The following is a 57671-nucleotide window of genomic DNA, read 5'->3' as shown; positions in this document are numbered from 1 at the left end:
AGAAATACTAGAAGAGACTGAGACAAGTTTTGTCCCAGTCTCTTCATGATTGACAAAGAGCCGCAATCGTTGCTCCAGCTTCAGTTAAATAGTTAGTATAGAATTTTTAATAACATTTTTTACTTTCTTAGAACTAATTGTCCGTTACGTACATCGTAATGGTATGTTCCTCTTGTATTGTGTTTCAAGTTCTCATGATTGATGGCTAAACGAGTTGCATTTGCTTCTCGGTGTGTCACAGTAACTGTGTCGCCCTCCTTCAAATTGATCGTATCCGTTTTAGCATCATAATGACGATCTCCAATGTATTCTTTTTGATAGAGCGTTTCATTATTACGTGAAATAGTGATACTTGCATAGCGATCATTGAAGTAACTATGCGGAGTACCAGCTATTGTACGTACGGTTGCTACGCCATTTGCTACGTCAAAGGAAGCAAAATGGAAGTTTCCTAATCCTTTGAAAGTAAACTCTTGCAATTGATCAAAAGCATTATTTAATCGTGTCAATAAGTTATCTTTTTGGCTGCTGTTTGGTAAAGCCGTTACTTTTTTCTTGGCTTGATCAATATCTTTTTGCATCAGATTTGTCTTGATTTTCGAATGATCATTGTCTTGGAATAAGTGGTCAACAGCTTCTGTGGCTTCTTTGAGATAGTTATTTAATGAAATAGTTACTGTACCATTGTCTTTCACAAAAAGATATGGTTTTTGGATATAACCAGTGTCTGTTCCCAATTCAAGAGAGTATACACCATTTGGCATGTTGTTGATCGTAACTGGATCGCTACCTAAAGTAATTTCTTTATAAAGTTTATTTCCATCTAAAATACGCAATTTCATACCTTCGAACAAGTTGCCATCTTTAAACTTCAATGTAACGTTGCTTGTTAGATTCAATGGTTTTAATTCTTCATTTGTAACTAAAGATAAAACGGAACTTAGACGATTATTTTGTGTCAATTGTTGAATCGCTGCATCTAATCGATTATCAGGAACCACTTGTGCCAAATGAGCCACTTGTTGGTAGCCATTATCTGCGGCTGCTTTTTTCGCTTTTTCTGATACTGATAAGCCCCAAGCGTTTAAGACAGCAGAAAAGTCCACTTTCTTCGGTGCACCCATTTCAGTTGTGATCAAATCTGGTAATGGATAGTTATTGGCATTGAATCCTGACTGACTAGCAAATTTTCGGTAATTTGTATAGAAATTTGTAAAGCCTTCATTTCCTGCTTTATCAACGATGTTTGAAAGAATGACTAATTTTTTACGTAAATCTTGACTATTGAATTTTGGATCAGCACTATTGATTGTATTCTTTAATGCATTTTCAATGGATTGTTTGTGTCCATAATTATAAAGCCAAGAATTTTTATCGGCAGCAGTTTTACCCATGTGTTTGTAATTATAAATTACACCATATAGATTATTCCAAACTTCACCGACATCCATTCCTTTGTTCATAAAGCTTCCTTGATAGCCGTGACCAGTTTCATGAAGCACTCCCCAACCATCGCCTAACCAAGCGTCGCCAGACGTACTAGTTTGTGCTGCCCAATGGCCACCATAATAAAGAGCACCCACACCTGAAGCATCTGCTTTATAGAAATATCTACGTTCTGAAGAACGGTTCAATGGATTTGGGTCATTGTCAGATAAACCTAATAATTCATTATAGGATCCGATAATATCATTATCATATTTATCAATTAGACGGTTGAGGTCCACTTTTAAAGCTTGATTGCGATTTTGTTCAGGTAAGAAAGTTTGAAATCTCTTACCTTTGATCAATCCATAACCTTTTGTTTGATTCCAAGTATCTTTAAATGCTTCGATATCCCCATTTTTACTAAAGACTGGTAATAGGATTTTTTGTCCTTCTACAGTAAATTCTAATTGTGGTTTTTCCCCATTTTCTTGATTATATGGCGTATAAACAAATGGTACTGCTAAAGCTTTAGCAGTTAGTGTGACATTGTTTGTTGTGAAATCAATAGCAGATTCAGTACTTGAATTATTGGTTAATAAACGCAACGTCATTTTTGAAGTGAATTTTGGATTCGTTTGTCTAATGGTAATTTTTGCACCTTTTGTTAATTGGATACCTAAATCTTGACGATCATGATCTTTCCCCATTAAAATTCCTGCAGCAGCAGTATTTCCTGGATATGCTGTGGTGAACATCGTTTTTTTATAGGTTTTTAATGCAAGATAAGCTTGGTCATATTTTTTTTGTAAAGCTGTTCGTTCAGCTAATCCGTTAGGTAAAGCATTGATTTTTTCTAAAGCTGTGTTTAATTGTTCTTGTGTATTTTCAGCTTTAGGTGTTTCGCCATCGAATAAATCATTGACGGCTTTCGTCGCTTCTGCCAGTTGCGAAGTGAGGTTTTCTAATTTGCCATTTTTAACAAGATAGGTGTAATTGCCGGCAGTATTGCCCTTTAAAGAAGGATCTGTAGCAACAAAACGAGTATCATTCGCTTCACGATGTGTGATCGTTACGATATCCCCATTTTGTAAAGGAATATCTTTTTGTTCGGCTGTCAATTTTTGGTTGCCGACAAAGTTTTTTTGATAAACCACTTGTGTCCCACGTTTAATTTGTAAACTTGCGTAAGTATCTCCATAGAAGCCCCAATGTGGTTGGACAGCGAGGGTTTGTAAGTGGAGGTTACTTCTAGCAACACTGATTTGAGCAAAGGTTGTATTATCATAACCTTTTAAGGTAAATCCTTGTGTTTCAGCTTGAACACTGATGGCATTGTAGGCCTTTTCCAGCTTATTCCATAACTGATCGCGTTGAGTTAGATAATCTGGTAGTGCATTAAGTTTAGCTGCTGCTGCATCTGCTTGCTCTTGGGTAATGCCCAGTTTAGGTGTGTCGCCATTGAACAACTCGTTGACAGCTTTCGTTGCTTCTGCCAGTTGCAAAGTGATGTTTTCTAATTTGCCATTTTTAACGACATAAGTGTAATCGCCAGAAGTATTACCTTTTAATGATGGGTCATTGACAGCAAAACGAGTATCATTCGCTTCACGATGAGTGATTGTTACGATATCTCCATCCTGCAAAGGAATATCTTTTTGTTCAGCTGTCAATTTTTGGTTGCCGACAAAGTTTTTTTGATAAACCACTTGTGTCCCACGTTTAATTTGTAAACTTGCGTAAATATCACTATAAAATCTTGAGTGTGGTTCAACGGCCATTGTTTGTAAGTGAAGAGTACTATTCACTACACTAATTTGAGCAAATGTTCGATCATAGTAACCTTTTAGGGTGAAACCTTGTGTCTCAGCATGGACACTGATAGCATTGTAAGCTTTTTCTAGCTTATTCCATAATTGACCAAGTTGGGGCAGATAATTTGGTAGTGCGTTAAGTTTAGCCGCTGCTGCATCTGCTTGTTCTTGGGTGATGCCCAGTTTAGGTGTGTCGCCATTGAATAAATCATTGACTGCTTTTGTCGCTTCTGCTAGTTGTAAAGTAATATTGCTTAATTTGCCATTTTTAACGACATAAGTGTAATCGCCAGAAGTATTACCTTTTAATGATGGGTCATTGACAGCAAAACGAGTATCATTCGCTTCACGATGAGTGATTGTTACGATATCTCCATCCTGCAAAGGAATATCTTTTTGTTCAGCTGTCAATTTTTGGTTGCCGACAAAGCTTTTTTTGTAGACGTCTTGTGTTCCACGCTTAATTTGTAAACTTGCGTAAGTATCTCCATAGAAGCCCCAATGTGGTTGAACAGCGAAGGTTTGCAAGTGAAGGTTACTGTTAGCAACACTGATTTGAGCAAAAGTTGTATTATCGTAGCCTTTTAATGTAAAACTTTGCGTTGAGGCTTTAGGAATAACTTGAGTATTAGTTGATGAGGGATTTTCTTGAGTAGCTAGTACTTGGGCACTTGGTAAAAGTAAATTTGAAAATAGCATAATACCAGTAGCTGAAGTAATAATTATTTTCTTTTTAATTGTATTTCATCCTTTCTATTGATAATCTTAGAACATTGTATCATTTGAAAATAATATATTTGTTTAAAATATTTAATGTTCAATTTAAATAATAAAATTTTATTAGAAAAATATATCTTATTCTCAAATTCATCTTGATAAATCTTTGTTTGATATTAAGTAATTTCTTTGAATAATTTATGTTTATTACTATTTTCTTTGATATAAGTAGAAGTAATATATGGGTTACCTTCTGTAACAAAGCTCGCTTTACAAATTCAACAAGATATAAAGACGATAAATAAATTGATCCTGTATATTTTGGCTATTAAATACCAATAAAGAAAACATAGTAATTAATAACAAAAATTCAATTTCTTACTTATTATTAACTCATCTCCATCTTCATTTAGTTTTCGTTAATATTGTAAGCAATATTGACTAATGTTATTTGAATTATTTTATGAATGATAGTAGAAATTTCTATCCCTATTGTTTAATCCAGTTTTAACGAATATATTTTGACTTGATATATCATCAGTAAATACAGTTGTATCTACTATAAAAGTTGAAGATAATAAAGCAATTTCAAATGATAGTTCTAGCATTTTCATAAAAAATACTTACTAAGATTTTAGTTGGGAGTGTTTTTTTTGAAAATAGAATATGCTCGAATATCTACTGGCTTACAAAATTTAGATTTACAAGAAGATAGTTTAAACAAATTTGGTTGTGAGAAAATTTTTACTGATCATATGAGTGAAGCAAAAAGTAATTGACCAGGATTGGAAATGGCCATCGATTTTGTTCGTTCTGGAGATACTTTTGTAGTTTGGCTTGGTACTCATGACACTTAATTTGAGAAAATTGGGGAAATCCATGGAGGAAAAGTGTCTAAAATAAGAAAAATGGCTCTATACTTTTTGATGTTGGTGAATTTCACCAACATCAAAAAGTATAGAGCCTGTTATGCGCACTTTCCTCTCCATATATTTTCCTAATTTTCTTAAATTTAATGCCATCAGTGCCAAACCTACATCAATCGTTGCTCCTTGCTTTGCACGCAATGGAAACGATGGAACGCCAAGTGAGCCTTTAGATGACCAAACACGGGTTCGACATCAATTTTTCGTTTCCGATAAATCGAACCAGTTTTCTCCTCTAAAAGCTTTTTTCTGCACTCTGCTTTGAAATAGCGCCAATTATTATTTACTTGAATTTTTCGCTTTTGTTCACTTTTCGCACGCGTACATTGACGATGGACTGGACAGTTCCGACGATCCTCACATTCATAGATTTTGAAATCTCGAATAAAGCCACCTTTATCTTTTCTGCGACTATAATTTTTGAACGATACCTGACGATTCGCTGGGCAAATATAGGTGTCTTGTTCTGCAAGATAACGCCAATTCTCCACGTTAAACGGATTCTCCTTGTACTTCTTTTTGTTTTCTTTGTGGTAACTGCCATATGTAATTAAGGGCGGATTATGTAGAACATCGTTGATATACATGTAATTTTCTTCGCTACCATACCCTGCATCTGCCACAATGTACTCCGGTAACTCCTTATGTTGGTCTAAAAATGGATTCAATAGTGTCTGTTAGATTTTGAGATAATTCATAGCTCAAAACATACTGATTTTCGGTGGCGATTTGTAAATTATAACCTGGTTTGAGCTGTCCGTTTCGCATATAATCGTCTTTCATTTGCATAAAGGTGGCATTAGTATCTGTTTTTGAAAAGCTATTTCGTTCTTGAAATAGTTGAGCATACCGTTTGTACCTGTCGGAGATATTTTTTATATGTTCTTCTTTTTTCTTTAGTTGACTTTGCTTTTCTTTGCATTTTTCATGTGTTTTATGGAGTTCAGCTTCTAAATGATGAGCGACTTCTTCTAACTGGTCGCTCGTCAATCCATCGGATTGACTTTCTTCTTTTAAGCATTGTCCCAGTATCTTCCATTCTAATAATTTTAAATATAAAGAACTAATTTTTCATACTATTTATTTCCTTGGTAATATAAGTAAACTATCTTCTTCATTATCATTTGGCTGAGATCTTACATAGTTTTGATTCCCTTTTTGCTAGTACTAATTTGGGAAACGGGAATAACTTTACAACTATTTCAGAATTTGGATTATTAACAAGAACATTATAAATAGCTTCTTTCGTATAAAAAACTAAATTCTTGACCCTTCTAAATAGATTTCTTTTATTTCTGTTAATGACCTAGTATTTGCTTTTGTCATCATTCATTCTCGTTGCTTTAATCGAGATAATATCTTCCTTTCTATTATTTAAATTATAATAGTTAAGCTAATTTCCCTTTATAGATCTCAATATATTCTCAGATCTATAAAATACACTTTGGAAAAGAACTCGTCTCTTCTAATTTTTGTTTTTTACTTAGAGAATCATTTGACAGACTTATTCAGATTTAGAAGAATAGTAGTAAAATTGCGGTAACAAAACTATTGTATGAAAATCTTCAGCAAAATATTCAATATTTTGAATATAGTCACTGTACACATAAGGTGTTTGTGTTTCTAAGTACATTTCAAAGCTCTCATTATTAATAAAATCACAAAGAGCCAGACAATTTATAATATTAATAATTTCTGCCTCTGTTTTTAGGAATAGCGAAATTTTTTCAATAAGTAATTCATGGTCCGTTTGACTTTGTTTTAAACAATTCATTTTTAATTGTGTAATCTTAGATAAAGCTATCTCCATATTTTATTGGGTAGTTGAATCGTTACTACCATAATAATTTTTTTCTCGAAGCTGGATCATAATTTGTTTCAACTCTTGTAGATTCATCCATTCCATTTCTTTTTTCCTCCTTTATTAGATTGGAAGGATCAATGACTTTCCATTGATCCTAAAAAAAAATTATTAGTTACAGTACTTGAATCAAGTTCCAATTGATTGTACCGTTATAAGTACCAGCCGTAACATGTTCTACGTTTGGAATCACTAATTCAGGATTTTCAAATTAGTAATTGTCCCTTCACTTTCATTTTTTTTCAATTCCATTGTTGATCATTGCAACATGTTTTATCTTGTACTCCTAGATTTTCATTTGACAAAGCTAATTTTTGTTCACCTGAATCATTTAATGTTTCACTGACACTTAATTTATCTGCCCCCTCTCCAGCATCAGTTGGCATTGATCGAGTAGTTGGGAATTTGATTAATAGTTAATTGTACTTCAACTGATATTTCATCAGTCACAAGATCTTATGTAGTTACCGCAGAAACAGAAGTTCCAGTAAATGCTACTATTGAAAATAATAGAATTACTAAAAACGGTATTGCTAGTTACTTTATGATAACTCAGTTCTCCTTATTCAAATACTTTTTAACTTTAATAAAATTCAAATTTTATTATAGACAAGTTTTATTTCTTTTTTCCTTTTTTTTTTCGTTTTTCGTTTTTAAATATAAAAATTCTTCCATTTATATCAAACTTGGAAGAAAAAAACATTTTTTCAGATTAAGAAATCAACTTTTATAACTAGCTATAATACTTGAGGAAGTAGACAAATCCATTCCTGTTACACATAATTTCATTTAAATTTTTATCATCTTATCCGAGGGAGTTAACTCAAAATTGGAAAAACAATTATAATAGATAATTAGCAAAAAAATCTATACCCCTTAAAAAAATTTGGTACTCCTTATTTCACAACACATTTTTATTATTTCATTCCCCCCTCTATTCGATCAAAAACAAAAGTTTTCTAGTTATTCACAAATCGCCAAACTTATTGCAAAACTCTAGACAAACATATTCTTAAATAGTCCGTAAGAAGATCACTTTCTAAAATAAATATAGAGAAGAAATCAAAAATATCTTCCAAGCATCTTCTAGTAATGTTACTGCTTTAACCTTACATCAAGCTATTTGGACAAAAAAAGATTCTTCATGGCCCATATGTGGTATTCCTGAAAACTTTTATACAGATCACGGAAGTGATTTTACTTCAAATTTTAGCGCTTTTTTCAGACAATTAACCAAATGCTTTTAGAAGGATTGCCAGGTTATATTGAAAACAACTGTAACGAAAAATTATTGACTATTCAAGAATTTAAAGAGAAACTACATTCTTTTCTTATTAATGAATATAATCAAACAAATCATTCTTCTATTAAAGTAAGTCCGATAAAAAATGGAGTGAGCATTTATTTTTACCGAATATGCCTAATAGTTTAGAAGAGTTAGATTTATTGTTATTAGAAATTCCCAAAACTCGAAAAGTCCACTCTGATGGAATTCATTTCCAAGGATTACGATATACTAATCCTAATTTATCTGCGTTTGTTGGAGAACCTGTTTTAATCCGTTATACGCCAAATGATTTGGCAGAAATTAGAGTATTTTATAAGAATCAGTTTCTTTGTAATGCCATTTCTCCAGATATTTCAAATTATGAAATCAATATGGATGATTTAATTTTTGCTAGAAATAAATGAAAAAAATTATTAAAACAAAAAAAGTATGAAAAAATAACTACCCCACCTAAGAAATCAGCTTTAAAGAGGTACTATAATGAATAAAACCTTTATTGAAACAAAAGAATATAAACGATTTGCTGAATTTTGTGACGCATGTATTAAATATAAGTATATTGGAATTTGCTATGGTGCTCCTGGCGTAGGTAAAACATTATCTTCAAGGTATTACTGTAATTGGGATAATATAGAAAAGCAAATTGCCTATCATCGTGCCGATGATATTGGAAAAAATGCTACAGATGAAATATTAAGTGTAAATAAAGTTTTTTATACTGCACCAGCTGAAAAGATGTCTCGTGTCAGTTCTGATATTAACACAATAACTAGTAGAATAGGTCTGACTAAAGCAATGCATATGGTACTAAAATACAATCAAGAAGATCCTTCTGTGCCTAAAACCTATGAGGCAATTGATTTAATTATTGTCGATGAAATTGATCGTTTAAAGCTTCAGCATTTAGAACAGCTAAGAGATATTTATGATAGAAATGATCTAGCAATGGTTCTCATCGGTATGCCTGGTATTGAAAAAAGATTGTCTCGGTATCCGCAACTTTACTCTCGCATAGGATTTGCGTATGAATTTGATAACCTTAGTAAGGACGAAACACATCATATTTTGGAATACAAATGGTCAGACTTAGGAATTGATATCAAACTAGAAGATTTTTCTGATTATGAGGCTATCACAACTATCATTAAGATTACAAAAGGAAATTTTAGGCTTATTCATCGTTTATTTGCACAGATTGATCGGATTTTAAGAATCAATCAAATGGATAAGATCACTGTAGAAGTTGTCGAAGCAACAAGAGATAGTTTAGTCATAGGTATATAAAAAACCACCAAAAATTAGGTGGTTTTTGTCATTTAAAGATTGAAATTTTTGCCATTTAAATAGAAAAATGACACTTAATTATTTGGACTACTGAAAGATTTGTGGAATAAAGAATCAAAAAAGAGGAAGAAACTTTTAAGTTTCTTCCCCCACTTCAAGTTTTTATAGAATTTTGTCATGACTACCTGTTCTAACTAACGTAAGAATTAGTTTTTTACCATCTATTTTATAAATAAGCAACCAATCTGACTGTACGTGTAATTCTCTAAAACCTTTCCAGTTGCCTTGAAGAGCATGATCTTTATATTTCGTTCTCAATACTTCTTGCTCTTGATTAACTAACAGATTAATCACTTTTCTAAATTCTGTTTCATTGTAATGCTTTTTCATCATTCGTTTATAATCACGTTTGAAACTTGGTGTAAACTCAATCGTCAGCATTTAAATTCCCCATCAACTCATCTACAGAAGAAACTTTTGTAGTAATACCATTTTCTGCTTCATATCTAGCTATGATATCTTCTCTAGGTTCATTACCTGGTTGAAAAGGTAATTTTCTCTCCCGTACACTTTGTTTCAGAAAAACAATGACTGCAGTTGATAAGTCCATCCCGATTTCTTCGTAAACTTCTCTCGCTTGTTCTTTTAATTCATCATCAATTCGAATACTTAGTCTTGACACCTTATCACTCCCTTTAATAATTATATTATATCACCAATCAAACACGTTGTACACACATTGTATGTACAACGTGCGTACATAGTAAACATAAAAACGTCTATTGAATAATCAATACTTGCCACCCAACCTAATCTAAGAGTACAACAAATGAAAAAAGACAAATCTATTCGCTGTAAACTTGTCTTTGTGCTTCTTTTGTATAAAATTTTCATATTTAAGAATTGAACTATAGTTTCTTCGTCCCAAATGCACACATTATTTACTTGTTTTTCTTATCGTAAAAGGACGTTTACGATTTTCTTGTTGCTTTTGATTAGAAATTACAATACTTTCTTCCTTTGATATAGTGATATAGTCTATTTTTTTGAAGCCTTTCGCAGCTTTTTTCAAAAAAAATGGTTTAAATTTCGGTTGAGTGAAAGTTACTTCTTTATTCAATTCTGTTGGTTTATAGACTTGAATAATTAATACATGGTACTTTTTACCTTTAACAGAAAAGATCACAATATCTCCTATGCCAATTTTCTTATAGACAGTTTGTGGTGCTTTAAAATAAACCTTTTGTTTGGTTTTGTGTAAAGTCTTATCTTTTAACTCCAAAAATAGCCCTTCAAAAATTGTCTTTTTATTTATGAATCGTATTTTAGGTACTCCTTCTCCTTTTCGCACAGGAAGAACGCCAGAATTTTCGTTAAAGATTTTACTAATGATCGCAATATACTCATTTTCTTCTTCTTCAGATCTACCTGTAATTATATTTTTTACATAGACCAATTGACCATCTTTAGAATACACAAGCATTCCCTTTTGAATCTCTTTTTCTAATTTTTCAGCTACACGAAAAGTAAATATCTTATTTTTTAAGTAGACAGAATCATTTATCCTTCCATGTGCTGGTTGAACATGAACAGCTTCTACTAACAACTTATTCACTTCCTCTTCATTTAATATATTAGCAAATTACCAAATGATATACTATGAATAAAATAAAAAAGCTATGCGTAAACATAGCCCCTAAATTTGCTTCAGAAACAGACAAAAAATGCTATCGTAAACTTACTACGTCTTGAGTATAACATCTATACATCAAATAAAAAAGATAGGTACTGCCTGAAACTTCATTAACGGACAGTACCTAAAAAGTCTATAGTATGGACGTTTAACAATATTATTTTATCAAAAAAACTTATCATTTCAACATATATAATTATCTAAATATTCTTCATTGAATGCTCATATTTTATTGATTGTTCTTCTACAATATATTCATCCCACGAACAAAACAAGTAAGTCATTGTTCCTCCAGACAAAATAACTTTCCATTCCATGGATAAAAAGCTAATACAAATACCTACTGTTAATATAAGCATTGCTAAATTACTATTTATTTTCTTCATCTTGATTTCTCTCCATTCTCTTGTTAGAATGGGTCGTAGGTTCTATATTGTACAGAGGTTACTTTTTGCGGAAGTAACCTCTATTTTTACGCCCTTAATTAGTTTTGAACCCTGGAACTTCCTGTTTGATAGTCAATAACATAACCTTCCTGCGTGTTATGGATATAAACATTGAAAGAAAGTCCATTATCTTCTATACTTTGGGCTTCCATTTGTGCACCTCTAGCAACCAGTTCATTTCCTCGAAAATCTGGTCTCACTCGATAGCGAACATGATTTCCTGTTCTTCGTAAATATTCTGCCACTTTGTTTTCATACTCTACCATTGCAGGAGTGTTGAACGAGCGTGTACCTGTCATTAAATTTCTTGGATTATTATTTTCTCCAGTCAACTGGTAACCAATCAAATAGCAACGATTGTATAGATAATCACCATTCTTCATCTTCTTTTGTTTCCAGCCTGTTGGTTTGATATATAATCGTTCCCTTTCTTCAGTCGGCATCATACTTTTGTGCAACATAGCATTCGCTTCACCTACTCGGTTTAGTGAATCTAAATCAGAAAATACTTGCCAATTCCCCTTATCTAGAGACAAGTCTTTAGAAGAAAAAGTTGGCTTATTATGATTTTTTACTTCTACTTGATCTGAAGTATGTTCCACTTTTTTATCAGATAACTCGTTAAATGTTTGATCGACAATCGAAGTGATTTGCCTTACTTCTTGGGGCTGAAATACACCAATTCCAATACCTATTGCACCAATAAATACGACAATGCCTGAAATAATTTTTTTCAAAACTACTCTCCTTCTGTTTTTATTTCTTCAAAATGCGTCGTTCCTTTTACCAAAGCATATTTCTTTTTGCATTTTAAGCATTCCCAAACATACGTATCATAAAAATGCCCATTTTTCATATAAGTTTTGTGTTTCGCTAATTCAGAACAATCACATTTTACATAAGTTGGTGGCCAGCAATGTGCCTTATTAAAATAATCTACAGGAATATAATTTCTTCCCCAAAAACACTCTCGATTTGAAAACATAAATATTCTCCTTTCACCTATTTTTCAAACTCAATAGAAACCTTTCAACTCGAAAATGGGGATCGAATGAGTTCAATCGTTCGAGGAGAAGCATGATTATCTTCTGAAGAATATGAAAGTTGCATGGAGTACTTCTTTTTCATAAAGCTTTGAGTAGACTTTTCTATTTCAAAATCATCAATTTTATGTTCCCTTTTTAGTGTCGATAACTCTTGATTCAAATTTCCATCAAATAAATAATCATCTATACGAATTGCTGAGAAAAAAACAGCTAAATATAAAACAAAAATTAAACTGATTTTTTTGTAGTTTTTCATAAATTATTTTCCTCCTTTATATTATGACAAGAAGGGAAATTTCTTGTCATAATACTTCTTTTTAACTAATTCAAAGCTCGGAGTTTTGATCTATCCCTGTCTCCTGATAAAAATTTAAATCTTCGTATTCTTTGATATTTTTGGATAAAATTTTAGGCTCAAATGTTCTTTCATCAATCACAATTTCAATTTCTTCTTTTACGTTCCCTTTAAAAACTGTCGCACTTTCGCTTAGAAAATTATCAAACCAGATAATTCTATTATCCGTAATACTAAAATAATTTCTAATTTCATCTGTCGTCCAAAAACAGATAACTTTTGAAGTTTCTAATAATTCCGGAAGTTCAAAGACCTCCAAATCACGTTCGTCGACAATTGCTACATCAGAATCAGGAATCAATAGTATCCCATCATCCGTAGCTTCTAATTTTCTTAATATTTCTTTGATTGAATAAGTTTCTTTCATTATTTTTCCTCCTAGCATTTCTTATCAATTAACTTACAAACATATTATAGAATACCTACTATAGCACGTATACCATAACGTTGATTTTTTATAGTGGGAATGCTATATTTTTACTAAGGAGTGAATAAAACATGGAAATTAAAACAGAGGAAGAAATTCAAGAATGGATTTATAATAATTTAGTAGATAAAAGAAAAGGTGCTGAAATAACTGGTCAATCAGTTAAAGCTTTTGAACAGTCCGTTCGTTTAAAGTACATCCAGCCCTTTTATGAGAATGAAGGAAAAGGGAGTGCTAAAATCAAGCTTTATAAAAGATCAGATTTAGAACTATATGCTAGAAATAAAAAAAAATAAATTCAATAATTTTTATCTTGTAAAAAAGATTATAAACAAAAAGGAGTTGGCAACTAAGCCACTCCTTTTTTTATTAACCTTTGTATAAATTATTCTCTGCCAAAATATTCTAACATATACTTATAATACTTAGTAAATATTCTTTTTTCTTCAGAAAATCTATTTTCTAATAACATAGCATCAATTCCAGATACTAAAGTTCCAATCCTAAGCGTTAATTGATTTTCATAAGAGTAATAAAAAAATAATTCAAAATGAAGATTCCTAAATAAAACTAATTTTTCACCTGGCTTTAAAGAAGTAATTCTTAGATTTAAATCATAGAAGTTACTAAATTGATAAATAAAACTACTAGGAAAAAAGACATCAGAAATAGAAGTAGAATAACCATTAGATTTTAATTCTTCTATGAATGATCTTTGCCAATTTATCAACGGATTCCCTGATTCTAATTTTTCTCTATTGAAATCAACTATTTTTCCCATCTATTTCTCCTCCAGATCTACTAGAGTTTCTTTTTAAATACATCGATAGACGAATAAGTTTATCCTTACAAAAAGAATAAATTAGGCAAAATAATACAAAAAGAACTATCCATCCTATAAATATCTTTAGCAAAAAAATAGATACCGGTATGACAACAAGTAAAGTAATGACTATATGAGGGAAGAACCACACACTTGCTAGAAAAATAGCTATAAAGATAATTGCTAATGTTAGACAAATAGGAATTTGAATATTTTCTGGCATTAGCTTTATTTGTTCGATTCCCCAATTAAAAATGCTTGAAATTCCATCTACAATAAATTTGATTATACCAGCAAACAACCATCCTATTGCATCTACAAATATACTAGCAAGTTTAAACACAAATGATATAAATTCCATAATTATTTTCTCCCTTCATATTTTCTGAGTAGTTCTTGATATACTTCTTCAAATTCTTCTTTTTCCTTACTATCATATTGATCAGAATTAACCATTTCATCTATCCGCTCAAATATATATCGCTGAAAATCTAACAATTCAGGAAAAGTAGCATGTTTCAATAAATATAACTTCGTTGTTCTTCGATAAGAAGCATTTCTTTCCTTTTCTTTGTTTCTTTTACGATATTCACTATTAGCTTTTCGTTTAGCTTCACTAGTTTTATATCTCATAACATTTCTCCAGTCTTTATCATTGCTAATATTTCTATCGTTATTATTAGTCATGTAACATACTACCACTTATTATCAATAATATACCACGTATGCGTGGTATGAGCAAGGGAGAAATAAAATTTTATTATCTAGTGTATTTGATTAATTCAGAAAAATGATAAAAAGCATCCAATGTTACTCTCAATAACACTGGTTGATAATCAGTAAAAAATTTGACACTATTACACAGTGAGTCATAACTTTTTATTGCGCTCACAACAAAATATTCAAATACTGGATTATTTGAATATTGTAATAATTTTTCTGTGATAGCATCCCACATTTCTGATTCTATATAATATTCGTCAATTTCTTGACCTTGATAATTAATAAGTGATCCTTCTCTTTGACCATTATGCAAATCAATAATCACCTGAAAATAAGAATCTAGCACTTCTTCATTTTGAAGAGTAAAATTGAAAATTCTTTTATCAAAATACGCTCTTGGTGTAATAAAACAAGGAAAATCCGCTTGATAACAAGAGATATCATGAATAACCATTTCATAAATAATCTTAGAATAGGATAATACTAACATTTCTAATATCATTAAAGTTTCTTGACTATGTTTACTCATAAAAGGGAAAAACTCTTCCTGAGTCCAAGATATACCAAAATAAGATGGAGCAAAAGTTACTAGACTATAGTCATAGTACTTTAAATTCTCATAATGAAGTTTATAAATTGACTTTTCAGAAAAATATTCGTTGATACTATTCAAACGTTCACGAATTTCTTTTTCTATATTTTCTGTTTTAAAATACAACTCTTCTTTTAAAATTTTGTTGATTTGATTATTATAATTTGTATTTTTCATCATTAATCTTCTCTCTTTCACATAATAATTATCTAAAAAATCTTTCCTCATCTAAATCTTAGTAATATAACAATATGAAATAGATAAGGAAAGATATAGGTTTATCTACTTTGTTCTAAACCTAAATTTTTAAAGTTTGTAGCCAATGGTTCTGATATTTCTACTGTTGCTTGCTGAGAGTTCGACGAAGTTTTTTCTCTCATTTCTAATGATAAATTTAATGCAGTTTGTCTTTCTAATAACTCATTTAATACTTCCTCTTTCTCAAAAGGTTTTAAGACTTGTTGTTCTGCTTGGTTCATTTTCTTAATCAAATTGTCCTTTTCATTTTTCAAATCATTTATTTTATCAGGTAAAGTTTTTAATACATTGGTCATTCGAGTAAATGTCCCTTTTCCATTCTTTTCGATTGCAACAGCATAGCTTCGTTCTCTTTCTAATGAAACAACCATCTGTCCAAATCTAGAAACCTCTAATTTAATGCTGAAACCATAAAATTCGCCTATTTCCTTTCCTTGCTCAAGCTCTGTCTGAAGTATTGTATTAAAAACCTCTAACGCTTCTGATCTATCAGTATATTGGTTTCCTAACAGCTTTATTGAAAAGTCACTATTAATAATACTTGCTACCCACTCATTATCTTGAATAGTTTTTTCTAAATTCATTTGAATTTCTTCTAATTCTTTTGGATATACACTTTCTAAATTTTGAGTTAATGTTAAACGATTAGATTGCCAATCACTTTTCTGCAATTGAAGATTCATTACTTCTCTGTCAATAGTCATCTTCTCTACCAACATCGGATTATTTGTTGCTAAAGCTTTTGCTTCAGCTGCATCCAATGTAGATTGATCAATATCATCCGCACTACGAGCAATACTTTTTCCAGTCATTATTTGGTTGATAAACTTCAACTTGTTTTCTTGTGTTTGCCAAAGATAAGAATCAAAGGAATTTTTCGCAACATATCGGTAAATTTGAACTTCTGAATTCTCATTTCCTTGACGAATTCCTCGCCCATCTCGCTGAGTCAGATCACTTGGTCTCCAAGGTACATCTAAATGGTGTAAAGCAATTAACTTATCTTGAATATTTGTCCCTGTACCTAATTTTTCAGTACTTCCAAGAATCACTCGAACTTCTCCATGACGAACCTTGTCGAATAATTCTTCACGTTGTCTATCATTTTTAGCTGAATGAATAAAGGCAATTTCTGCTTCGGGAATTCCTTTTTCAATAAGTATCCGTTTCATTTCATCATATACATTAAATTTATTAGGATTAGGAGTACCATAATCAGAAAATATAATCTGTGTCGATTGTTTTTCCAATGTATCTTGCCATATTTCATATACTTTTTCAGAACATTTATATAACTTACCTCCTGTGTATACAGGTGCTTCTGGATCAAGCAAACGAGCATCAATAGCCATTAATTTGACTTCATTGGTTAGCTTTAACATATTATCTTCTCGTGGATCTACATCTCCTAAACGAATATTATCCGCACGTTCTGCCAATTCCATCATCTTCTGTTCTTGAAACTCACTCGGCTCAGAAACAATTAATTGAGGTTTCCCATTAGCTATATCTGGAACAGGAAGTTTTAACATATCACTTGTTTGGATATCAGCTATTAAATGAAAAGAACTCATCAACTCAGGTAAATTATGAAATTTTGCAAATCGACTCTTCATTCTAAATCCACTACCTTCTGGATTGATTTCTGGAGCAGTGACAACTTCTCCAAATGTTGACGCCCATCGATCAAAAGTATATAAATCCATTCTAGCCAACTCTTCAGGCTGTAAATAACGTTGCATTGTATATAACTCACTCATAGAATTAGAAATAGGCGTACCTGTTGCAAAAACCACCCCACGCCCCTGGAACTTTTCTAACATATACTGACATTTCATATACATATCAGTAGCTCGTAAACTATTAGAAGTATTAACTCCTGCTACATTTGACATCTTCGTATACGTATAAAGATTTTTGTGAGAATGTGCTTCATCTACAAACAAAAAATCGACTCCTAACTCTTCAAAAGTTAACAGTCGATCTTTATAGTCTTCATTTTGTAAAGACTTTAATTTCTCTCTTAATCGTTTTTCAAAACTAACCATTTGTTTAAGACTCCATGATTCCCCGCTTTCACTTTTTTCCAGCTGTATTCTGGATCTCCTACTAGCGGAGAAACACACTCAATATAATCCTTCCATCTTGGCAACTGACCAAGCTTATATTTCAACATAAATTCGCTAACTTCTTCTACAGAAGAAATAGATATTACTTCTTCCTTGCGTCTTTTATTATACTCTTCTACAATTCCATTCCAAAGGCTATCTGGTGCATCTTCAGAAGAAGAAAAAGCCCAATCTGTTACCTTCTTAAATTGAAGATCATCCATAAGCCAGACTGGAAAAGAAAAATCTTTCCCAGTAGTTTGCGACACATCAAAAAGATTCACATGATAAAATAAGCCATTTTCTTTTTGGTGAAGAACCTTAATTGCTTTTGAGCCACGAGTCACTGACCGACCAATAGACTTCCATGTATTGAAATCAGCTAAGAATTTTGCATTTGGATTTTGCCCATAAGCAAATAACACACTTTCTAGATCATATTTATATAGCTGACTACTAAATTCTAAAAACTGTAATATTTCCAGCTCATTGTTTGTAACTTGCTTTAATATTTGCTTGTACAATGTAGATAAATTTTGATACATCGTATTCTGATTATTATCCTTATTCCAGCGATCTAATAAACCCATATTTCTTTCCTCCTCATCGACTCATCATAAGAGTTTCTTGTTTTTTTCTCTCAGGTGTTTTTTCAATTTGATATTTGATACGATCTTCTTTATCTACCGCTTGGAATCCATAATTTTTCACTAAAATAGCAGCTTCTTTTAGAGAATCTGCTTCAAAAAATGGATCATTGAACTGCGCATCTTGAGATATTGCAATATATTTTTTACGTTCTTCGTCTTTGAATATCTTCATTCGTTCCTTCCCATTTCGTTCATAAACTGCTTCCAGTAACCTAGCTTCCTGTTGAACAAAAATTTTATATTTCAATGCATCATTCCAATCTTTAATAGTTCCTTCAGTAGGTCGATAGCCAAGATTCTGATAATCTTCATAATAGGTACTAACTTTCTCATGTAGCCCACGTAGTTCTATAGGGTTCATTCCTTCATCAATACGAAATAATTTTTGGAAATCATATTCGCCTGACTCTCTTCTTATTTGGGCTAACTTTTGTCCCACTTTCTTACTTTCTAAAACAATGTCCATATTTTCTCCTGAGAAGTATTCCTTTATGTTCCATGAATTAGCAACCTTTCCTTCTTCACTAAAATTTGTCAGTGCTTTATGAGTCGCTGCAATTGCAAGCCAGTCTACCTGATAAACTTTTGCGGCTTTTTGATATATTGAAATATTCTTTTTCGGAATATCTAAGTCATTAGGAATTAGTTTTTTAAATTTTATTTCTTGTTTTGTTTCATTAATTACATAAGATAATTTAGATAAATTATCGAAAAAACGGTGACCTGCAGGATCATTGTCAACACCCAAATAAACTCCTTCATATGGAAGCGCACCTTTAGCTATATACATTTGAGAAATAAACTTATAAACAGACTGTTCTTTCAACCCATCCATGGAAGCCAACATACAATTCTCTAATTGCGGATTCATTGACCAATAACTTAGCATGTCAATTGGTGCTTCAAAAACATATAACTTATTAGGTGTTCCTATCGTTAAATTAAAACCAAAATTAGGTTCACTATTTCTAGCAATTCCTTTAAAACGTCCATGTTCATATTTTTGTGGATTATATTCTGTTCCAATAACAGAAGCACCTACTGCTTTTCCAGTATCAGACCAGACAAATACAGCTCTTTTATATTTATCTTCTTGAATAAATCCTTTTTCATGTAAAACTGAAACTAATGTTTTCGATAATTTCCGCTCATTAACTAAATAATTACTCACCTCAGAGAAGCTGGTATTATGCTTAAAATAATATTTGAAAGGTTCTTTTGGTTTTGGCGTTGTTTCTACTCTAGTTAATTTATCATGTCGTTCCTGTGTTAAATAATTGAGTGCTTCTAAGTGACTCATATCATAGAAACGACAGACAAATTCAATTACATCCCCTTGAACAACTTTTCCATTTTCAATTTGCGAATTCCAATAAAAATAATTTTTTCTTTTATCAATCATCAAACTGTCATGCTCCACACCTTGAGCAAAGTTCCTCATATCAATATATTCCATTCCTTGGTCATCCATCACTGACGTAATAGATACTTTTTTAGCTTCAGCTAAGATTTCTTTATATTCATTATTTTTCATGACTGTATTTCCTCCAAATAAAAAAGAAGCGAATAGTTTCCTATCCACTTCTCGTAGTCAAAAAATATTTATATTTTAAACTAAAAAAAGAGAAACGAAATAATCGCTTCTCTTCTTTATTGCCATCACTATTTGATTCTTTTCACTTTTGATATATCTCGTAATGTGTCCACGCTGAATAAATCTCTACCAGTTTCTCATCTTCATTTACCTTATAAACCACTCTGTGTTGCCTATTTAATCTTCTTGAATACCGACCTTCATGTGTAGGTTTCAGTTTCTCAAATGATTGAGTAGGAAGATAAGGATCTTCTTTTAAAGTTTGGATAACTTTTTCAAACTGAGATTTCAGATTAGATTGTTTGATCTTCTTCAAATCAGCTTTAGCTGAATTTTTGATTTTTACAGAATAGTTACTCATTATAGATTATCCCAATCAATCTCATCAATATCAGTAAAGCCGCTATTATCTTTTTCACGCTCTCGAACAACATTTAAAGTACCTGTTTGTTCAAGAAATAGCGTTTCTTGAATTGCTCTCCAATCATCCAAACCAATAAGTACTGCATTGTTTTCACTTCGTTCACTAATGATTTCAATTTCCCTATGATTTTCATTGACATCTTTTAACAACTTGTAAAAATCTTTTCGTGCGGAACTAGGATTCAAGACTGTGTTTGCCATATTTATCCCTCCTTTATTCCTTTCATCGTAACGTACTTAATTAAGTACGTCAATATTTGTGCAAAAAATTAGCAAGAATAAATCATGTTTCTCTGTCAAATCATTCACGATTTTATCACTTTCTTTATCTCTCATAACAAAACAATCGCTTCTCTTTTTATTTCTATAACTAATTTATACGTTTAATTTCTTTTCCATAATCGCTTCAGTTAAAGTCTTTGAAAAATTCAATTGTAAATCTTTTCCAAGCTTATCTGCCCACTTAGGAATAGTTAACGTTTTTTTTACAGGATCGTTGTTGCTGAGATACTCTGATAAATCAACACTTACCATAGAAATAAACGATTTTTCAGAATCATACTCTAAAGTAAAATCTTCATCTTCTTTAAATGGATTATTACCTTCCAAAGATAACGAACTAATTAGAGAAGGGATTGGCAACTCACGTTCTTCTTCAATATCATCAGCTAACAAAATGCCTAAATAATCAGAAGCCATTTCCAAAGCTTCAGAGATCGTAGAACCACTCGTCCCACCTGTATTTGGAAAATCTGGAAAGAAAACAGAAAAACCAGGTTCATAATTCTCAGTATTTTCGAAATAAAATAAAGCAGGATAAGAAACAAGCATCATTCATTCTCCTTTCTTTACTAAAGCAAAGCAGAGTTACTTTAACCCCGCTTGCTTCAAGATACCGTGTTCTGTTCCCTTGGGTAATTTCTTGGGAACAATAATCGGTCGGCTCACTCCAGGAAATTTCACTTTTACATGAGATCCTTTCCCACCTTTGACTTTAACGCCACCGTGTTCCAGTAGGAGCTTTACCATTTCATTTTGTGTCATTGGCATGTGCACTATACCTCCTGACAACAAAATTATAACACGTGTAACACGTATTGCAAATAAATTCGTCTATTATTAACGACTTAATCCTTGTTCTTGCTGCTCTCTTTCTCTCATATTTTTTAAGTAAATCTGTTGATTTTTGATACTTTGAAAATCTTTCTGAAGTGCTTTTTTTACCTTAGATAAGTCAATATTTTTTGAGTGAATATCACTTCTTTTTTGATATTGATTTTCCATTAATTTATTCCAATCTACTGAAGTACTCTTGGTTGGAATTTCATTTTCTTTTTTATTTTGTTCAGACATTTCCTTTAATAAGGCATTACCTAAACGAGTATATAATTCTTTATTTTTATTCGTTTTAAAATCTTTTGCTCGCTGAAATTCTTTTGTTCCCTCTCCGTACAAATTCATATAGAAAGCAACATTTTCATCTAATAGATTTTGGAGTTCTTTATATCCTTCTTTTTCATAAGCATTCAGGTAAGTTGAAATAAATCGATCAATTGTTGGTCGAATATCATTTAAAACATTCATATTATATTTCCATTTACCTCGATCTGGTGGTAAAGATTCGTAAATCTTATTGTACAAATAATTCAGTTCTGTATCTGGTAGATATCTCATATTTCCTTTATAGTTACCAAGTTGTGTCCGAATCATTGAAGATATTTTTGCCAAAGGTTGGTCTCTATCCAGCAATTGACTCATTACTTGACTTCTGAAGCGATCCACATTTCTTTTTGATCGATATCCTTTTCTTGCTTCGTATGTTGATCCGTCCTTTCTTGTAAAAGTTCCATATTCTCTAGTAGGTTCTGGCTCGACAATCGCAATATGCACATGGATATGGTGTATCTCATTGTAATGAATTGCCGCCGTCCATACTGCACTATTTCGAAGATTTTCAGCTTTCAATTGTTCATTCATTGCAACTCGAATAGCGTTCATAATTTTTTCTTCATTCAATATTTTAGCTTTTGGATCATATAGTCCCACTTCAATTAGCCAATTCGTATCAAAGCTAACCACATCTTGCCACATCAATGAATCATTTTTTTGTGCCTGACGAAATAATTTTTTGACAGTATTTCTTTCTTCTTTAGATAGACGGTTCTTATTTGCAGTAAATAATCCCGAAGACTTTTCAGGATTTTCCATGTAATGATTATAACCATCACTTTCTAAAATATTATACTGTTGAAATTCTTTTGATCTAGTTGCTTCGTCACGATCAATATAATTAATATACTTCTGAAATTTTTTGTTGTTGGACATTACAAATTTCCACTTAGTTACGATTGCTGCTTGAACCATTTTTAGCTAATCCAATCTGAAAAAGTCTCTTGCACTTCATTGCCATCAGACAAATTTATGCTTTCTTTTTTCTGTAAAATTTTTTCTGTATTTGACAAAGTAGAATCATCCGAATCCGTCAATAATGATTCACTTCTGCTACGTTTCTTAGCTGCTAACTCTTTATAATATTTGCCAACCTCATTCATTGCTTTTTCCATAGGCGGAGTAACTAATTCACTCATTGGTAAATAATTAGTTACATCATTGTCAAAGTTATAGCTATTCCATAAGTGAAGAAGAGTTCGAGCGCTTTTCTCGGCATCTCCACTTCTTAACAGGGTAAAATGAACTTCTTTTTGAATTTTTTCCAATTGATTGGATAAATCTTTGTGCATAGAGGATAAATTATCTACCATTGCCTTATACATCTCATGCTCTCTAAAAATTTGTTCTATAGCTTGATAGACAGGCCGCTTTTTTTCACCTTGTTTTGATAAATATGGTTCTAAATAAGCCCACCCATAATCAGATTCATCTGCTTCTCTCATATTGATTTCTACACGTCTCATTAGTCAACCACCTTTGCTATTTGAATAAATTCATTTAATACTTTAGTATTTTGATTTAAAGCTGAAATCATATTTTGAGAGACCTCTTCAACCAGATTCTCATATTTTTTATTCAGCCCTTCCACCTCAACATACATCACATGGTGATCTAATAATCGACGAACATATTCTTCTCTTGATTGACTACTTTGTTTTGCTAACTCATCAAGAGCAGCTACTGTTTTTGCAGGTATGTTTCTAACAATTATATCCATAAAACTATCAAATCCTTTATCAAAAATTTCAAAACAAAGTATTCCGAACTTGTTCGGAGTAATTTAAAATCCCCGACTTTGTGAAACAAAGTCAAAGGGATTTTAAAAGAGCATAAGGGAAACCTGCTATCATAAATGATAGAAACCGCAGTGCGGTTTGGTTTTAGAGTGATATCATAAAACATTGTGAACCCGTCTATAAACCAGTTTGATTTTAGCACCCAGTCGGGTGATACACAGGTCATTTTTAACCAAAAACCATCATAACCGGCTTTAAACAGGGCGTATTTTCCTCCATTTTTCTTCTAAAAAGACCAATTTTTTTCAAAATATGACACATAACCGGTTACTTAGAGGGTCTGTTTTTCATTCAAGAAAACTAATTTTGTAGCTCTTGTTTTCGCTCATTCAGTTTTTCTAGTTTAGAATGCAGTTCTGTATCATTCTCTTTTAGAGTAGAAACTTCTTTTTCAATCGTTTGAATTTGGCTCTTATTCTGTTCGATAGTTTGCTCAACTTCCTCTTGTTCTTTCGGTGTCTTGTCATTCAATGATTCTTCTAAATTCTTATTTACTTGTTCAATTTTTTTAATAGATTCTTTATGATTTTCAACTAACTTAGCACTCTTCTCTAAATCAGATTTTACCTGATCAATCTCAAAATTAATCGCTGTTAATTCATAAGATTCTTTTGAACGACTATTATTATATAGTTCCTTTGTAGTGCTATCTTCCCTAGTAAAATATAATTTTTGAGTATCAGTTAATGAATCAATATTTACATTTTTAGGATAAATACTAACAGTTAATTTTTCCCATTTATCTGGTAAATCTTTTATTTTAACCACGTACAATTCATCTGAAATTTGATCCATTTTAATCTTATATTTAGTTCTGTCACTACGATTCTGTTTAGCAGTAACTTTCAATTCATCAAGTACATTTGAACTATTTATAGGAGATAAAAATGAAAAAACTAAAGTCTCATTTTTAGGATAATAATTCTTTTCTACTAGTTGAATCGTTCGCATATCGACAGATATTTCTTCTCCAATCTTTGTTGATTTTGTCTCCGTTTGGGGTTGTATCATCAAACTACTTCCAAAAAAGAAAAGAAAAACACCAATAATAATCACGACCATTTGTTGGTATTTTTTTCGTTCATTTTTTCTCAATGAAACTTTATTAACCACTTATTCCACCTCCATTTTTAACTTCGTATTTGAAATAGTGAAATAACTTTTTTAACTCGTTTCCTGCATATTTTTTGTCCTTTCGTACCACTGTTGGCACACTTTTTAAATCATACTTTTGAATATATTGACGATTGAACGACTGGTTCATATTAACAAAAACCAAATCATTATTTATAAAATTATGAATGTACAATAGGGGAAAAAGTTGTCTGCATTCAGAACAATCATCACGATAAAACACAATTGTTTTATTAGGATAGTCATTCAAAACTACAGGAGCAGCCTTCTGTTCAAACCTTCTCATTTGATAAGTAAATATCGCTAATGAACAACTTATAACAGCAACTATTAATAAAATAAATTGCCATTTTCTATCTATTTTTTTCTTCATTCTGTGACCCTTCATCTATAAATAAATTTCACTTCTCTATACTACAAGATAGAAATTTCTCCAATATTATTTAAGTCAATGACCTTTTTTAACTTAGGATCAAACATAATTTTATACATAAAATTTCCTTCTTGTTTATTACTATCTGCAATAGAAAGCGAGTATTTTACTAGTACTAATGCTGTCAATTTTTCATCGTCAGAAGACATTCTATAGACCTGTGGTTTTCCCTCTAGTTGGGAAATTGTGGTCACGGTTGTTGTTAATTGATTCGTATTTTTTGAAAAGAGTTTATCTAATGTCGCATCATTGGCATATTGCTTTGCCTTGTCTTTTCTTGCTGAAATACTATCTGCTTTTTCGTCTGTATCATAATTGTATACACAGCTAAATAAGTTGTTTGTAACGTCTAATAAAGACTCATTTGCAGAACCTTTTTTTTCTTTATTTAAAGAATCATACTCTTCTGATAGATGATCGTATTCATTTGTTAACTTTCCGTTATTATTTTTTAACTCGATATTTTCTTGTCGTAAACTTTCTATTTTTTTCGCTTTTTCCTGATTGCTATTTACTAACCAAAATAAGCTAGAAAGAACAATCAACGCTACTAATACAGAAAATATTACTCTTATATTTATCGAAATTTCTCTCAAGTTATTTTCCCCTTCCTTGAATAAATTCGACTTGCGAAGCTGTTTCTTTGTCAATAACACGCCACGATCTTGTCCCAGAACCAGGACTGACTACATTCGTTTCACTGACTAACATACTGCCATCAGGATTTACATATTCAACTACTGCAACATGTCCATACGGAGGGGTTGAACCAGCTAATCCTCCACGAAAACTTGCCGCCCAACCAACTTGCGGTTTTCCTTTAACAACCGTATAACCTCTTGCTTTTGCTGTTTGTCCCCATGATCCTCCATTACCTCCATCACCAGAAAACCATTCAATAGGACTACCAATTTGAGCCATTCGATTATATGCTCCCCAAGTACATTGTCCCATTGGATACTGGTTTCCAGCATAATTGTTATTGTCTGGTTCTGGCAATGTTAGCTTACCTTTATACTCAGGTGGAACATCTAAAGTTGGAGCAGAATTAGTGCCTATTACTTGATCTGAAGTATCTGAAACAACCACACAATTGTTTGATTCACTATCAGAATTATCCTCTCCTGGTTTGGGAATATCGACTCCTATATCAGGCAAAGAGCCACTTTTTTTGTACGGAGAAGCCCCATATTTTTTGATTGCTTCTTGATCAATCCACTGATATTTCTTACCCAGCGAATTATAAGTACTAATCAATTTAACTAAATAGTTAGGATCTGTTGCCCACCCCCCTTTAAATATGGCAGTTAATGCACTGACCCCATCAGTATTGTTAATCGCTCCAGTGTATAATGTTTGATGAGCCACAAACTCAGCTTTACCCACAATTCCCGCACTATAATTTTTAAACCAAGTATATGCACCACCTGTATTATCCCCAACCGAAGTTCCTGGTTTTGTTCCAGTAATATCGACAGAATCTTCTCCAAAGGTTGCTAAAGTGATAGGGAAATCTTCTTTCTTAGACGTTTTTACACCGCCCATGTTATGAGCTTTCCAAAAAGAAGTGCCATTCGGATTCGTAAAATTAAACCCATTTTCAACCATTGTTTGCGCAATAGAAGCTGAAGGTAAAAAACCTCCAGCTTTCCAAGATAATATATATGCGTCCTTATGTTGTTTAATAAAATCGTCAATCGAAACTGGCACTTGTCCGCTTTCTTCACTCGTACTATTAGTCATCGCATTAGGGATACAATTATTACTTGATTGAGACATATAAAATATTGATAAAGAAGAAATGATAATGATCAATAACAAGCCTATGAGAAGAAAATTAGATAGAATGAATGGGATTAAATACTTCTTTAAAAGTAATTTTTTTATTTTCTCTCCCATTAAGCTCCTCCATTAAACAGTGCTAATTCTTCATCAGTCACTTGGAAAGTCATTTGAATATTCTGGTCTCCGGCGATACTCATAATCCCTTGAGAACCTCCTACCTCTTTGCTCGTTTGAAATTGTGCCATCATTTCATACTCAGTATCTGTAAAAATATTCCCAAAGATATTTCTTAAAAAGTTTAATGACGTAACATCCTGCCGTAATAAGATTTTATATTGTGTTAAACCAAATATTTCTTTCAATTTATTAGCTGCTTCTACCATTTCTTTATCCTGAGCATTATCCGCATTAGGAAACATTCTTTCTACACGTTGTGTAGCCAAAGCAATCCCTATAAATAATTTACGAGCTTCTGACATTAACGTAACAAACCATTTAGCTGCATAAGCTTTTTCGATGTTTAAAATATTGTGACATTCATCAACGATAATTAAACAGCGAATAATATCCCACCAATTTTGTTGCTTTCGATCAAATAAATCTTTTTGTCTCTTACCTATTCTAGTAACATTTCCCATAATGTTATTAAGAGCAAGAAATAGCTGACAGTCAAAAACTTCTGAACCTAATTTAGATACTCCTTCAATATCAAAAAATACAATTTGATTTTCTCCAAGATCAGGAACAGAGGTTTTACCATCAAATATTTGTTTATATTGTTTCGTCAAAGGTTTCATTGTTATTCGGATTGAATGAATATGGTTTCTCATATCTTCAGAACAAGTCGATTCTATTTTGTCTAAGTATGCGATAAAATCACTTGCTGTAGGATACTCTTCGTTAGAAAGAGCCGTAATATCAATTGATTCATCGTCTTTCCAAATTCCAAAATCGATAAAAAAATCCCAAACTACGTCTTCAAAAACACTGATCAGTTCATCAGAAGCTTTTTTGTTACGTATTTTAAATAAAATCCCTAACATAGATATATGTTGAGTAAACGATCCTCTAATATCCACTATATAAGAATCATCTTCTGTCTTTTTAGATACAAGAGGATACACTTGAAACATATTCAAAATACCTCCTGATCCATCTAAAGGAATCGATACTCCACCATATTCTTGTACCACATTCAAGAATTCTCCTGACTTATCAAAACCTCGTATAAAGTTCCCTTTAGCAGCATTATCTCTAAGCAATTTCTTTAATACTGTAGATTTACCAGAACCCATATCTCCAGAAAGAAAGAGGTTATAATACAATCTTTTCGGGCTTTTATAAAACATATCCCAATAGACTGTTCCTCCAGTTCGTGTCACTCCGTAATAAAAACCTGTTTCATCATCTAAAAATGTTTGATTATGTGCAAAACCAAGCCCTAGTGCTTCAGCTTGAATATCCATACCCTCACGTCGATTGCGAAGTTTTCTTTGTTCTGCCATTGGTAAAAATAAAGACTGCCATTCTTCTTTTTGTTCTCCTAAAAATACCGTAGCTTTATAACCGTCCGAATCCAGTTTTTTCAGTATAGAATTAACTTGTTTTTCTAAAGCTTCTAAAGTAGGTTGACTGCAAAAAATTCTAAAAGCAACTTTCTTAATTTGCTCACCTTGATTTTTCATACTTAAACTTAAATGTCTCAAAATATTTATTTCTGAATCTAACTCGTCTTGTTCAGTTATATTTGCTTTTCTTTGCCTTGCTGTAAGTTCTTGAATCGTTTCACTTACCCCACTTTGGTAGAAAATACTATCATCAGTACGAGAATCTTTCATAACAATTACATTTTCTATATCAGTTAAATCCATTAACCAAAATTCTGACATAATAGTTGGAGTTTCAAATACATGTATAGTAGTACGATAACCGTCACCGAATCGATTAAAAAAGTCTTCTTTTACTGAGATTCCACCTTTTGGTTGTGTATCGTAAATAAATTGAATATCTGGATCAACCATTTTCTTTTTTATCTTCATAGATTTCAATTCCTCCTGTATTGTTCAATAGATACAAGATTTTTTTTACATATTCTTTATCTAATAATTTCAGTTGAAAAAGATTATCAAATCGTTTCAAACTAGTAATATTTTCTTCTAACTCATTAATACTTCTTCCATAAATGACAATATAAGAAGTCAGCTTTTTATATTTCTTCTCAATATATTTCAATTTTTCTAATTCTGTTTGAAGAATCCGCATCTGATTCAAATTTTTTGACTGATCTCGCTTATATTTGACATACCTTTGTTGTCTCTGGTTCTCTTCTGGAAAATTCATAAATAATTCTTTGACTGAATTGCCGTATTGCTTTTGAAATGCCCAATAATTATCCGTAACAAAATCAGCTTCTTTTTCATCTAATAACTCAAGATCATATTTTTTTGTATCAAAAAAGGCCGCGTACCAACGCTGGCCTCTTATTTTTAATTTGACATAGTTTTCTTCAGTAATACCTGCTACAGGATATACTTTAGTTAATCGTTCAATTTCTCGCTTTACCTTTCGTGATTTTTGCTTTTCTTGTTCTTTCTTTTCTAGCGAGTCAAATTTCATGTTCTTCCTCCTTTGGTAGAGTAATTGCATGATAAATTTTTCGATCTTTTAACAATACTTGAAGAGCCACTTGGTAATTCTTTTTAGCATGTATCCCACTAGGCGAAAATAATAAGTATAATGTTATTGGAAAAGCCATAACATAGGGAATTCTCAAAAATTCTGTTATAAAATTTTGAGAAAGAATTCCTAAAAATGGGCTTGCTATAATCATTAATACATCTTTCATATCAAACTTTCCTTGCTTGATATCGGTAATTGCTTCTTTAGGTCTAGCAACTTGTTTTCTCATTTTTCCCCTTCTTTCTGCTCTTATAAATTAGTCTCTAAATGAATCTTTGACACGTTTACTTGTTGCTTTAGATACATCATATACTTTGCGTGAACGAGTCATTGTTGACCCATGATAAATATTTCTAGCAGTGTCCGCATATTTGTTTACTATTTTATCTCCCAATGTTTCTGTATCAACTGGTCGTGGTTGCATATCACGTTGTAATTGTGCTTTTGCTTCTTGAACATGCTTAGGTAATTGATCTCCTGATACTTTTGGTGGCAATGGAATGGCCGATTTTCCATCTAACGCTTGACGAGCCTTAGAAGCATTTGAAATATTTTTTAGTTTCTGATATGGATTGATTCCCATTTTATCAAAGGCTTCTTTATTCCTTTTCGCCTGATCCTTCATTCCCTTATGAGATAACGGAGCTTTAGGAGTAGACAGATTCTTAATTGCTTCAGGAACTGTTCCAATCTTTTCATTATCTGGTGAGTTGAATCCATTAGAATCCACACCTTGCACTCCATTAGCAGAAGATAAAGGCATGACTCCTTTATTACTAGCTGTTCCATCGGCTACTCCTTCATTAGCACCAGGTACATTGCTTCCAGTAGGGTTGGCTGTATTGTTTTCAGACGTTTCACTACGATTATTTAGATTTGATAAACCAGAAATTCCATCACTTGATCCATTAGGAATTTCTGGCTTAGATTGTGATTTACCAGAAAATCCATCTAGCGCACCTTTAGCAGCTGCTCCAGTATAGGCAGCACCTCTAACAACTCTCTTACTTGCTCCTGCAGCTTTAGAAGCCACTGACTTAGTGGCACTAGCTATTTCAGAACCTGTTCTTCTAAGCGCTGATCCTCCTTGAACTCCAGCAATAATTGTTCTTCCCACACTTGAAAGTCCAGCATCAATTCCAAATAGTTGTTCAATAAAGTTCGGGCCATCAATTACTAACCAAGCTCCTCCTGCTACAGCAATTGGTTTTACTAATGACGATAAAGAAGAATCTGCAACAAAAGCACTCCAAATATCAAAGAAATTAATCATAAACATCATTAGATATAAAACAATAAATGTATCTCTAATTTTAATTGCCAGTTGGCTATTTCGTTGACCATTCTTTATATCTGTTAAAGAAATACCACTTGTTATAACATAGAGTAGCCCAAGTTCATTTATAAGCTTCGCTGTTTTGAATATGACAAAAGCATATACAACACCTTTTGTTATTAACTCAATCGCAATCAACCAAGGGTGCCAAGAATATCGATAATAAGTAAGATCATGAGTAAACCAAAAACCCTTCATTTTTATTTCTTCAAATTTCCCATCAACTTTAATCAACCTTTTAGTAAGTAATTTTCTTCCTTCTTGTGATAGTGGCGAAGAACTAAGCCAACCACCTTCTGTATCCACTTTCTCACTTATATCTAAAACTTCCACATCACTTTTATCTTTAATATCATTTTGAGTATTTGTACTTTTCCAACCATTTTTATCAACTGTATATAAATCAGTAATATTATTCTTAAAAGTCTGAACACTAGCGGCCTCTTTTCCTTGTAAAACATTCACACCAGCAGTTGTTAGTTCTGCTCCCTGTTGCATTGCCCAGGGCAAAACAAAGAAAATCGTAAGTGCTAAAACAATATTATTGATTATCCTATCTCTTTCTAGTTTCCGATTCACAATCAATTGCCAACCAAAATAAGCAAGTGCTACAGTTGCTAATGCCCAAATAATAGGTTGATACTTATTGATAAAATCTTTAACAGGTTCGTAATTGTAAAAATTCATTAATTGATAAACTTCTTTAGCAGCTCCCGAAAGACTATCAATTACCCATGCTAAACCTTTCAGTACTGTATAACTAATACTTCTAATTGGATCCATCCAAAACGAAGCAATATGAAGCAAATCTTGAAATTTTATGAGTTGATCAATCAAGTTATGGCACCCCCTTTTATAGAAATGTTTTTTATTTTAATTTGTTTTTTGCTCCATATATTCAAGATATGCTTTCTTTAAGTTTGGGCGATTATCACTATTACAAAATACTTTTAATTGCTCTAATGAAGTAAATTGATTTAATCGCTCTTTCTCTTGAACAGTTAATCGATCAAGATATGCAGCTTGTAAAAATTTGGAGAATACTTTAGAACCAATTTGTTCCTCCATACGAGTCGTTGTTTCTGTATCAAGAGACACACTATCAATCGATTCAACATTTTTTCTCATTATATCTTCCTCACTTTCTTGTTTTTGATTTTGAACATTTTCCTTTGCAGATTCTTGAGTTTGTTCAACAGACTTTCTTTTCCATTTCACAATATAGTCCACTAAATTAATTTCATCATGATTCTTTTTATTCAATTTAAGTTCTGATAAATTCAATTTTCCATCAAATCTTGGCATTAAGTACTCATAATGAAAAGACATGTTTGTTCCATGATCAATACTGGCAAAAATAGGATATGGCGTAATCTTCTTTCCTTTCAAATCTCGACGCATTTTCGTCCGATCTAAAACCCATTCTCCTTCTCTTAAATCTCGTAACTCATTAGCTGTCAGCAAATTTCTACCATCTTCATTTTCTCCATATGATTTGTCTGTACTCATTGGATCACCATGTCTATCCGTTTTGATAATCGTTTTATCTCCTAGTTTTTTAGAAAAATATTCAGCATCATCATATTCATCAGACATAATATAGATTTGATTACCACAAGCACCTGTAATTGCTTTACTTAACTTATCGCCATATTTATCGTCTAGTTGAGCATAAGATTGAATAACTAAGTGATAAACTAGATTACGCTGAAGCCCCACATTCATTGCTCGACTTAATCCATCAATAGCTGGAATGTTGGCTGCTTCTTCAAGTAAATACCTCACACGACGCTTTAATCCTTTACCAGCTAAAGTAGCTTTTTCTGCTAATACTTCATTTATCTGTGACAAGAAAGTAGCAATAATACTATAATTACTATCATTCCAGTCTGGATACACAATAAATAAAGCTATGGGACGATCCCCATAGCCTAGATCTTCTAAATTAAAATCACTATCTAATGTTAGTTTTGCAATAGCATCATACGTATAGTTTTTCAACTTAGCCATTGTTCCTGTAAAAATACCACTTCGGGTAATTCCCTGAGAAAATTTGATTGTCCCATACTGTTTTCTTGCAACACTGGTTACTGGCAACTGATCGAAAAACTTATCCAATGCTGTATTTCCTTTTTCATCAGGATACGCACCAAGCTCTTCTAACATACTCGTAACAGCATACATATTAATTACTTGAGTTTTATCCTGTTGAATACCAATCTCGCAGATAGCTAGTATTAAAGCATTTAAAAGAGAAATACTAGCTTCTTCCCACATGGGTTCTTTTGCATTTGGATTGTGATATAAACTGAAAGAAAGACTATTGGCTAACATTTGTGCCTTCGTAGTATCTCCCTTTAAATAAGCTTGTTTGACTAAATCAAGCGGATTATAGTGAATCCCATTAGTTGGATCTACTAAATTTAAGCAATACACATCATAACCAAAACGTTCAAATTCTGCCTTTGTATTTTTCAGCATATCTCCTTTTAAGTCATTCACAATAACAGAATCCTTTTCCTTCGCACGCATAATTAAGTCTAGTGTTGGATAGGAAAATAAAGAAGTTTTACCTGATTGTGTACCTCCAATAGTTAGTGAATTCGTATTTTTTGTATCAATAAATACATATTTTTCTTCTCTTTTATTCTTTCCAAATCCTATAACTTTTGTGACCGTGGCAACTGGAATTCCAGATTTCCCTTCATATTCCTTATCGTCTAATCGTACCATTTTATATTGCTTTTTTAGCTCTTTAATCGTTGTGAATTTTTCAGAACCTTTAGTGAACATATTGATATCTTTATAAGCAATTCTCATGTGATAGATTTTCTTACCTACCACAATACCAACAAATAAACATAACGCTCCATAGATTAGGTCGAAATACTCAAAGGAACTATTAGGCTTATATAGCCAATTGATATGAGGCTGCACAGGAAACTGTCCCCCCTCATTAAGATAGACCGTCAATTTTGCTATAATGCCATTCAAAGATAAAATCCCATTTAGGATAAAATTAAGTATCAAGATACCAACGATATTTAATACAATCGCCAAAACAGTTAAAAAATAAGGATTAGCAAGATATTTCTTCCATTGCTTATTTTCTTTATTCATACATAACCATCCTTATATCTTATAGTTAGACTACACTAACTTTTTCCTTTCTTTCGATAGTCAAAATATATTTTTTTAACTTTCTCAATGATTTCATATAGAGTTGGAACTTCAGCCAGGGCTAACAAAAGACTCATTAAAATAAGCCCTGTGTACCGTAAAACATTCTTCTCTTCAACCATCCCATTAATACTCAAATAAACAATCATAAAACTAAATAGTAAATTCCATATACAACGTTTGAAATAATCCGCTTGATTGTAATGGTCAGAAACAGTTAGAAAAAATGGTGTATATTTTATTCTATAATAGTGAGCAGTATGTTTTAACTTAATATACCTATCGTTTTGTACAATCACTGCATCGATTTCTTTTTTTGATCCTCTATACATTAAATAATTTAAATGCGTTTGTTTTTTTGCTAAACCATAATTAGTAATCATCGATTGATCATATACTTGATAAACTCGTTTTGTCAAAACTGTAAATATCATCAATAAAATTAAGTCTAGAAAAGGTGAGATAGAAATATCTCCTGAGTAAAAAGCATCAAAATATCCAAATCCACCAGTGATTAAATAATATAGCCAAATGTTTTTTATTTGACAGAAAATATAAGAACACCGAATATTAATATTATCTATTGGCGAGCTATAAATCATTCTGAAAAAAACTGTTAACAATAGAAGTAGCGCATAACCATAACCAATACTAAAAAATAAATTACCTAAATCTCCTGTTTTCACACCTCTGAAATAAATACGGAATACTTCTAAATGGTCATAACCAGAAAAAATGACAGGCAAAGATATATAAATGCATGCAAGGACTAAAAGTCCTTGTATGCACCGACGAGCAACTAATAAATAATAATCTTGTTTTTTCATATTATAGAACCTCTCCGTTTTCTATTTGAGTAGTATTATCTGAAGAAGGCTCTTCTATAAAATTATGATTTGCTACTTCTAAGCTTGTTAAATTTTCTGATTGATTTTGTCCACTCAATGGTTGATTATCTGTTTCTGGTGTCTCTAGAACTGTTTCAGGCGTAGAAGGAGTTTCTACTTCTTCTACAGTAGGCAATGATTGAAAATCATTTAAAACGGAATCTACAGCGCTATTTTGTTGCTTCGCTTCATTCGTTACTGTTTCAACATTTTGGCTTGCTTGTTCCAAAGCAGGTTGATAATCCGTTTGTTGACTCTCTTCTATTTGGCTACCTACAGCTTGATTCGTTGTATCTAATGCTTCTGAAGCTTGTGTCGCTTGGGTAATTTCACTCTGTACTGCATTGCTCACTTGTTCATTCGACTGCGCATTAGATACTGTCGCTTGGATCTCATCCTTAGTCGTCGAAACTTGTGTTTGTAACTCTTGATATTGTTGATTCATGTCTGGTAACCGATTGGCTGTTTCTTGTGCTTGTTGAACCGATTCGCTCATTTGTGTGGTCGTTTCATTCGCTTGTTTTTGCGCTTCTTTGATCTCAGTCACTTTTTGATTTAATTGTTCATAGGTTTCACGATATAACTCATAATTGATTGGCAATACTTGTCCATCGCCTTCAATCAATTTCTTGATTTCTTGTGATAAACGATTGTATTCATCGACTAGATCAGAAACTTTTTGCCATTCATTCGTTGCTTGTTCTGCAGTTTGTGCAGTTTTTTCTTCAATCATTGTTAAGTTTTCTAATTCTTTCTTTACTTGATTCAATGATTGATTCAATTGTTCTGCTTTATTTTTAACAGTAGTTAAAGCAAGCTTATTCGTAGTAATGAGTTGATCTAATGTGTGATCTGGTTCTTCTGGTGTAATTGGCGGCACTGGTTCTGGATCAGGTGTTGGCTCGGGAGTAGGATCTACTGGTATATCGGGAATATCTGGTATTACTGGTACATTGGAATCATCTGGTAAAACAGGTATATCTGGAACGACTGGTTTTTCTTCATTTATTCCTGGACTTTCAGGTTTCTCAGGCAAATCGACTTCTGGTTTTTTATCTGGTAAAATAGGTTTCGATAAATCAATCAGTTCTTCTTTGGATGATTCTTGTTTATCTGTCAATACAAATAAAGGTTCTTTCTTATTTTCACTGTTTAGTTTAGCTTCTCGTTTTTGTTCCTTGCTTTCTTGTACATCTAGCGCTTTAGCTAATTCACCAATTAGATTCGTTCGATCTTTCTTGTCATTGTCTGACACTTTAAAACCAAAAATACTTGAATTATCTTCCTTATTTTCTCCTGTTAATACACTTAAAATTTTATTCATGCCACTTTTGGTCTTTGGTTTTGACACTTCTTCTTGCTTTGTTTCTTCTTTAATTTGTTTTTCCCATGTCTTTTCTGCTTTTTTTCCTTTATCAAAAGAAGCAACAGTTTCAGTTTTTGCTTCAGATTTTGGATTTTGAGTAGACGTATGGTAACCATAAGCAACTAACCCTCCTAAAATAGAAAAAGAACATAAGCCAACAAGCCACCACTTTTTAGGGATTCCTTGCATGCCATTATTCGTTGTTTTTTGCGTCATTTGTAGTTCCTCCTAATTGTTTAAGATTTTCAGACCATATTTCATAATTCTTTTTTGCTTCTTTTCGTTCATCTTCAGATAATTGAGTATTCTCTTGATCGGCTTTATATTTTTTCAATAAGTTTATGATGCTTTTTGCCACTTCAATATCTTCTTTAAGATCATGATCATTTATTTCTTTATTAATATTTTCAGCAGAAGTTATATCTTGATTTCTTAATTTCTCATAAGCAAGTTGCTTTTTGAACTGGTCAATCTGTTCTTCCAGAGTACTATTTTTCAAAACTTCATTAATAAGCTCAGCTTCTTCTAATTTCCCTTGAGCTAAATAAGCATATCCTTTCATCGCTTGAATCGTTGTATCTTGAGAAATGCCATTTATTTCTGTTACACTTTCCCATTTCTTATTCAAAAAAGACCAATAAAATAAGGCTAACTTAGAGTGTTTAGTATCCGCTAATTCTTTTAATTCTTTGGACTTTTTTTGACCATATAAAGTTTCAATCAAATTGGTCTCTTTTTCAGGATAATCTTGTAATGCTTGGTTATATTTCCCATGATCAACTAATTCTGAATAGCTTTCTTTCTGATTGGCTTCTAGAGAATTTTTGAAAAATAAAGTAGAACCAGCTCCCACCACAAAAAAAGCAACAATCAGCATCAAAATCTTTTTATATTTTTGAAAAAGACCTGCGAAATCAATCGCAGGTCTTTCTTTTTTTAAACACAAATGCTTTTTATTCTTATGATGATTCTCTTCTTGGATCATAGATTCTTCTGTAAATATCTTTTCATTAGATATTTCAGTCTGAGCATCAGTGAATTTTTCAATAACGGAAATACCAGGTATATAATCTTCATCACGTTGATAAGTGGCTTGTTCTTCAGCTAAGTAAGCTTCGTTCACACGTTGGAGAAGTTCGGACTTATCTTCTTCGTTTTCGTCAGAAAACTCTGTTTCTAAAAGATACATGAGTAATACTATCAAGTTACTTGATTCATCAGTGCCAACAACAAATTCACTTCTAAAAATCATTTCATCCTTATCATATATCTTAATAATAAGAGTATTTTTCTTTGTAGATTTTGATAATGTTTCTGAAAATCGTCGTAACTGATTATCGGCTTCTAAAAGGCTGTATTTCTTTTTATGATTCATAAGCTTACCTAGCCGGTCTTTACGAGATTCAAAAATTACATACAACTCTTCTCCTCCTTTCTCCAAATGATCATGTAAACTAGCCTTTAATCCAATTTACAATTAATTGCGCACCAATTACAATAAAAATACCAAGAACGATATACTTTACACCATCTTGGGCTTCTTCTATTTTTTGACGATTTTTAGTCATAAAATGAAAGCCCATCAAAGCCAGCATAACGGCAGCATATCCTCCCGCTACTCCTTGTATACCACGCAAAACAAACTCTAGTTTTTGAATAATAAAATCCATTAATATGTCCTCCTATTTTAGATAGATTATCTCTGTTCAAATTGATTATTTTTATTGTTTTTCTCTGTGAAAGATTTCAACGCCTTATGAATAATAGCTTCATTTTCGTCAAAAACCTCATCATATTTTTGAGCTAGCCAATCATCAAAATTATCTCCTTTCGCTTCAATAATCAACTTAGCAGTTGCTTTTTTCTTCGCTAATTCTTTAGACGTAATTGGCACATCTTATACCTTCTTTCTAATTTTTTTACAAAAAAAGAGACTACACATAATAATCAATGATGTAGCCTTCCTCTTCTTGCTTTTTCTTTTTTGCTTTTATCTTTTTTTCTACTTTTTCTTCTGTTTGATTCGGTGTTACTTTTTTAAATTCAATACCAGCAAATTGAGTTAATTTCTCAAGTTCAGCATAATAACTCTGTGCGTCTACTTTCTTAACCCACATTTTTTTTACGCCATAGCCTTCCCAAAAATAGCCCAATTCTTTGAGACCATACCGATATTCATAGCCATTTTCTACTGCTATATAATAATAAGATAAAAAAGTCGGTGAAATAACAGGACGAATCAATAGATTTTCTTGATTGGAATACTTTAATAAAAACTCAACTTCACGTTCAGCTTCTTCTAAAGTAGACATTTCCCTTTGCCAAGTTTGACTTACAGTAAACCAATAGTAACCTCTTCCCTTTAAAATATTCCGAATCGATCGACCATCTTTTACGATAACCATTCTCTTTTTCATGTCAGGAATATCTGGAATCTTCCACTTAGATAGATCACCACAATAAGTGAGCATTCCGGAATAATCTCCTGCATCATTCTCATCCGCAATATCAGTTAACTCTAAAAGTTTTAATCCCACAGCAGTCATATATAGTTGATGGAATCGCTCATAAAAGGTATCTCCATGATCACTATCATCTAAGTCTTCATACTCTACATGATGAGCAATCTCATGTAGACATGTAATTAGAAGAAACCTTGATTCCCTAGATAAATTAAAAATTTCAATCATACGTTCTTTTCTAATATAGTGAGCATGTTTTGTTTTTAATTCTTTAGGTCTGACTCTAATAAAATAGCTTAAATATTTTTTATAGGTATCTGGATACGTATATCGCAATATTGTATCCAACGTTCCTTTAATCAAAGCTTCATCTTTACTCATATGAAATCACGATTATTTAATCCCCTTTCCTCTTAGTATCAATTATAAAGGTTATTTATCACTCTTAATATCAACCAATAGCATCGTTTCGTACTTCATTGATAAAAGAACAAATAATATCCCAGTACTTCACACCTCCTTCCAAGGTCTAATAAATTAACTAAAAAAACATATCTAACAATCAGAATAATTTCTTTTCGTTTATTTCATCACTTTTTCCGTTAAAGCTTGTCGATCAATTCCAAAATTTAAAGCCCCACTTCGAGATTGAATCACTCTTAAAATAGGTACTTCTTGAATAACATTTCTTCGATCATCTAAAATACACAAATTCTTAATATATCGAGCATTTGGTAACTGTTTTTGATAAGTTGGTTGATTCTTAATAGCATTATCAGGTAAGCAATAACAATATTCAGTTTCAATTATGCCATTCTTTTTCTTTCTCAATTTTCTTGAAACACGAGATTTGATAATGTCTCTACTATAGGCATAAAAATTGTAATCTTTCTCTTCTAATAATAAATCCTTCACAGGATATAAATTTGATTTTTGGTTTTCCAAAATAAAACTTCCTCCTAAAAATTAGATAAATCTGTTTTTTATCCTCTTTTAAATTGTTGATCTTCTTGCTTTCCTGCAACTAATAGTGCCATGATTCCTATTCCAAACATAGCACCCACAAATAGACCTGCACAAAATAACATATAAATTCTCCCTTCTTTTATTTATATCAAACAAAAACAGCCTTATTCATCAGAATAAAACTGTCTCTAGATCAAATCCTCTTACAATTGTTTCTAAACCAATTTTAGTTTGTTGAAATAGTTTATTATTTTCAATACTGTTGATATTTTCACCTTCTTTTGCAAATGAAATTTGTTCTAAAAACTTTTCATAACTTACTCTTGCTGGATGAGAGCTAGCCAAATGCAAAAATACTTGATTTAAGTTTTCTTGACTCAAAATATATGAACATTGCAAAATAGTATGTTTCTCGCTGGGATAAACATAAAAAATATATTGAATAATCGCATTAAGCAATAAACGTTGATATCCAATATAAATCTGTTGTTTTGTTGACTCTGATACTGGCAATAGTTTATTTATTACTTCATTTGTATTGTCTTTGTTAATATTCAGTTGTTTATTATCCACAATCAATAATCCTCCTATAAACTCAAGTTCATTGAACAATAGTTTTCACTACGAGTGAAACTTTGATATCTAGCCAATTCGCTTTATTTTCAAGAAGTTCATAGATTTTAGAATCTATTATATGAATTGGCAACAAATCCTGAAGTGATTTATTTTCCTTTTCTTTTTTCCAAACAAGAATATTATTTCTACTAGCAAAAGCAGCTCCCGATACTGTCCAACCATTGGATTTCATGTAATGTTGTAAAAATAGACGCCCAAAGTCTTCTGGAATTTTCCGACTGATTTTTCCCTCATCAACTACACAAATTCGTAATTTTTCTTCTACTATCAATATATCTCTCCTTTGTTTCTAATTACTTTTAACAGTAAAAGGGCAGGATCTATAAAACAATTCTTGTGCCAAAAATTGATATTCTGGCTTAATATTTTTTCTAAATTCATCAAAAAGTTCTGAAATACTTTTATGAGGATCAAAAAAAGGGGGTTCTATATCTTTAAAAAACGGATCAACATCGATTCCTCTATAAATAAAGAAACTAGATTGATTAACCTCTCTTAAATACTGAATCATCATGTCTTCGTCATAAAAGATAATATGATCTTCAAGATATTCATTATCAAAAAATTTTTGAACAATATATAATCGCATGTTATTCCTCCTAAAAAAACAGCCTTATTTTTAAAATAAGACTGTTTCTGGATCAACCAATTGTGATTGACTTAAACTATGATCTAAACATAATTCAAAATGTAAATGGCTACCTGTGCTATTTCCTGTCGAGCCAACATAGCCAATAATCTGCCCTTGTTTTACTTTGTCGCCCACTTTGACTTGATATTCTTGTTGGTGGGCGTATAAAGCCGTTGTACCATCTTCATGCTCAATAGCTACCACATTCCCCCATGAAGGGTGAAACTCTGCTTTAATGACCATTCCGGCTTTGCTAGCGTAGATTGGTTCACCTTGTGGTGCTGCTAAATCGATTCCTCGATGAAATTCTGTTCCACGATTACCAAATGGGCTAGATATCGTGTAATTTTTTAATGGTACGATGTATCCTTCTTTACTTAATTGTGGTCCTGCTACTTCTTTATCATAGTCCGTTAAATGATAGGTCTCGATCAAACCATTTAATTTTTGGTCGTATTTCGTATCAGTCGCATAACGTCCTGTCAAAAATTTCGTTGCTTCCTGGTAAGTTTTGGCACTCGTTTTCCAAACTCCATCATAGAAATGACTATTTCCAGTTAACCCTTCTTTTAACAGTTGTGCATAGTCATTTAAGCTATCCTCGTAGTTCTCATACTGTCTAAAAGTTGCCTGAGTAGTATAAAGTGTCCCATTACCTAAATCTTCTTGTGTCGCAAAAGAGACGCCTTTTCCGTTATGTGTTCCTTTGATTCCAAACAAGTTGTAATTTGGGGCTTGGGCTAACTGACTCTGACCGCTTGCTGATTCTAAAATCGCTTGGGCAATCATTACTGAAGCATACAGATTATTTTCTTGTCCGATTTTACGAGCAGATTCGCCAATTTTACGAATAAAGCTTTCTACAGACTCATCTTTTTCAAAATGAATGTTTCCTTCGCTATCCTGTTTGCTAGAAGGTACTAATTCTTGAATTGGTGCAGTTGGTGCTTGATGATAAGCTTTCGACTCTTCTTGCACAGTTGGTTGAGCTTGTGCCTTTATTTCTGCTTTTGGTTGCGTATTTTGTCCAGTTATTGAAGTCTGTGGCGCAACTGGTTGTGAAGGAGTAACTTCCGCAGGCTTCGTTGGTTGTGTTACTTCTTGACTGCCCGATTCGCTTGGTTTTGTGTTTGGTTGTTCTACAGGCTTCGTTTCTGAAGGCTTCGTCGTATCTTGCGTATTATTTTCTGGTTGACTAGAATCTGTCGTACCAGGAGTAGTTGTTTCTGGTTTTGATTCTGTTGTCTGTGAACTATCTGTCGTCGAATCAGTAGATTGATCGGTTGATTCACTTGGTTTTTGCTCAGATTGTTCAATGGAAGAATCCGTTGTGGCTTCTTCCTTAGTTGTATCTGTACTATCTGTTGTCGAATGATCTGTCTTCACTGTCGTCGATTGTTCTGTCGCTACATTTGATGGCTTTTCGTCTGCTAAAACAGATGGAGTATAACCAACAACTTGACCTAATAACAATAAAGCAGACAATAATTTACTCGTTTTCTTCATCTACAAATTTTCTTCCTTTCCTTTATTCAATATAGTTTCTGCAGGAATCTTTTGTCGAATTTGAACCCACCAATAATCTGGTAATCTAGGAACATATCCTTCTTTTTCTGCAATGAACAAACAATTCAAAACGACGGATATACTTAGAGAAAATTCATGATAGTTATCCTTCATTTTGAAAAATAGTTCTTCTGAACATTCTTCACACAGCGTATGATCTTCTACTTGCCAAACGCTTTCTTTTAAGTCAGGAGACACCTGATTATCACAATTGTTATTCACTTATCATTATCCTCCTTCATTCTAACCAAAATCTCTCAACAATAAAGTAACTTCACATTTTTTTCAAAAAATTTTTATTTACATAGAAACTTTCTATAACATCTGCATTTCTTGATATTGAAGTATGTGTTCTACAGCTTTATAGAACTCTACTTCCTTTTTTGTAGCAGGAACTAAATCTAATTTTTTAGTGTCTACATAATCAAGAAACATCAGCTTTTTCAAATCAGTTTCTTTTGGATCAACTACAAAAAAATAGTAATAGTCTTTATAAAATTCCTCACTTTCCTTATCCCTGTATTCATCTGGCAATGATTGGTTGCCAATTGCTTTGTATAGATGATTGGATGACTGCTCTCTATAATATTCACATTGTACTATTTCCATGAGAAACCTCCTTTTTTAAGCTATTTTTGGCGAAAACACTCAATTATTTTTATATTGTTCAGAAATTTAGAAAGCATTTTTCTCACTCTCCTTGAATAAAAATAGAGATAGTCATTTCAACTATCTCTATTTCATTAATTATTTGTGTGATTTACGACGAACAAAAACTACAACACTAGCACAAACAAAAAGAACCAAGCCGATCATACTTATTAGTACGTTGCTTGATTCATTCGTTTTTGGTAAGAATTTAGGCGTTTTGAATGTGACAGTTTGATCTTTATTTTTCAAATCATCTTCTTTACCAACTTCTTTTGTTTTCTCTTTGTCGTAATAAATATAGTGAGTAGCTACCCCTTTTTGACCGTCTTTCATCGTATTTTTTGCGATTGGAATATCCACATGGATTGTTTCATTTTCTGATTTTGCCGTATACGTTGATTCAACAGTGGTAATCACTTTTTTCGTTGCTGGATCAACATATGGAGTAACAATATAATACGTATGACCGACTTCTGCACCTTTGATTTCTACTTTGTCACGCAATGTATTATCAACAGTAGGGTCAGCTTCTTTTTTGCCGTTTACGGTTGCTAAAAGTGTAGTGATTTTCATTGGCTTACGTTTATTGACTGCTTTAAGTGAAATCTCTTGCCCATTGGTTTCTGGCGTTACTTCAAAGCTCAAATCGTCTGTATTTGGATAGTACCAATTCAACGGTTTTGTTTCTTTGAATTTGTAGCTTCCAGTTGGTAACTTCTTCACAGCGATTTTTCCGTCTTTATCGGTCTTATACGTGTCGATCACTGTTTCTTTTTTACCATCTACACGAATTAATTGGAACTCAACCCCTTCAAGCGGTTTGTTACCTAAGTTATCCGTTTTGATTAGCTCAACGTTTGTATATGCTAATTTGTTTTCAATCTCTTTTCGAGCCATTTTCGTCAAGATTTCTTTATTTTCAGCGTATCCGTCCGCAAATACATGAATATTATGTTCTTTCTCATTGCTTGATGGAACATATTGGAACGTATATTTTGTTTCATCTAATACATGATCTTTCCCAGCGTTCACTTCTTGTAAGTAGTAATTACTTGAAATATTAGGTAAGGTCAATCCTTCAAATGAAAGTTTTCCGTCTTCTACTTTTGCATAAGCAAGAGCATTACCTTCTGGTAAGATATCATAACCAATTTGTAGTCCTTCTTCGCCAACATATAAACCGAACACTTGACCATTTTTCGCATTTTCAAGCTCAATGGTTGGTTTTCCATCTTCCCAACCAGTTACGACTTCTTGTTTCTTATAGCCGTATACATTGATTTTTTGTAATGAGTTTTCAATTTCTACATCAGTCGAAGATAATTCAACCAATTGACCTGCATATTTAATTTCAAAAGGTATTGGTTCTTCCGCCATCACAAAACCACTTGGTGCTTCAATTTCAATTGCTTCATATTTCCCAATATACAAATTAGGATCAGAAAGAGTATCTCCTAAATCATTTGTCACTAATTCAAGATCTTTTCCGTCTTTTTGAACATACTCACCTTTTGCTAAACGAACGGTACCGTCTGGCGTTGTAATGTCTTCTGCCGCACGAACTTTGAATTTGACACCTGCTAAATCCACTTGATCGTATTGAATATCGACATATTTACCATATTCGCCTTCTTTTTCGACAGTAGAGATCCCTTTTTCTCCAGTTTTATGAATTTTCACTTGCCCTTTTTGTGGCATGTTCTTGAACTTAATCGTAATCACACCACCTGCATCAGCTTCAGTTACAGAAAAAACAACTGGTTCAGTCGCAAGCAAGTAACCTTCTGGCGCACGTAATTCACGGATTTCATAACGATTTTTACCAAATGGTAAACTATCACTTGTGACCAATTCCCCTTTGTCATTGGTTTTAAACTCGTCACTGACTTCCAATGAATTAGGAACACGCATTGAAACATAGTCCCCTTTTCCATCATTTGCCCATCGATCCCAAATTTTGAACGTGGTATCTTTCAATGGAATTGTTTTTCCTGTTTCACCATCTACTTTTACTAGGTGTAAACGAGCTTCAATGATTTTATCTTCCAATACCCAGAATAATTTTTGATCTTCTTCCGAAATCGTAAATTCGATTGGATCAATCGTTAGATACCCTTCAGGTGTTTTAGTTTCAGTCATTACATACGAATCATAAGGCAATGTTTTACCTGTACTTGCTTTACCATCTTTATCGGTCGTAATTACTTTGACTGGTTTCCCTGTTGTTTTAGAAGTAATTGTAAATTCTGCCCCTTCTAATTTAGGTTTCACATTATCAGACTTACCAGTCACTTTGTCCATTACTTTTTTTACAAGTGGTTTATCACCGATTTTAACGATTTCTATGCCACCTTTAATCACTTGATCTTTTACAGTCATTGATTGAACTGCAACTTCTTTATCTTGACCAGCATAAGCAATATTCACTGGATATTTTGTTGGATCAATGTTATAGCCTTCTGGCGCTTTAATTTCCTGCACGTAATAATCGTGCATAATTTGCACATTTTCAAAAGAACCAGTGACTTTATCTCCTGATTTTTTCAATGTCACTTCTTTTACTTTTTGACCATTCGTCTCAAACAAGCCATACGCAGCGCCTTCTAATCGGGCTGAACCTTGCGGTTGATTTCCTGTCTCTTTATCTTCTTTAATAAGATCTAAACGACCCACTTGTTTTTTATTTTTGAAAGTTGCCGTAACTGTTTGATTTGCTTCGATTGTGACTGTTTGTGGTGTTTTGTCCAACACATAACCGTTAGCAGCTTGAATTTCCTGAATCGTTACTTTTGTCCCATGAGGAACGTCTTTCAGATCAGCTTCCCCATTTGCATTTGTAATAACTTCTACCTGTTTTCCACCATAAGAAAGTTTGAATTTCGCACCAGAAATAGATTTTCCTGTGTCTGCATCTACTTTCTTAATTTTAGCATTTCCGTTTTTTAGTACTTTAACGTTTATAGTCGTGAAATTAGGATCGGGAACATATAATTTCCCCAATGTTTGTGTATTAGGATTCACATAAGCAAAAGAAGAGCCAATGCCTCTGCTTCCTTCAGGAAGATATGATAATCGAACTTTCCCGTCGTTCGAATTAGTATCAGCTCGAATAAATAAACTGTTACCCGATTTTCTCACCTTAATATTTGCAGTATTCATTACCACGTTTCCTGCCCAATTAGAAAAAGTGCCTTTACTATCTTTTATTTCTATTTCTTGACCCAACTTAACTGTATACGTTCCACCATCAAACGAAGGCTTTTGTTCAAAATTAGAAATCTTACTATTAGTAGTATTTCTAAAATTTTCATATACGCTCTGTCCAATATTTCCATAATTTACAAAACTACCTCCAAGTGTATCCCAAACCATCGTTTGAGTAAGAACATAATTATTCATTGTAGGATTACTATAATATCCAAAATATCCTATGTGAGATATTTTCCTCCTAACATTAGTATTACCTACAATACTTTCTAAAGATTGTTGATTGTATGAAATTCCAGCTTGTGTAAATGCTCCTTCTTGAAGACAAAATACATCTTCCCCGTTTAAACGCCAACGAATAATATAATCATGCGTATAATATGTTCCACTTGGTGTTATTCTAGTCATATTCACATACTGTCTTCCATTCTCAGATAATGACATACCCGAACGTAATAAACGATTTTCTTGTAACATACTTTGCCACTCTGAAGAGTTATTCGCAAGTTCTTCTTGTTCAGAAAAAGAATTTGCTGATTGAATATCTTTCAAACCAAAGAAATACTGTTCCATACCTTTAGGTACTTCTTTTGTTACCACTTCAGACACTTCACTTTTTACCGAATTTTCTTTTTCAGTTTTTCCTTCTGTATTTTCTGTTTTTTCAGTAGCTTGCGTTGATTCAGTAATTTCAGAAATATCGCTTTTTGATTCATTTACCTGTTGATTAGTCACCTGATTCGAACTACTCGTTTCTGACATTTCTTCAGACAACCCTTTATTCACTTCGCTACTTTGACTTTTATTCACCATTTCTGTTTCAGCCAGTACTCCAATCGGTTGGCTGATTGCTCCACTCAAACTCAAGAAAAGCATAAATGTAGTCATTTTTTTCTTTATTTTATTGAATTTCACAAATTTCATTTTATTCTTAATACCTCCATTTCAAGTTACGTTTATTAAGTCAACCACTTACATACAAATCACCTCCCCAAAAAACACAAAAAAAAGAAGCAATAACATTTTTGTCATTGCTTCTTAACATCAGATTATATTTAATTATTTATAAAAATCAACCGTATATTTCTGAGTACCGTCACTATAAATAATTACATCAGCCCAAAATCCAGAATAATTATTCCCCCACTGAGAATTCGGATCAGCAAACTGTTGATTTGCCCATTTGTTAGCCTCTTCAACTGTATCGAAAATCATCCCTGAATTTCCAACTTTTCCTACTACAATCGTTGGAGCTTGTGGCTGACTTGGAGTAGTTGTTCCACTATTTCCATCTGTTATTCCATTTTGGTTACCACCATTATTTGGTTGAGACGGTGTTGTTGTATTACCTGTTGAACCAGTTTGATTGTTATCTGGTTGTGTTGGCGTTTGAGTTGTGCCACTATTGTTTTCTGGTGTACTTGGCGTTGTTGAACCAGCATTTTCAGTTGTTTGACCACCAGTTTGTGTATTACCTGTTACTGTGTTATCAGTTGAAGGTGTTGTTGTGTTTTGAGTTGCTGAATTTGTTGTATTATTGCTTGTTGTACCTTGTACTGGTTGTCCAACTGGTTGGGTTGCAACTACTTTATCTTCATTTTGGATTACTGATTGTGCAACTGTTTCTCCTTTGTTATTCTGAACAGTTGCTACATTTCCAGAGAAAACTAGTTTATTGCCTGCGTAGATTAAGTCTACATTCGCAATTTTGTTCATGTCCGCAAGTTTTCGAACAGACATATTCGTTGCTTGACTGATACCACTTAATGTATCGCCCCAAACAATCGTATATTCTTTTCCATTTGTTTTTGCAATATCTGCTGAAATTTGTTGGACTGTTCTTGGTGTCCACTCTGCTGCACTTACTTTCTCGTGAGCTGTTGCTAACGCAACTCCACCAATAGTCGCTCCAATTGCAAGTACCTTTAATAATTTCATCTTAATATTCCTTCTTTCGTTTTAATTTTTATTTGCTTTATCTACGAAAAAGATAGTATCAAAGTTAATACATTTTTGTCAACTACATTTTTATGTATTTTTGAATTTTTTCTTGATTTCTGATATATTAAAGTTAACACCTATTAAAAGGAGTGGTCTCATGTATAATTTGATTGATCAGAAAAAATGGATTGAAGAAAATTTACTTAATAGAAATCAAGCTTCAAAAATAACCGGTCAAAGCCATGCTGCGTTTTCTCGTGCTATTCAATTAGGACGAATTAAACCTTTTGTTGAAATAGGCGACGAACCTGGTCCTACACTTATTCGCTTATATTTAAAGGACGAAATAGAAGCTTACGCAGCAAGTTTACAAGCTAAAAAGCAGAGACAACAATAAGTCGTTTCTGCTTCTTTAATGAAAAAACAATTTTATTATGGAGAATAACTATTATGAAGAAAAAATCCCTCATAATCTTATCACTCAGTATTGTACTGATATCTGTACTTATCATTGCTTTTTCTCTGTCGAAGAAAACAGAAACAAATAACCAATCAACCGTTGAATCTTCTTCCTCGGTTATTTCAGCTAATTATCGCTATCCATCTTTATCAAAAGTCAAAGCCTGTCAAGGCGCGGATATTCAAGTTTTGGGGAAGACTCAAATTACTACTGTACTCTTCCAAAATAAAAATATTGCAGTTCTTTCCCTTGAATCTGGAGAAGAAATCCAGTTACCAATAAAAGTAACGGACAAAAAGAAAAATCTATTTGAAATTCCAGAACTGAAATATGCTCCAAAATCTCTAAAAATAGGGGATACTTTTGGCTTAGCAAAAAAAGACAATCAATATTTTGCTTACCAACTAAAAAATTAATGTTACTAAAATGATAGCGTTTTTTTTAAATGAATACAATATAATAATTATAACAAATTTTTATTTTAATGTTACGCTTTCATTCATAAAAGATCATTTTGAACTCATAATCGTATAATACTTACGAGGGAACTTCCCTCGTAAGATTCTACATGGAAAGAAAGGAGTAAAAAATGAAATTTATTTTCACTAGTAAATAACTAGCAAATCTCAATTACTTCACTAAAGAAGTAACTGAAATTTGTTAGTTAAAAAATGATAATAAATTAATAGTCTTCTCCAGAAATAAATCTTATAAATATTAAGTACAAAGCAACTAGAATACTTAACATTGTAAGCGTAATTGCAATCAAATAGATAATTACTTCTTTTCTTTCCTTTCTTTCGTTGATTTGGTTTTCTTATAAGAATCTTTTGAACTATTTCTCGATTTTTCTCATTATTGAGATATATGCGATAATTACTACTAGTGAACTTTTTGACTACAAGAAGATTATGTTGTTCTATTTTATCTAACCAACATTCATAATCTTCTTGATCTAAAAAGAAATATTTCGTTCTTCCCTTTTTTAGATCATCAATTTGTTTTAAGAAATAAACTTCGCCCATCGTACTCATACTTCTTCTCCTTATTGCTCTTGCTTCATACAATCATCTGTTCTTTCCTTGTTTTTTGTTGATATATATGGATAACTGCATTTGCTAAATCGACTTGTCGTTGTCTCCAATTGTTTGGATCTCGATACCATTTTATGAATTCACTACTTGTAAAAAGATAGGAGCTACTAAAAATTTCTTCAAACATTATTGCGAGTCCTTCTTCATCTGATTCAGCTGCAACAAACAAATACAAATCTGAAAATGTCATTCCTTTTGAAAGGTACTCTGCAAAATATTCGATTCTTTTTTGTACAAAACTTGGAATTTTAGTTTCATTTAATTCTTGTTTATACTCTTTTCTCAACCGAAAAGTAGTTAGAGAAACTGTGCTATCTGTATTTATTTTCATGTCATCTTTTCTCCTTAAATAAGTGCAGAGTCAATACTTAGTACATAAGATTTTTGTTCATTAATAATTGTGAAAATTTCCTTTGTAGCTTCTTCCATACCAATCGGTTCTAGCGTTTTTTCACTGATTGTTTCTGCATTTTCTTCAATCGCTTCATTTTGATCTAAGCTTTGTAAACATCGAAAAAATTCCTCACGATCTTCGATATCTGCCACTACTTGTTCATACAAGTCTGCGCATTCTTCTTCATTGCTTGCTGAGATTAACGCATAATAGTATGGTGCTTTTACTTTGAAAAATTTCATTGTCTATTCCTCCGTTTACTGTTCTTTATCTGCTACAAAAGCAATAATTTCAAGACCTACAATGTAATCACCTAACTCTTCCCATACATCTTCAACTAACAATTCGTCCCCTTCGTCATTTGTCAGGGTCATTTTGAACCATTCATTGCCCTCATCATCTTCAGGAAGTAATTCAAACCCGATTGGATTATCAAGCAATGGTTGATTGTATAAATCTTCTTCATCCAATACTAAAACATCTAACCCTTTACAGTTACCACCTTTTCTAAACGTCACAAAACCTTTGTAATCCCATCGTTGAAAAGAAACTTTAATCGTATGTTTTCCCGATTGACTATCTGGATCATAATTTTTCATTTGCTACATTTGAAAAACTAATTTTCGGTTGATCTTTCCTGTGATTGAAAGTCTTACCAGATTCCCAATCTCCTGTTTTTCTAGCATAGTCATATTGTTCTGCCGTTCTTCATGTTGAATGAAAAGTACTTCCGTATCTCTACCTAGAAATACTCGTTCTAGAATTTTAATGTTCGTTTTCAATATTCCGTCACCTTTCCTATGCCTTAATCAAATATTGACGCGACATACCTTCTTCCAATTGGTAATAGACTTTCACTCGTTCAAACCGTTTCAAAAGACCGAAAAAACAACGTTTTTCTTTAGGGGAAAAATTCGCAATATATTGACTGACTAGAAGCTTTCGATCTTTTCTTTTTTTGATCTCAGCTAAAATATCTTTCTCGAAACGTCGAATCATTTTTTCCTCTTCTTGTAAATTGAAATTTTGATTAAAACCGTCTACTAAAGATCGATAATGATATTTTGTACTCATGTCGTCACTTCCCTCTTTCGAGGAAGAACAAGGATAACTAATGGCTCAAAGATTTTTTTCGCAAGAATCCATTCATTGGCTTCTTTTTTGCTTGGACAGGAATAATACACACGTCCGGTATATTTCCCCATAACCTTTACCATAGGCATTCACTCCTTCTCTTAATTACTTGTCTCGAAATGCTTTACGTATAACATATTCGTTATTGATTATTCGCTCTAAAGAGTCACAAGGATAAATTCTCTTGTTGTTTTTCTTTTGGTCTTCTTCTACGATCCACTGAAGTTTTTGGATCGTTTCTTCACTGACCGCAATCTTGATGCGTTTTTTCTTTGTTCCCATATTCAGGTGTCCCCTCTACTTTTTCTAAATCTAAGCAGTTCTCAATTTTAATATTCGGACAACCTGCCCGTTTTTGGTGGCATAATTCGGAGGAATTGCTTGACTTCTTGATAATTCAGCCAACAACTGGCGATAACGCCTTTCTGACCACTTATGTTTCCTCTTTTGCAGAGAAACATATTCAGCCATTGAAATTTCCTTGCGTTTGCCAGATTCTAAAAAGCAAATCAATCGTTGAATTTCTGTCATTTGGACGCCTCCTAGCAAAAAATTTCTCTTGTTTACAAGTAAATCGTAAATCAAATAAAAGTTAGTGTTCGTTGTTAAGTAAAACGATAACTTTGCATGTTAGGTAAATGCTCAACCTGTGAATCACAAATCACTCGAAATGTTTCAAGTATCAGAAATCCTTCTGCTAACAGATAGTTACCGAGGTAACCCTTACCTGCGCTACTTATTTCTCCGCCATTTGCCTTCACAAAATCTCCCAAAGGGTCACTACACCTTCAGGTACTGTCTTTCTTTGAACACGATCGTAGATTAGACAGCGAGAATATCTACGACTAGTAAGAAAACATTCGTATCTCCTTCTAAATCTTTTCCACCTCCTCATTTAGAAAACAGACGGTTTTCTTACACCCTTAATTGTGTTCTTTTTATTCATTTTTCAAGGATCAAGAGTGTTCACAAGTAAAGCGATTTACTTGCAAACAAGAAAAATCTTTCCGCTTTTACATGTGTTTTATTTTGTAAGATTTCTCTAGAAACAAGAGTCCTCCACGCTTCTTTCTACGTTTCGCAATCACTTGATGATTCACACCAACAACGGTTCGAATCGAACGATAAAGCAAAGAAACTGGTCGGATTTTCTTTGTTTGACGATCAATAAATCGTCCGTCCCCTAAGTTTGCCCAAACACTGTTGTCATAGAGCTTAATCGTGATTGCTTGTCGTTTCAGATCTTCCACTGTGCAAAATTTCCCATACATTTTTTGGACTCCTTTAAATTTTCAAATCATTGTTCCACTTGTTGTCGAACAATGTGGAACTCAACAAAAAAGAGAGAGACTATCTACTACCTTCAAAGAAGTAATAACAGTCTCTCTCTTTATGCCACTAGAGTCTTCCTCACAATACGAAAATAATATACACTACACCTGAAAATTAGATATACTGCTCCATAAACTTTTAATAAAACTAATACAAGTATAAAATACATGATTGTTCATTACTACAAATTTATGGTATTATTGTTCACGTTGCAGGAAGACCCTGCAGCAAAAAGGAGCAGCACCGTTATCAGCTTACAATTGGAACGGTCGGGGTAGAAATCGATGACCTTTGAAAGAGTTGGCGCTCTTTCTCAGCGAGATTTCTAAACCACTCCTTTTTTTGTTGAGCTCTACATTGCACAGCAACACATCGCAACAAAAAAAGTATATTTACTTTTAAATTCATTCTAATTTGAAAATTTCTAAAAAAACGATAACATATTCATTCACAATCTGCAAATAAATTTATCATTGTATTTTTTTACGCTTCCAAAAAGTCAATAACAATAGGCTTTCATCCTCCTCTACTCACAAAATCATTTACTCATGAATAAATTTGAACAGCTGCTCGATCAATTGACAAGCTAAGTATTGCATATTTATTTTCGTTTGAAAACCCAAAAAACCTTAAATATTTGACGAAATTTCGCAAAATATTTATGTTAATTTTTTGTTAAGACTACTTGACAAACGATAATAAAGCGTTTTTTTGTAAAAATCTTTACAAAAACAGCATAACACAAAAATAAAATGGGAACAAACGTTTGTTTTCCTCTGTTTGATTCTCTCATTTACGATTTTGAAACCAAAACCAACGATTATGATTTTATCTAATCAATTTCTAATTACGATATATGATAAAATAAACAATTCTATTTGTAATAATTGTAATATAATAAAATTTATCAAAAATCAATCTAAGCGTTTTTTCACTTTCTTTCCCTTCTTGAATCCTACACGTTCACGATAACGATAATAGTCATCTTGTAATTTTAACAATTCCTCATAGATTTCCCCCATACTTCGGCTAGAAGCCAAGGACAAAGCATAAATAAACGACGCAGGCAACGTCTCTACCGAACGCTCCCTTGTTACCCAACTAGCCACCGTACCTTGATTAAAGCCATAAAGTTCACAAAACTGCTCCACTGGCATACCTAAATACCGCAAGATATACACATTTACCGCATGAGAGTACACATACAACTTCATAGACATAAAAACCCCTCCTTCAGATAGCTACCCATCATTACATACGTAATAATAACATATAACTAGCAAAATAATTAAAGAGAAACAGCAAAAGACCAAGAGACACTCTCAGACATAACTAAATAGACTAAGGAAACCGCTAGAAGTATCAAAGATATATTGTAAAAGGCAATTGGCGTCTTTTATTTTTTCAACCTGTATCGACTTCAAATAGCCTGATTTCTTGGACTTCTTGCTCCGGTAATAGCTGATGAATGGTGCTTGTCCATTCATCGATGGTTAGTTTAAACTGCGCAATGATCCCTTGAATAAAGGCTTCTTTTTCTTCTTTCTTCGCTTGGATCAAACTTGTGAATAATACACGTACTGAAGCAAGTAAAAGTCCGCCACCACGCCCTTTTTTGACATTGTAGAACACTTTGTGTTCTTGCTTTAAGGAACTTAATGCACGATCCAGACTTCTTAAAGGCATGTTCAATTGTTCCGCCAATTCTTTTTTGGACAGTTTTAAATAAGGCATACGAAGATCACTTTTTTCGCTCAAATAACGCATGATATCTTCTTGCCATTCCTTTTTATGACTGTATTGGCGTTGCTCACGTGATTTCTTAAACTTCCACCAACCACGACGTTGGATAAACAACTCGTTTTCTTGAATATCCGAAGCTACCCATTCCTGGCATAATTCTAAAACAAAGTCACGATTGGCTGCTTGATAATTTCCAGAATACGCACTTTTAACAATTTTTCGCACTTCGCCTTCAGACAACGGTTCATTTAAGCGTTCGTTAAATTCAAACATGTTATACTCACAAGTTTCTTGTCCGTAACCAGAAGAATAATAAGCCAAAGAGAGTGTAAAAATCACGTTATTCCGTCCTAATCGACCTTCTCCCCCAATAATGTTTGCTTTTCGTAGTAACAAGTCAAACCACGGTTCATCAACTTGGCGATACTCTTTTTTCTCAGGAAAAACAATCAATTTCGCGTTTCTTTCTGCTTCAGTTTTTTGGTTAGATGCCATTTTCATTGACCAATTCAACCAATCAGAAAAAGAATATTGATTTTCTAGCTCACAAAATACAATATTTTGTTTGTTTGGGAATCGAGCAATTCCAAAATGGTTACAACCTACATCAATACCTGGTAACTGATTAGCCAATTGTGTCCGAATCGTTGTAGAAATACGTTTTGCCACTTCAATTACTTTAAAATTACTATTTTTCGTCACATAAGCAGGTGTTTTTAATACAAAATAGACTTGATAACCTTGCTCTGATTCTAAAATGAGCGTTGGCATATACCCTAATTCATCCACACAAGCTAAGAAAATCTCTCCTTGATGATTTTCTTTAGAATCAATATCCACGACAAAAGTATTGATTTGACTAATATTTTTCTCCGAATGCCCTTTAACGATTGAACGATTTTCGTCCGCATAAGTTCCATAGCGATAAACATTTGGTGTCCAATGAGTCAGTTTGGATTCATTTTCTAAAATCGCTTCTTCAGACGTAATAACCATGCCACGCCCTGCATTCATCAATTGTTTACTGCGGTACGCAAAGATAGCACCATTCCTGCTGGTATTCTCATACCCGACAGGCTTCATGGTGCTGTTTCGATATTTGTATGTACGAATGCCTTGTTTCAATAAAGCCGTATAGCATTGATCTAAGTTTACCATAGCAAAATTTCCTCCGAATTGTATTGAAAAAGAGAACACATGCCAATTTTAAAAATTGTTCTGTGTTCTCTTCCAATATTCGGCTTAAATTCCTAGAAAAACCTAGAAAAATATTGCTTTATCTATTGAACTGCTCGAACTAAATGTGCTATACTTTAAGCACATTTAGAAAACAACTAAGTGGTTTGCGAGACCACTTAATTATTTATTGAGACGAGCACGAACACATGAGTACTGTTCATGTGATTCAGAAATAATTGATCCGACCAAAGTCAATTATTTCCGTCTCTTTTTTTGTTTTTTATAATTGTTCCTATTTATAACGATAGCACTTGTTATAATGCTTTGTAAATAGTTTTTTGAGTGCCTTTGTTTTTTTTGACTATCTAATAAATTTGTTTCATCTAAATAGCTCAATATATTCTTTTATATTTTTGTCAAAAAGCTTTTTCTTGACCGATAGCAAGTTATTCTTCTTAACCACATATCAATTTTCTTTTTATATTTATATTAAGAATAGAGGAAGATAACATTATGTACAAGTATTTTTCTTCTCAAAAAAAATAGTTACTACCTTAATTAATTCTATGTATATATTAGTTACTACCTTTATATACATTAATGTACTACCCTTTCTAACAAATTAAATTAATTATGTACTACCTTTATAATGAAATATCTACTACCAAAATATGTTCAAATAGCAATTATCTACTACTTTAAATACATAATACATACTAATTTAATTCTCCTATTCATTAAATTAGTATGTATTTATTTTTTTACATATGTTTCCCATATATTTTCTAAATAATGCGGTTACATATATAATGTAGCTACTTGTTTTTTGTAGTTAATAAATAAAATCCTATTTTTACAATTAAGTACTACCTTTAATAATAGTATAATATACTACCTTTATTTCCTATTACGTACTACCTTTATTATAATTACGAACTACTAATTTAATCTATTATATACTACTATAATGAAAATAATGTTCAATAATGTACTACCTTTAATAAACATTAATTACTACCTTTATTTAGTAAGAAACAAAATTAATTACTACCAAAGAATTTTTTGTAAATATTAGGTAGTATTCAATTAAAGATCTTAAGGTAGTATATAATAGATATTTATGAAAAATTACACTAGTCGTTTATTACTTTGATACTACTATCACTTTAGCAATAGAATGTCAATTTTTATCTATACATTTTGCAGCACGGGTCCTCGGAAATATACTTTTAATGTTTAAGAGGTCAAAAATAAAAAAATATAGGATACATAAAACGTGTATCTAATTAAGCTCCGTTTTTAATAGAATTTGTGTTAGCTAATAAAATTAGCTAACTTTATTAGTATGTGGTACAATAAACTCACTAATGATACAAGCACAAGTTACACGAAGCCCCTAGAGAAGTAGGATTCTCTAGGGGCCTTTTTTGTGATCTGATGTCGCCTTTTGTTGCTTTACTTCTTGTTACGATTACTCAGTCAATAATCGTATGTTACTACTAACAACCCTACAAGAAGGGGACAAATGATATTTTTAAGCACAAGTTACACCTCCATTCAGTCGCAAAACTGTAGGATAGGCGACAAAAGATTATAACATACTTGATATATATTTATCATTTTAGGAAACATATGCTTTTTATTAATTCATTAAAGTATAACTGATTATTTAATTCCAAAAAAAGTTAAAAAGGTAGTATATAATATACTTTTTTGAAGTAGTAGATAAAAATAATTACTATTATTTATGACCTTTATTTATTAAATCATTACG

At 32.4% G+C, this 57671-nt stretch carries 66 protein-coding genes and 4 pseudogenes; 6 read left to right on the top strand and 64 right to left on the bottom strand.

The features are described 5' to 3' along the window. Window positions 1-119: 119 nt before the first annotated feature. The gene (locus IGJ18_RS13965; RefSeq protein WP_438843483.1) at window positions 120-3938 is read right to left on the bottom strand and encodes a putative mucin/carbohydrate-binding domain-containing protein; all 3819 of its coding nucleotides are present in this window, start codon (window positions 3936-3938) and stop codon (window positions 120-122) included. A 671-nt stretch (window positions 3939-4609) separates the two neighbouring features. Between IGJ18_RS13965 and IGJ18_RS13960 the strand changes: the two are divergent. Continuing rightward, window positions 4610-4732: pseudogene (locus tag IGJ18_RS13960) on the top strand (recombinase family protein); the annotation flags it as partial. Window positions 4733-4912: 180 nt separating this feature from the next. Here IGJ18_RS13960 and IGJ18_RS13955 read toward each other — a convergent pair. The 3 genes and pseudogenes from IGJ18_RS13955 to IGJ18_RS13945 all read right to left on the bottom strand — a co-directional run. Next, a pseudogene (locus IGJ18_RS13955) lies at window positions 4913-5905 on the bottom strand (transposase); the annotation flags it as partial. A gap of 481 nt (window positions 5906-6386) precedes the next feature. Further along, window positions 6387-6692, bottom strand: a complete 306-nt coding sequence (locus tag IGJ18_RS13950; protein WP_325822003.1) for a hypothetical protein — start codon at window positions 6690-6692, stop codon at window positions 6387-6389. Window positions 6693-6985: 293 nt separating this feature from the next. Beyond that, the gene (locus tag IGJ18_RS13945; protein WP_252710997.1) at window positions 6986-7129 is read right to left on the bottom strand and encodes a hypothetical protein; all 144 of its coding nucleotides are present in this window, start codon (window positions 7127-7129) and stop codon (window positions 6986-6988) included. Between the two features lie 687 nt (window positions 7130-7816). Between IGJ18_RS13945 and IGJ18_RS13940 the strand changes: the two are divergent. Both IGJ18_RS13940 and IGJ18_RS13935 read left to right on the top strand, forming a co-directional pair. After that, window positions 7817-8519, top strand: a pseudogene (locus IGJ18_RS13940) (Mu transposase C-terminal domain-containing protein); the annotation flags it as partial. After that, window positions 8512-9315, top strand: a complete 804-nt coding sequence (locus IGJ18_RS13935; protein ID WP_325822004.1) for an AAA family ATPase — start codon at window positions 8512-8514, stop codon at window positions 9313-9315. The pseudogene IGJ18_RS13940 and the gene IGJ18_RS13935, both read left to right, overlap by 8 nt. A 162-nt stretch (window positions 9316-9477) precedes the next feature. On the opposite strand, the gene IGJ18_RS13930 is transcribed toward IGJ18_RS13935, so the two are convergent. The 8 genes from IGJ18_RS13930 to IGJ18_RS13895 form a co-directional block, all read right to left on the bottom strand. Beyond that, window positions 9478-9756, bottom strand: coding sequence for a type II toxin-antitoxin system RelE/ParE family toxin (locus IGJ18_RS13930; protein WP_002334317.1), 279 nt, complete (start codon window positions 9754-9756; stop codon window positions 9478-9480). Beyond that, window positions 9743-9997: a type II toxin-antitoxin system RelB/DinJ family antitoxin gene (locus IGJ18_RS13925; protein WP_325822005.1), complete on the bottom strand. Its 255-nt coding sequence runs from the start codon at window positions 9995-9997 to the stop codon at window positions 9743-9745. The genes IGJ18_RS13930 and IGJ18_RS13925 overlap by 14 nt, the downstream gene beginning before the upstream one ends. Window positions 9998-10252: 255 nt before the next feature. Then, window positions 10253-10930, bottom strand: a complete 678-nt coding sequence (locus tag IGJ18_RS13920; protein ID WP_325822006.1) for a hypothetical protein — start codon at window positions 10928-10930, stop codon at window positions 10253-10255. 278 nt (window positions 10931-11208) lie between these two features. Then, a complete protein-coding gene (locus tag IGJ18_RS13915) occupies window positions 11209-11394 on the bottom strand; it encodes a hypothetical protein (RefSeq protein ID WP_438843482.1) in 186 nt (61 codons plus the stop codon). A 98-nt stretch (window positions 11395-11492) separates the two neighbouring features. Beyond that, complete coding sequence (locus IGJ18_RS13910) at window positions 11493-12191, bottom strand: DNA/RNA non-specific endonuclease (RefSeq protein ID WP_438843481.1); 699 nt, start codon at window positions 12189-12191, stop codon at window positions 11493-11495. A 2-nt stretch (window positions 12192-12193) separates the two neighbouring features. Continuing rightward, entirely contained in the window at window positions 12194-12439 is a 246-nt protein-coding gene (locus tag IGJ18_RS13905) for a hypothetical protein (RefSeq protein WP_086325261.1), read from the bottom strand. 44 nt (window positions 12440-12483) lie between these two features. After that, entirely contained in the window at window positions 12484-12756 is a 273-nt protein-coding gene (locus IGJ18_RS13900) for a hypothetical protein (RefSeq protein ID WP_325822008.1), read from the bottom strand. A gap of 70 nt (window positions 12757-12826) precedes the next feature. Next, window positions 12827-13222 (bottom strand): hypothetical protein, encoded by a 396-nt coding sequence (locus IGJ18_RS13895; protein ID WP_438843480.1) that lies wholly within the window; start codon window positions 13220-13222, stop codon window positions 12827-12829. Window positions 13223-13353: 131 nt separating this feature from the next. On the opposite strand from IGJ18_RS13895, the gene IGJ18_RS13890 reads away from it, so the two are divergent. Further along, entirely contained in the window at window positions 13354-13578 is a 225-nt protein-coding gene (locus IGJ18_RS13890; RefSeq protein ID WP_325822010.1) for a hypothetical protein, read from the top strand. Window positions 13579-13667: 89 nt separating this feature from the next. Here the strand turns inward: IGJ18_RS13890 and IGJ18_RS13885 are convergent, their stop codons facing one another. From IGJ18_RS13885 to IGJ18_RS13695, 39 genes and pseudogenes are all read right to left on the bottom strand, one after another. Further along, the gene (locus tag IGJ18_RS13885) at window positions 13668-14063 is read right to left on the bottom strand and encodes a hypothetical protein (RefSeq protein ID WP_325822011.1); all 396 of its coding nucleotides are present in this window, start codon (window positions 14061-14063) and stop codon (window positions 13668-13670) included. Then, on the bottom strand, window positions 14047-14466 hold the full coding sequence (locus tag IGJ18_RS13880; RefSeq protein WP_325822012.1) for a hypothetical protein: 420 nt from the start codon (window positions 14464-14466) through the stop codon (window positions 14047-14049). Before IGJ18_RS13880 ends, IGJ18_RS13885 begins: the two co-directional genes overlap by 17 nt. Before the next feature lie 2 nt (window positions 14467-14468). Next, a complete protein-coding gene (locus IGJ18_RS13875; RefSeq protein ID WP_438843479.1) occupies window positions 14469-14792 on the bottom strand; it encodes a hypothetical protein in 324 nt (107 codons plus the stop codon). A 73-nt stretch (window positions 14793-14865) separates the two neighbouring features. Next, entirely contained in the window at window positions 14866-15597 is a 732-nt protein-coding gene (locus IGJ18_RS13870) for a hypothetical protein (RefSeq protein ID WP_438843478.1), read from the bottom strand. A 101-nt stretch (window positions 15598-15698) separates the two neighbouring features. After that, a pseudogene (locus IGJ18_RS13865) lies at window positions 15699-17774 on the bottom strand (helicase-related protein); the annotation flags it as partial. After that, entirely contained in the window at window positions 17702-18376 is a 675-nt protein-coding gene (locus tag IGJ18_RS13860; protein ID WP_325822016.1) for a hypothetical protein, read from the bottom strand. The gene IGJ18_RS13860 and the pseudogene IGJ18_RS13865, both read right to left, overlap by 73 nt. Window positions 18377-18389: 13 nt before the next feature. Beyond that, window positions 18390-19970: a DUF3991 and TOPRIM domain-containing protein gene (locus IGJ18_RS13855; RefSeq protein WP_325822017.1), complete on the bottom strand. Its 1581-nt coding sequence runs from the start codon at window positions 19968-19970 to the stop codon at window positions 18390-18392. A 142-nt stretch (window positions 19971-20112) separates the two neighbouring features. Beyond that, window positions 20113-20391: a Txe/YoeB family addiction module toxin gene (locus tag IGJ18_RS13850; RefSeq protein WP_325822018.1), complete on the bottom strand. Its 279-nt coding sequence runs from the start codon at window positions 20389-20391 to the stop codon at window positions 20113-20115. Next, window positions 20391-20654 (bottom strand): type II toxin-antitoxin system Phd/YefM family antitoxin, encoded by a 264-nt coding sequence (locus tag IGJ18_RS13845; protein ID WP_071856132.1) that lies wholly within the window; start codon window positions 20652-20654, stop codon window positions 20391-20393. Before IGJ18_RS13845 ends, IGJ18_RS13850 begins: the two co-directional genes overlap by 1 nt. 174 nt (window positions 20655-20828) lie before the next feature. Next, complete coding sequence (locus tag IGJ18_RS13840; RefSeq protein WP_325822019.1) at window positions 20829-21284, bottom strand: type II toxin-antitoxin system HicB family antitoxin; 456 nt, start codon at window positions 21282-21284, stop codon at window positions 20829-20831. A 36-nt stretch (window positions 21285-21320) separates the two neighbouring features. After that, window positions 21321-21503: a type II toxin-antitoxin system HicA family toxin gene (locus IGJ18_RS13835; RefSeq protein WP_086323972.1), complete on the bottom strand. Its 183-nt coding sequence runs from the start codon at window positions 21501-21503 to the stop codon at window positions 21321-21323. A gap of 69 nt (window positions 21504-21572) precedes the next feature. Further along, the gene (mobP2, locus tag IGJ18_RS13830; RefSeq protein ID WP_325822020.1) at window positions 21573-22817 is read right to left on the bottom strand and encodes a MobP2 family relaxase; all 1245 of its coding nucleotides are present in this window, start codon (window positions 22815-22817) and stop codon (window positions 21573-21575) included. Between the two features lie 2 nt (window positions 22818-22819). Beyond that, the gene (locus tag IGJ18_RS13825; protein ID WP_438843477.1) at window positions 22820-23368 is read right to left on the bottom strand and encodes a hypothetical protein; all 549 of its coding nucleotides are present in this window, start codon (window positions 23366-23368) and stop codon (window positions 22820-22822) included. Continuing rightward, window positions 23368-23622 (bottom strand): FitA-like ribbon-helix-helix domain-containing protein, encoded by a 255-nt coding sequence (locus IGJ18_RS13820; RefSeq protein WP_325822022.1) that lies wholly within the window; start codon window positions 23620-23622, stop codon window positions 23368-23370. The genes IGJ18_RS13825 and IGJ18_RS13820 overlap by 1 nt, the downstream gene beginning before the upstream one ends. A gap of 379 nt (window positions 23623-24001) precedes the next feature. After that, entirely contained in the window at window positions 24002-24814 is an 813-nt protein-coding gene (locus IGJ18_RS13815) for a hypothetical protein (protein ID WP_325822023.1), read from the bottom strand. Further along, a complete protein-coding gene (locus tag IGJ18_RS13810; protein WP_438843476.1) occupies window positions 24807-25208 on the bottom strand; it encodes a thioredoxin in 402 nt (133 codons plus the stop codon). Before IGJ18_RS13810 ends, IGJ18_RS13815 begins: the two co-directional genes overlap by 8 nt. A 41-nt stretch (window positions 25209-25249) precedes the next feature. Continuing rightward, window positions 25250-25864 (bottom strand): hypothetical protein, encoded by a 615-nt coding sequence (locus tag IGJ18_RS13805; RefSeq protein ID WP_325822025.1) that lies wholly within the window; start codon window positions 25862-25864, stop codon window positions 25250-25252. A 1-nt stretch (window position 25865) separates the two neighbouring features. After that, window positions 25866-27167: a CHAP domain-containing protein gene (locus IGJ18_RS13800; protein ID WP_325822026.1), complete on the bottom strand. Its 1302-nt coding sequence runs from the start codon at window positions 27165-27167 to the stop codon at window positions 25866-25868. Further along, window positions 27167-29092: a VirB4 family type IV secretion system protein gene (locus tag IGJ18_RS13795; protein WP_325822027.1), complete on the bottom strand. Its 1926-nt coding sequence runs from the start codon at window positions 29090-29092 to the stop codon at window positions 27167-27169. Before IGJ18_RS13795 ends, IGJ18_RS13800 begins: the two co-directional genes overlap by 1 nt. Continuing rightward, the gene (locus IGJ18_RS13790) at window positions 29067-29669 is read right to left on the bottom strand and encodes a hypothetical protein (protein ID WP_226062802.1); all 603 of its coding nucleotides are present in this window, start codon (window positions 29667-29669) and stop codon (window positions 29067-29069) included. The genes IGJ18_RS13795 and IGJ18_RS13790 overlap by 26 nt, the downstream gene beginning before the upstream one ends. Continuing rightward, entirely contained in the window at window positions 29659-29961 is a 303-nt protein-coding gene (locus IGJ18_RS13785; protein WP_071856124.1) for a hypothetical protein, read from the bottom strand. Before IGJ18_RS13785 ends, IGJ18_RS13790 begins: the two co-directional genes overlap by 11 nt. 27 nt (window positions 29962-29988) lie before the next feature. After that, a complete protein-coding gene (locus IGJ18_RS13780; RefSeq protein ID WP_438843475.1) occupies window positions 29989-31851 on the bottom strand; it encodes a pLS20_p028 family conjugation system transmembrane protein in 1863 nt (620 codons plus the stop codon). A gap of 90 nt (window positions 31852-31941) precedes the next feature. After that, window positions 31942-34188, bottom strand: coding sequence for a VirD4-like conjugal transfer protein, CD1115 family (locus tag IGJ18_RS13775; RefSeq protein WP_325822030.1), 2247 nt, complete (start codon window positions 34186-34188; stop codon window positions 31942-31944). 35 nt (window positions 34189-34223) lie between these two features. Then, window positions 34224-35075: a hypothetical protein gene (locus tag IGJ18_RS13770; protein ID WP_086325243.1), complete on the bottom strand. Its 852-nt coding sequence runs from the start codon at window positions 35073-35075 to the stop codon at window positions 34224-34226. A 1-nt stretch (window position 35076) separates the two neighbouring features. Further along, on the bottom strand, window positions 35077-36717 hold the full coding sequence (locus IGJ18_RS13765; protein ID WP_438843474.1) for a hypothetical protein: 1641 nt from the start codon (window positions 36715-36717) through the stop codon (window positions 35077-35079). Continuing rightward, a complete protein-coding gene (locus IGJ18_RS13760) occupies window positions 36695-37921 on the bottom strand; it encodes a hypothetical protein (RefSeq protein WP_325822031.1) in 1227 nt (408 codons plus the stop codon). The genes IGJ18_RS13765 and IGJ18_RS13760 overlap by 23 nt, the downstream gene beginning before the upstream one ends. 34 nt (window positions 37922-37955) lie before the next feature. Further along, window positions 37956-38171, bottom strand: a complete 216-nt coding sequence (locus IGJ18_RS13755; RefSeq protein ID WP_071856118.1) for a hypothetical protein — start codon at window positions 38169-38171, stop codon at window positions 37956-37958. Window positions 38172-38197: 26 nt separating this feature from the next. Beyond that, window positions 38198-38395, bottom strand: coding sequence for a hypothetical protein (locus IGJ18_RS13750; protein ID WP_071856117.1), 198 nt, complete (start codon window positions 38393-38395; stop codon window positions 38198-38200). Between the two features lie 40 nt (window positions 38396-38435). Further along, window positions 38436-39344 (bottom strand): hypothetical protein, encoded by a 909-nt coding sequence (locus IGJ18_RS13745; RefSeq protein ID WP_071856116.1) that lies wholly within the window; start codon window positions 39342-39344, stop codon window positions 38436-38438. Window positions 39345-39545: 201 nt separating this feature from the next. After that, window positions 39546-39908 carry a hypothetical protein gene (locus IGJ18_RS13740; RefSeq protein WP_226062798.1) on the bottom strand — a complete coding sequence of 121 codons (363 nt, stop codon included), beginning with the start codon at window positions 39906-39908 and terminating at the stop codon, window positions 39546-39548. Window positions 39909-39946: 38 nt separating this feature from the next. Beyond that, the gene (locus IGJ18_RS13735) at window positions 39947-40051 is read right to left on the bottom strand and encodes a DUF3789 domain-containing protein (RefSeq protein ID WP_226062797.1); all 105 of its coding nucleotides are present in this window, start codon (window positions 40049-40051) and stop codon (window positions 39947-39949) included. A gap of 49 nt (window positions 40052-40100) precedes the next feature. Further along, complete coding sequence (locus IGJ18_RS13730) at window positions 40101-40502, bottom strand: hypothetical protein (protein WP_226062796.1); 402 nt, start codon at window positions 40500-40502, stop codon at window positions 40101-40103. Between the two features lie 28 nt (window positions 40503-40530). Then, on the bottom strand, window positions 40531-40836 hold the full coding sequence (locus tag IGJ18_RS13725; RefSeq protein ID WP_128479640.1) for a hypothetical protein: 306 nt from the start codon (window positions 40834-40836) through the stop codon (window positions 40531-40533). Window positions 40837-40854: 18 nt separating this feature from the next. Continuing rightward, window positions 40855-41154: a hypothetical protein gene (locus IGJ18_RS13720; RefSeq protein ID WP_325822032.1), complete on the bottom strand. Its 300-nt coding sequence runs from the start codon at window positions 41152-41154 to the stop codon at window positions 40855-40857. A gap of 30 nt (window positions 41155-41184) precedes the next feature. Beyond that, window positions 41185-42702, bottom strand: coding sequence for a peptidoglycan DD-metalloendopeptidase family protein (locus tag IGJ18_RS13715; RefSeq protein WP_325822033.1), 1518 nt, complete (start codon window positions 42700-42702; stop codon window positions 41185-41187). Further along, window positions 42703-42984, bottom strand: coding sequence for a hypothetical protein (locus tag IGJ18_RS13710; protein ID WP_053765647.1), 282 nt, complete (start codon window positions 42982-42984; stop codon window positions 42703-42705). 93 nt (window positions 42985-43077) lie between these two features. Beyond that, window positions 43078-43371, bottom strand: a complete 294-nt coding sequence (locus IGJ18_RS13705; protein ID WP_226062792.1) for a hypothetical protein — start codon at window positions 43369-43371, stop codon at window positions 43078-43080. Between the two features lie 138 nt (window positions 43372-43509). After that, window positions 43510-47544, bottom strand: a complete 4035-nt coding sequence (locus tag IGJ18_RS13700) for a SpaA isopeptide-forming pilin-related protein (RefSeq protein WP_438843473.1) — start codon at window positions 47542-47544, stop codon at window positions 43510-43512. Window positions 47545-47679: 135 nt separating this feature from the next. Continuing rightward, the gene (locus IGJ18_RS13695) at window positions 47680-48558 is read right to left on the bottom strand and encodes a LysM peptidoglycan-binding domain-containing protein (protein ID WP_325822035.1); all 879 of its coding nucleotides are present in this window, start codon (window positions 48556-48558) and stop codon (window positions 47680-47682) included. A 160-nt stretch (window positions 48559-48718) separates the two neighbouring features. Between IGJ18_RS13695 and IGJ18_RS13690 the strand changes: the two genes are divergently transcribed. Continuing rightward, entirely contained in the window at window positions 48719-48958 is a 240-nt protein-coding gene (locus tag IGJ18_RS13690; protein ID WP_325822036.1) for a hypothetical protein, read from the top strand. Between the two features lie 53 nt (window positions 48959-49011). Continuing rightward, entirely contained in the window at window positions 49012-49437 is a 426-nt protein-coding gene (locus IGJ18_RS13685; RefSeq protein WP_181915222.1) for a hypothetical protein, read from the top strand. Between the two features lie 222 nt (window positions 49438-49659). Here IGJ18_RS13685 and IGJ18_RS13680 read toward each other — a convergent pair whose 3' ends face one another. The 13 genes from IGJ18_RS13680 to IGJ18_RS13620 all read right to left on the bottom strand — a co-directional run bounded on the left by IGJ18_RS13680 (window position 49660) and on the right by IGJ18_RS13620 (window position 55876). Continuing rightward, entirely contained in the window at window positions 49660-50055 is a 396-nt protein-coding gene (locus tag IGJ18_RS13680) for a hypothetical protein (protein ID WP_325822037.1), read from the bottom strand. A gap of 25 nt (window positions 50056-50080) precedes the next feature. After that, window positions 50081-50446 carry a hypothetical protein gene (locus tag IGJ18_RS13675; protein ID WP_325822038.1) on the bottom strand — a complete coding sequence of 122 codons (366 nt, stop codon included), beginning with the start codon at window positions 50444-50446 and terminating at the stop codon, window positions 50081-50083. A 14-nt stretch (window positions 50447-50460) separates the two neighbouring features. Further along, window positions 50461-50751: a hypothetical protein gene (locus IGJ18_RS13670; RefSeq protein ID WP_325822039.1), complete on the bottom strand. Its 291-nt coding sequence runs from the start codon at window positions 50749-50751 to the stop codon at window positions 50461-50463. 15 nt (window positions 50752-50766) lie between these two features. Beyond that, window positions 50767-51108 (bottom strand): DUF5406 family protein, encoded by a 342-nt coding sequence (locus IGJ18_RS13665; protein ID WP_010738081.1) that lies wholly within the window; start codon window positions 51106-51108, stop codon window positions 50767-50769. Window positions 51109-51111: 3 nt separating this feature from the next. Continuing rightward, on the bottom strand, window positions 51112-51291 hold the full coding sequence (locus IGJ18_RS13660; protein ID WP_025480534.1) for a hypothetical protein: 180 nt from the start codon (window positions 51289-51291) through the stop codon (window positions 51112-51114). Window positions 51292-51307: 16 nt separating this feature from the next. Beyond that, on the bottom strand, window positions 51308-51583 hold the full coding sequence (locus IGJ18_RS13655) for a hypothetical protein (RefSeq protein ID WP_438843471.1): 276 nt from the start codon (window positions 51581-51583) through the stop codon (window positions 51308-51310). Then, entirely contained in the window at window positions 51580-51726 is a 147-nt protein-coding gene (locus IGJ18_RS13650; protein WP_010738083.1) for a hypothetical protein, read from the bottom strand. The genes IGJ18_RS13655 and IGJ18_RS13650 overlap by 4 nt, the downstream gene beginning before the upstream one ends. Before the next feature lie 22 nt (window positions 51727-51748). Continuing rightward, on the bottom strand, window positions 51749-51925 hold the full coding sequence (locus IGJ18_RS13645; protein WP_010720529.1) for a hypothetical protein: 177 nt from the start codon (window positions 51923-51925) through the stop codon (window positions 51749-51751). Window positions 51926-51955: 30 nt separating this feature from the next. After that, window positions 51956-52174: a hypothetical protein gene (locus IGJ18_RS13640; protein ID WP_128436187.1), complete on the bottom strand. Its 219-nt coding sequence runs from the start codon at window positions 52172-52174 to the stop codon at window positions 51956-51958. A gap of 74 nt (window positions 52175-52248) precedes the next feature. Further along, entirely contained in the window at window positions 52249-52416 is a 168-nt protein-coding gene (locus tag IGJ18_RS13635; protein ID WP_438843470.1) for a hypothetical protein, read from the bottom strand. Between the two features lie 240 nt (window positions 52417-52656). Then, window positions 52657-52914, bottom strand: a complete 258-nt coding sequence (locus IGJ18_RS13630; protein ID WP_438843469.1) for a hypothetical protein — start codon at window positions 52912-52914, stop codon at window positions 52657-52659. 975 nt (window positions 52915-53889) lie between these two features. Beyond that, the gene (locus IGJ18_RS13625) at window positions 53890-54195 is read right to left on the bottom strand and encodes a hypothetical protein (RefSeq protein ID WP_016631593.1); all 306 of its coding nucleotides are present in this window, start codon (window positions 54193-54195) and stop codon (window positions 53890-53892) included. 184 nt (window positions 54196-54379) lie between these two features. After that, window positions 54380-55876 (bottom strand): primase C-terminal domain-containing protein, encoded by a 1497-nt coding sequence (locus tag IGJ18_RS13620; protein ID WP_438843468.1) that lies wholly within the window; start codon window positions 55874-55876, stop codon window positions 54380-54382. Window positions 55877-57671: the final 1795 nt, after the last annotated feature.

Source organism: Enterococcus sp. AZ078, assembly GCF_051714985.1.
Lineage (GTDB): Bacteria > Bacillota > Bacilli > Lactobacillales > Enterococcaceae > Enterococcus_B > Enterococcus_B hirae.
This window is presented reverse-complemented; position numbering and strand designations above follow the sequence as displayed.

Bases quoted from the DNA above. Each gene is read 5' to 3' on its own strand.
- IGJ18_RS13655 (WP_438843471.1), bottom strand. From the start codon at position 51,583: ATGAGTACAAAATATCATTATCGATCTTTAGTAGACGGTTTTAATCAA.
- IGJ18_RS13765 (WP_438843474.1), bottom strand. From the start codon at position 36,717: ATGACGCAAAAAACAACGAATAATGGCATGCAAGGAATCCCTAAAAAG.
- IGJ18_RS13800 (WP_325822026.1), bottom strand. From the start codon at position 27,167: ATGGGAGAGAAAATAAAAAAATTACTTTTAAAGAAGTATTTAATCCCA.
- IGJ18_RS13930 (WP_002334317.1), bottom strand. From the start codon at position 9,756: ATGCTGACGATTGAGTTTACACCAAGTTTCAAACGTGATTATAAACGA.
- IGJ18_RS13965 (WP_438843483.1), bottom strand. From the start codon at position 3,938: ATGCTATTTTCAAATTTACTTTTACCAAGTGCCCAAGTACTAGCTACT.
- IGJ18_RS13625 (WP_016631593.1), bottom strand. From the start codon at position 54,195: ATGTCTATGAAGTTGTATGTGTACTCTCATGCGGTAAATGTGTATATC.
- mobP2 (WP_325822020.1), bottom strand. From the start codon at position 22,817: ATGGTTCAAGCAGCAATCGTAACTAAGTGGAAATTTGTAATGTCCAAC.
- IGJ18_RS13755 (WP_071856118.1), bottom strand. From the start codon at position 38,171: ATGGATTTTATTATTCAAAAACTAGAGTTTGTTTTGCGTGGTATACAA.
- IGJ18_RS13745 (WP_071856116.1), bottom strand. From the start codon at position 39,344: ATGAGTAAAGATGAAGCTTTGATTAAAGGAACGTTGGATACAATATTG.
- IGJ18_RS13670 (WP_325822039.1), bottom strand. From the start codon at position 50,751: ATGAAATTTTTCAAAGTAAAAGCACCATACTATTATGCGTTAATCTCA.
- IGJ18_RS13885 (WP_325822011.1), bottom strand. From the start codon at position 14,063: ATGGGAAAAATAGTTGATTTCAATAGAGAAAAATTAGAATCAGGGAAT.
- IGJ18_RS13810 (WP_438843476.1), bottom strand. From the start codon at position 25,208: ATGAAGAAAAAAATAGATAGAAAATGGCAATTTATTTTATTAATAGTT.
- IGJ18_RS13630 (WP_438843469.1), bottom strand. From the start codon at position 52,914: ATGTATGGGAAATTTTGCACAGTGGAAGATCTGAAACGACAAGCAATC.
- IGJ18_RS13790 (WP_226062802.1), bottom strand. From the start codon at position 29,669: ATGAAATTTGACTCGCTAGAAAAGAAAGAACAAGAAAAGCAAAAATCA.
- IGJ18_RS13645 (WP_010720529.1), bottom strand. From the start codon at position 51,925: ATGGGAACAAAGAAAAAACGCATCAAGATTGCGGTCAGTGAAGAAACG.
- IGJ18_RS13890 (WP_325822010.1), top strand. From the start codon at position 13,354: ATGGAAATTAAAACAGAGGAAGAAATTCAAGAATGGATTTATAATAAT.
- IGJ18_RS13850 (WP_325822018.1), bottom strand. From the start codon at position 20,391: ATGAGTAACTATTCTGTAAAAATCAAAAATTCAGCTAAAGCTGATTTG.
- IGJ18_RS13780 (WP_438843475.1), bottom strand. From the start codon at position 31,851: ATGGATCCAATTAGAAGTATTAGTTATACAGTACTGAAAGGTTTAGCA.
- IGJ18_RS13715 (WP_325822033.1), bottom strand. From the start codon at position 42,702: ATGAAGAAAACGAGTAAATTATTGTCTGCTTTATTGTTATTAGGTCAA.
- IGJ18_RS13935 (WP_325822004.1), top strand. From the start codon at position 8,512: ATGAATAAAACCTTTATTGAAACAAAAGAATATAAACGATTTGCTGAA.
- IGJ18_RS13880 (WP_325822012.1), bottom strand. From the start codon at position 14,466: ATGGAATTTATATCATTTGTGTTTAAACTTGCTAGTATATTTGTAGAT.
- IGJ18_RS13620 (WP_438843468.1), bottom strand. From the start codon at position 55,876: ATGGTAAACTTAGATCAATGCTATACGGCTTTATTGAAACAAGGCATT.
- IGJ18_RS13905 (WP_086325261.1), bottom strand. From the start codon at position 12,439: ATGTTTTCAAATCGAGAGTGTTTTTGGGGAAGAAATTATATTCCTGTA.
- IGJ18_RS13700 (WP_438843473.1), bottom strand. From the start codon at position 47,544: ATGAAATTTGTGAAATTCAATAAAATAAAGAAAAAAATGACTACATTT.
- IGJ18_RS13735 (WP_226062797.1), bottom strand. From the start codon at position 40,051: ATGTTATTTTGTGCAGGTCTATTTGTGGGTGCTATGTTTGGAATAGGA.
- IGJ18_RS13775 (WP_325822030.1), bottom strand. From the start codon at position 34,188: ATGAATAAAGAAAATAAGCAATGGAAGAAATATCTTGCTAATCCTTAT.
- IGJ18_RS13900 (WP_325822008.1), bottom strand. From the start codon at position 12,756: ATGAAAAACTACAAAAAAATCAGTTTAATTTTTGTTTTATATTTAGCT.
- IGJ18_RS13835 (WP_086323972.1), bottom strand. From the start codon at position 21,503: ATGCCAATGACACAAAATGAAATGGTAAAGCTCCTACTGGAACACGGT.
- IGJ18_RS13845 (WP_071856132.1), bottom strand. From the start codon at position 20,654: ATGGCAAACACAGTCTTGAATCCTAGTTCCGCACGAAAAGATTTTTAC.
- IGJ18_RS13640 (WP_128436187.1), bottom strand. From the start codon at position 52,174: ATGACAGAAATTCAACGATTGATTTGCTTTTTAGAATCTGGCAAACGC.
- IGJ18_RS13820 (WP_325822022.1), bottom strand. From the start codon at position 23,622: ATGGATATAATTGTTAGAAACATACCTGCAAAAACAGTAGCTGCTCTT.
- IGJ18_RS13950 (WP_325822003.1), bottom strand. From the start codon at position 6,692: ATGGAGATAGCTTTATCTAAGATTACACAATTAAAAATGAATTGTTTA.
- IGJ18_RS13915 (WP_438843482.1), bottom strand. From the start codon at position 11,394: ATGAAGAAAATAAATAGTAATTTAGCAATGCTTATATTAACAGTAGGT.
- IGJ18_RS13825 (WP_438843477.1), bottom strand. From the start codon at position 23,368: ATGAGACGTGTAGAAATCAATATGAGAGAAGCAGATGAATCTGATTAT.
- IGJ18_RS13695 (WP_325822035.1), bottom strand. From the start codon at position 48,558: ATGAAATTATTAAAGGTACTTGCAATTGGAGCGACTATTGGTGGAGTT.
- IGJ18_RS13945 (WP_252710997.1), bottom strand. From the start codon at position 7,129: ATGCCAACTGATGCTGGAGAGGGGGCAGATAAATTAAGTGTCAGTGAA.
- IGJ18_RS13705 (WP_226062792.1), bottom strand. From the start codon at position 43,371: ATGGAAATAGTACAATGTGAATATTATAGAGAGCAGTCATCCAATCAT.
- IGJ18_RS13870 (WP_438843478.1), bottom strand. From the start codon at position 15,597: ATGAAAAATACAAATTATAATAATCAAATCAACAAAATTTTAAAAGAA.
- IGJ18_RS13785 (WP_071856124.1), bottom strand. From the start codon at position 29,961: ATGAGAAAACAAGTTGCTAGACCTAAAGAAGCAATTACCGATATCAAG.
- IGJ18_RS13770 (WP_086325243.1), bottom strand. From the start codon at position 35,075: ATGAAAAAACAAGATTATTATTTATTAGTTGCTCGTCGGTGCATACAA.
- IGJ18_RS13665 (WP_010738081.1), bottom strand. From the start codon at position 51,108: ATGAAAAATTATGATCCAGATAGTCAATCGGGAAAACATACGATTAAA.
- IGJ18_RS13840 (WP_325822019.1), bottom strand. From the start codon at position 21,284: ATGCTTGTTTCTTATCCTGCTTTATTTTATTTCGAAAATACTGAGAAT.
- IGJ18_RS13895 (WP_438843480.1), bottom strand. From the start codon at position 13,222: ATGAAAGAAACTTATTCAATCAAAGAAATATTAAGAAAATTAGAAGCT.
- IGJ18_RS13795 (WP_325822027.1), bottom strand. From the start codon at position 29,092: ATGAAGATAAAAAAGAAAATGGTTGATCCAGATATTCAATTTATTTAC.
- IGJ18_RS13650 (WP_010738083.1), bottom strand. From the start codon at position 51,726: ATGGTAAAGGTTATGGGGAAATATACCGGACGTGTGTATTATTCCTGT.
- IGJ18_RS13860 (WP_325822016.1), bottom strand. From the start codon at position 18,376: ATGGGTTTATTAGATCGCTGGAATAAGGATAATAATCAGAATACGATG.
- IGJ18_RS13675 (WP_325822038.1), bottom strand. From the start codon at position 50,446: ATGAAAATAAATACAGATAGCACAGTTTCTCTAACTACTTTTCGGTTG.
- IGJ18_RS13720 (WP_325822032.1), bottom strand. From the start codon at position 41,154: ATGCGATTATATATTGTTCAAAAATTTTTTGATAATGAATATCTTGAA.
- IGJ18_RS13690 (WP_325822036.1), top strand. From the start codon at position 48,719: ATGTATAATTTGATTGATCAGAAAAAATGGATTGAAGAAAATTTACTT.
- IGJ18_RS13855 (WP_325822017.1), bottom strand. From the start codon at position 19,970: ATGAAAAATAATGAATATAAAGAAATCTTAGCTGAAGCTAAAAAAGTA.
- IGJ18_RS13875 (WP_438843479.1), bottom strand. From the start codon at position 14,792: ATGACTAATAATAACGATAGAAATATTAGCAATGATAAAGACTGGAGA.
- IGJ18_RS13680 (WP_325822037.1), bottom strand. From the start codon at position 50,055: ATGAGTACGATGGGCGAAGTTTATTTCTTAAAACAAATTGATGATCTA.
- IGJ18_RS13685 (WP_181915222.1), top strand. From the start codon at position 49,012: ATGAAGAAAAAATCCCTCATAATCTTATCACTCAGTATTGTACTGATA.